At 64.6% G+C, this 56,538-nt stretch carries 48 protein-coding genes; 22 read left to right on the top strand and 26 right to left on the bottom strand.

From position 1 onward, the window contains the following. Positions 1-343: 343 nt before the first annotated feature. The 4 genes from AC27VE_RS23165 (at position 344) to AC27VE_RS23150 (ending at position 3,863) form a co-directional block, all read left to right on the top strand. Positions 344-880: a YaeQ family protein gene (locus tag AC27VE_RS23165; RefSeq protein ID WP_006227381.1), complete on the top strand. Its 537-nt coding sequence runs from the start codon at positions 344-346 to the stop codon at positions 878-880. A 105-nt stretch (positions 881-985) separates the two neighbouring features. After that, positions 986-1,585, top strand: coding sequence for a TetR/AcrR family transcriptional regulator (locus tag AC27VE_RS23160; protein ID WP_427956779.1), 600 nt, complete (start codon positions 986-988; stop codon positions 1,583-1,585). A gap of 114 nt (positions 1,586-1,699) precedes the next feature. Beyond that, the gene (locus tag AC27VE_RS23155; RefSeq protein ID WP_488705095.1) at positions 1,700-2,404 is read left to right on the top strand and encodes an SDR family oxidoreductase; all 705 of its coding nucleotides are present in this window, start codon (positions 1,700-1,702) and stop codon (positions 2,402-2,404) included. A gap of 7 nt (positions 2,405-2,411) precedes the next feature. Then, positions 2,412-3,863 carry an MFS transporter gene (locus AC27VE_RS23150; protein ID WP_488705094.1) on the top strand — a complete coding sequence of 484 codons (1,452 nt, stop codon included), beginning with the start codon at positions 2,412-2,414 and terminating at the stop codon, positions 3,861-3,863. Positions 3,864-3,866: 3 nt separating this feature from the next. On the opposite strand, the gene AC27VE_RS23145 is transcribed toward AC27VE_RS23150, so the two are convergent. From AC27VE_RS23145 to AC27VE_RS23130, 4 genes are all read right to left on the bottom strand, one after another. Then, positions 3,867-4,994, bottom strand: coding sequence for a hypothetical protein (locus AC27VE_RS23145; RefSeq protein WP_488705093.1), 1,128 nt, complete (start codon positions 4,992-4,994; stop codon positions 3,867-3,869). Further along, positions 4,987-5,622 (bottom strand): hypothetical protein, encoded by a 636-nt coding sequence (locus tag AC27VE_RS23140; RefSeq protein WP_234818256.1) that lies wholly within the window; start codon positions 5,620-5,622, stop codon positions 4,987-4,989. The genes AC27VE_RS23145 and AC27VE_RS23140 overlap by 8 nt, the downstream gene beginning before the upstream one ends. A 50-nt stretch (positions 5,623-5,672) precedes the next feature. After that, a complete protein-coding gene (locus AC27VE_RS23135) occupies positions 5,673-6,221 on the bottom strand; it encodes a hypothetical protein (protein ID WP_488705092.1) in 549 nt (182 codons plus the stop codon). A 75-nt stretch (positions 6,222-6,296) separates the two neighbouring features. Then, entirely contained in the window at positions 6,297-6,917 is a 621-nt protein-coding gene (locus tag AC27VE_RS23130; protein ID WP_488705091.1) for a chorismate--pyruvate lyase family protein, read from the bottom strand. A gap of 365 nt (positions 6,918-7,282) precedes the next feature. On the opposite strand from AC27VE_RS23130, the gene AC27VE_RS23125 reads away from it, so the two are divergent. The 9 genes from AC27VE_RS23125 to AC27VE_RS23085 all read left to right on the top strand — a co-directional run bounded on the left by AC27VE_RS23125 (position 7,283) and on the right by AC27VE_RS23085 (position 16,942). Further along, positions 7,283-8,173 (top strand): nitrilase family protein, encoded by an 891-nt coding sequence (locus tag AC27VE_RS23125; protein ID WP_006227389.1) that lies wholly within the window; start codon positions 7,283-7,285, stop codon positions 8,171-8,173. 36 nt (positions 8,174-8,209) lie between these two features. Next, the gene (locus AC27VE_RS23120) at positions 8,210-9,376 is read left to right on the top strand and encodes a substrate-binding protein (protein ID WP_088588393.1); all 1,167 of its coding nucleotides are present in this window, start codon (positions 8,210-8,212) and stop codon (positions 9,374-9,376) included. A gap of 55 nt (positions 9,377-9,431) precedes the next feature. Further along, positions 9,432-10,265 (top strand): branched-chain amino acid ABC transporter permease, encoded by an 834-nt coding sequence (locus AC27VE_RS23115; RefSeq protein ID WP_088588392.1) that lies wholly within the window; start codon positions 9,432-9,434, stop codon positions 10,263-10,265. After that, on the top strand, positions 10,258-12,075 hold the full coding sequence (locus AC27VE_RS23110) for an ABC transporter permease subunit (RefSeq protein ID WP_488705090.1): 1,818 nt from the start codon (positions 10,258-10,260) through the stop codon (positions 12,073-12,075). The genes AC27VE_RS23115 and AC27VE_RS23110 overlap by 8 nt, the downstream gene beginning before the upstream one ends. Next, positions 12,072-12,785: an ABC transporter ATP-binding protein gene (locus tag AC27VE_RS23105; RefSeq protein WP_315134963.1), complete on the top strand. Its 714-nt coding sequence runs from the start codon at positions 12,072-12,074 to the stop codon at positions 12,783-12,785. Before AC27VE_RS23110 ends, AC27VE_RS23105 begins: the two co-directional genes overlap by 4 nt. Positions 12,786-12,846: 61 nt before the next feature. After that, on the top strand, positions 12,847-14,010 hold the full coding sequence (locus AC27VE_RS23100; protein ID WP_488705089.1) for a transporter substrate-binding domain-containing protein: 1,164 nt from the start codon (positions 12,847-12,849) through the stop codon (positions 14,008-14,010). Positions 14,011-14,012: 2 nt separating this feature from the next. Continuing rightward, positions 14,013-14,648 (top strand): ANTAR domain-containing response regulator, encoded by a 636-nt coding sequence (locus AC27VE_RS23095; RefSeq protein WP_315134959.1) that lies wholly within the window; start codon positions 14,013-14,015, stop codon positions 14,646-14,648. Positions 14,649-14,673: 25 nt separating this feature from the next. Next, positions 14,674-16,173 carry a M81 family metallopeptidase gene (locus AC27VE_RS23090; RefSeq protein WP_006227396.1) on the top strand — a complete coding sequence of 500 codons (1,500 nt, stop codon included), beginning with the start codon at positions 14,674-14,676 and terminating at the stop codon, positions 16,171-16,173. Positions 16,174-16,210: 37 nt separating this feature from the next. Next, complete coding sequence (locus AC27VE_RS23085; RefSeq protein ID WP_488705088.1) at positions 16,211-16,942, top strand: pseudouridine synthase; 732 nt, start codon at positions 16,211-16,213, stop codon at positions 16,940-16,942. 87 nt (positions 16,943-17,029) lie between these two features. On the opposite strand, the gene AC27VE_RS23080 is transcribed toward AC27VE_RS23085, so the two are convergent. Beyond that, entirely contained in the window at positions 17,030-17,935 is a 906-nt protein-coding gene (locus tag AC27VE_RS23080; RefSeq protein ID WP_006227398.1) for a LysR family transcriptional regulator, read from the bottom strand. Between the two features lie 285 nt (positions 17,936-18,220). Between AC27VE_RS23080 and AC27VE_RS23075 the strand changes: the two genes are divergently transcribed. The 3 genes from AC27VE_RS23075 to adeC are packed head-to-tail and all read left to right on the top strand — an operon-like array spanning position 18,221 to position 24,065. Then, positions 18,221-19,396 (top strand): efflux RND transporter periplasmic adaptor subunit, encoded by a 1,176-nt coding sequence (locus AC27VE_RS23075; RefSeq protein WP_280028630.1) that lies wholly within the window; start codon positions 18,221-18,223, stop codon positions 19,394-19,396. 14 nt (positions 19,397-19,410) lie between these two features. Then, the gene (locus tag AC27VE_RS23070) at positions 19,411-22,590 is read left to right on the top strand and encodes an efflux RND transporter permease subunit (protein WP_006227400.1); all 3,180 of its coding nucleotides are present in this window, start codon (positions 19,411-19,413) and stop codon (positions 22,588-22,590) included. Continuing rightward, positions 22,590-24,065 (top strand): AdeC/AdeK/OprM family multidrug efflux complex outer membrane factor, encoded by a 1,476-nt coding sequence (gene adeC / locus AC27VE_RS23065; protein WP_488705087.1) that lies wholly within the window; start codon positions 22,590-22,592, stop codon positions 24,063-24,065. The genes AC27VE_RS23070 and adeC overlap by 1 nt, the downstream gene beginning before the upstream one ends. A 175-nt stretch (positions 24,066-24,240) precedes the next feature. On the opposite strand, the gene AC27VE_RS23060 is transcribed toward adeC, so the two are convergent. Together AC27VE_RS23060 and AC27VE_RS23055 are read right to left on the bottom strand one after the other, a co-directional pair. After that, complete coding sequence (locus AC27VE_RS23060) at positions 24,241-24,492, bottom strand: GlsB/YeaQ/YmgE family stress response membrane protein (protein ID WP_088588384.1); 252 nt, start codon at positions 24,490-24,492, stop codon at positions 24,241-24,243. Positions 24,493-24,628: 136 nt separating this feature from the next. Then, a complete protein-coding gene (locus AC27VE_RS23055; RefSeq protein ID WP_488705086.1) occupies positions 24,629-25,243 on the bottom strand; it encodes an SCO family protein in 615 nt (204 codons plus the stop codon). Between the two features lie 284 nt (positions 25,244-25,527). Here AC27VE_RS23055 and AC27VE_RS23050 point away from each other — a divergent pair, with 284 nt between their 5' ends. Beyond that, positions 25,528-26,268: a methyltransferase domain-containing protein gene (locus tag AC27VE_RS23050; RefSeq protein WP_488705085.1), complete on the top strand. Its 741-nt coding sequence runs from the start codon at positions 25,528-25,530 to the stop codon at positions 26,266-26,268. A 42-nt stretch (positions 26,269-26,310) separates the two neighbouring features. On the opposite strand, the gene AC27VE_RS23045 is transcribed toward AC27VE_RS23050, so the two are convergent. The 4 genes from AC27VE_RS23045 to AC27VE_RS23030 form a co-directional block, all read right to left on the bottom strand. Then, the gene (locus AC27VE_RS23045; protein WP_488705084.1) at positions 26,311-28,377 is read right to left on the bottom strand and encodes a M3 family metallopeptidase; all 2,067 of its coding nucleotides are present in this window, start codon (positions 28,375-28,377) and stop codon (positions 26,311-26,313) included. 173 nt (positions 28,378-28,550) lie between these two features. Next, the gene (gene folD, locus AC27VE_RS23040; protein WP_006227406.1) at positions 28,551-29,402 is read right to left on the bottom strand and encodes a bifunctional methylenetetrahydrofolate dehydrogenase/methenyltetrahydrofolate cyclohydrolase FolD; all 852 of its coding nucleotides are present in this window, start codon (positions 29,400-29,402) and stop codon (positions 28,551-28,553) included. Then, positions 29,399-30,025: a response regulator transcription factor gene (locus AC27VE_RS23035; RefSeq protein WP_006219003.1), complete on the bottom strand. Its 627-nt coding sequence runs from the start codon at positions 30,023-30,025 to the stop codon at positions 29,399-29,401. Before AC27VE_RS23035 ends, folD begins: the two co-directional genes overlap by 4 nt. Continuing rightward, a complete protein-coding gene (locus tag AC27VE_RS23030) occupies positions 30,022-31,776 on the bottom strand; it encodes a PAS domain-containing sensor histidine kinase (protein ID WP_006227407.1) in 1,755 nt (584 codons plus the stop codon). Before AC27VE_RS23030 ends, AC27VE_RS23035 begins: the two co-directional genes overlap by 4 nt. 435 nt (positions 31,777-32,211) lie before the next feature. Between AC27VE_RS23030 and aceE the strand changes: the two genes are divergently transcribed. From aceE to lpdA, 3 genes are read left to right on the top strand one after another with little or no spacing between them, the layout of a single operon-like run. Next, complete coding sequence (gene aceE / locus AC27VE_RS23025; protein ID WP_280028601.1) at positions 32,212-34,920, top strand: pyruvate dehydrogenase (acetyl-transferring), homodimeric type; 2,709 nt, start codon at positions 32,212-32,214, stop codon at positions 34,918-34,920. A 12-nt stretch (positions 34,921-34,932) separates the two neighbouring features. Continuing rightward, the gene (gene aceF / locus AC27VE_RS23020) at positions 34,933-36,606 is read left to right on the top strand and encodes a dihydrolipoyllysine-residue acetyltransferase (protein WP_488705083.1); all 1,674 of its coding nucleotides are present in this window, start codon (positions 34,933-34,935) and stop codon (positions 36,604-36,606) included. A gap of 12 nt (positions 36,607-36,618) precedes the next feature. After that, entirely contained in the window at positions 36,619-38,400 is a 1,782-nt protein-coding gene (gene lpdA, locus AC27VE_RS23015; protein ID WP_488705082.1) for a dihydrolipoyl dehydrogenase, read from the top strand. A gap of 138 nt (positions 38,401-38,538) precedes the next feature. On the opposite strand, the gene AC27VE_RS23010 is transcribed toward lpdA, so the two are convergent. From AC27VE_RS23010 to AC27VE_RS22940, 15 genes are all read right to left on the bottom strand, one after another. Then, complete coding sequence (locus AC27VE_RS23010) at positions 38,539-38,730, bottom strand: putative motility protein (protein WP_488705081.1); 192 nt, start codon at positions 38,728-38,730, stop codon at positions 38,539-38,541. Between the two features lie 142 nt (positions 38,731-38,872). Beyond that, positions 38,873-39,706 carry a hypothetical protein gene (locus AC27VE_RS23005; protein ID WP_488705080.1) on the bottom strand — a complete coding sequence of 278 codons (834 nt, stop codon included), beginning with the start codon at positions 39,704-39,706 and terminating at the stop codon, positions 38,873-38,875. Positions 39,707-39,834: 128 nt separating this feature from the next. Further along, positions 39,835-40,611 (bottom strand): TylF/MycF/NovP-related O-methyltransferase, encoded by a 777-nt coding sequence (locus tag AC27VE_RS23000; RefSeq protein WP_488705079.1) that lies wholly within the window; start codon positions 40,609-40,611, stop codon positions 39,835-39,837. Then, on the bottom strand, positions 40,608-41,420 hold the full coding sequence (locus tag AC27VE_RS22995) for a phytanoyl-CoA dioxygenase family protein (RefSeq protein WP_488705078.1): 813 nt from the start codon (positions 41,418-41,420) through the stop codon (positions 40,608-40,610). Before AC27VE_RS22995 ends, AC27VE_RS23000 begins: the two co-directional genes overlap by 4 nt. A gap of 36 nt (positions 41,421-41,456) precedes the next feature. Continuing rightward, positions 41,457-41,957, bottom strand: a complete 501-nt coding sequence (locus tag AC27VE_RS22990) for an acyltransferase (protein WP_488705077.1) — start codon at positions 41,955-41,957, stop codon at positions 41,457-41,459. 21 nt (positions 41,958-41,978) lie between these two features. Beyond that, a complete protein-coding gene (locus tag AC27VE_RS22985) occupies positions 41,979-42,734 on the bottom strand; it encodes a cephalosporin hydroxylase family protein (RefSeq protein ID WP_488705076.1) in 756 nt (251 codons plus the stop codon). Further along, positions 42,735-43,559, bottom strand: coding sequence for an NAD-dependent epimerase/dehydratase family protein (locus AC27VE_RS22980; protein WP_488705075.1), 825 nt, complete (start codon positions 43,557-43,559; stop codon positions 42,735-42,737). After that, on the bottom strand, positions 43,556-44,800 hold the full coding sequence (locus tag AC27VE_RS22975; RefSeq protein WP_488705074.1) for a methyltransferase domain-containing protein: 1,245 nt from the start codon (positions 44,798-44,800) through the stop codon (positions 43,556-43,558). Before AC27VE_RS22975 ends, AC27VE_RS22980 begins: the two co-directional genes overlap by 4 nt. Then, positions 44,797-45,354 (bottom strand): dTDP-4-dehydrorhamnose 3,5-epimerase, encoded by a 558-nt coding sequence (rfbC, locus tag AC27VE_RS22970; protein WP_488705073.1) that lies wholly within the window; start codon positions 45,352-45,354, stop codon positions 44,797-44,799. The genes AC27VE_RS22975 and rfbC overlap by 4 nt, the downstream gene beginning before the upstream one ends. Next, positions 45,351-46,421, bottom strand: coding sequence for a CDP-glucose 4,6-dehydratase (gene rfbG, locus AC27VE_RS22965; RefSeq protein ID WP_488705072.1), 1,071 nt, complete (start codon positions 46,419-46,421; stop codon positions 45,351-45,353). Before rfbG ends, rfbC begins: the two co-directional genes overlap by 4 nt. Then, positions 46,406-47,176 carry a glucose-1-phosphate cytidylyltransferase gene (rfbF, locus tag AC27VE_RS22960; protein WP_488705071.1) on the bottom strand — a complete coding sequence of 257 codons (771 nt, stop codon included), beginning with the start codon at positions 47,174-47,176 and terminating at the stop codon, positions 46,406-46,408. Before rfbF ends, rfbG begins: the two co-directional genes overlap by 16 nt. After that, positions 47,173-50,580, bottom strand: coding sequence for an O-linked N-acetylglucosamine transferase family protein (locus AC27VE_RS22955; protein ID WP_488705070.1), 3,408 nt, complete (start codon positions 50,578-50,580; stop codon positions 47,173-47,175). The genes rfbF and AC27VE_RS22955 overlap by 4 nt, the downstream gene beginning before the upstream one ends. A gap of 261 nt (positions 50,581-50,841) precedes the next feature. Next, positions 50,842-52,524 carry a flagellin N-terminal helical domain-containing protein gene (locus AC27VE_RS22950; protein ID WP_488705069.1) on the bottom strand — a complete coding sequence of 561 codons (1,683 nt, stop codon included), beginning with the start codon at positions 52,522-52,524 and terminating at the stop codon, positions 50,842-50,844. A gap of 227 nt (positions 52,525-52,751) precedes the next feature. Next, a complete protein-coding gene (locus AC27VE_RS22945; RefSeq protein ID WP_488705068.1) occupies positions 52,752-54,356 on the bottom strand; it encodes a methyltransferase regulatory domain-containing protein in 1,605 nt (534 codons plus the stop codon). A gap of 156 nt (positions 54,357-54,512) precedes the next feature. Next, a complete protein-coding gene (locus AC27VE_RS22940; RefSeq protein WP_488705067.1) occupies positions 54,513-55,268 on the bottom strand; it encodes an RNA polymerase sigma factor FliA in 756 nt (251 codons plus the stop codon). A 428-nt stretch (positions 55,269-55,696) separates the two neighbouring features. Here AC27VE_RS22940 and flhD point away from each other — a divergent pair, with 428 nt between their 5' ends. Both flhD and flhC read left to right on the top strand, forming a co-directional pair. Next, the gene (gene flhD / locus AC27VE_RS22935) at positions 55,697-56,020 is read left to right on the top strand and encodes a flagellar transcriptional regulator FlhD (RefSeq protein ID WP_006219025.1); all 324 of its coding nucleotides are present in this window, start codon (positions 55,697-55,699) and stop codon (positions 56,018-56,020) included. Positions 56,021-56,053: 33 nt separating this feature from the next. Continuing rightward, positions 56,054-56,538 (top strand): flagellar transcriptional regulator FlhC (gene flhC, locus AC27VE_RS22930; RefSeq protein ID WP_488705066.1); only part of this gene is annotated, 485 nt, incomplete at its 3' end.

Here is a 56,538-nt window from a genome sequence, read left to right as displayed (position 1 = left end):
GGCCCCGCAAGCCTCGACACCGACCACGGCTCCAACAGCGCACCAGGCCCGGACAGAGCCAGCTTGTCGGCGTGGGGGGCAGGGGCGCGAGCAACCTCGATGCGCCCGAGGGAATCGGAAGGGAGCCGAAGGCGGACGACGATGACGACGGGGTAGTCCGGCGCCGGCGCGCCGGACCGCAATCGTGGGCGCGAGCGCCCCTGCCCCCCACGCCGACAAGCGACCGACGAAGTGCCAGCACACAGACCCACTCACGAAGCCCCCCAAAACACACCCCCCAGCCCCAAGCGTTATCATTGCGCCCTTCACGCAATTCGCATCACCCTTCAACGGATCCCTCCTTATGGCCCTGCGCGCCACCATCTACAAGGCCGAACTCAACGTCGCCGATACGGACCGCCACTACTACGGCAGCCATTCGCTGACGGTCGCCCGCCATCCTTCGGAAACCGACGAGCGCCTGATGGTTCGCCTGGTCGCCTATGCCCTGCATGCGCAGGAAGAACTGGCGTTCACCAAGGGCCTGAGCGACACCGACGAGCCCGACTTGTGGGTCAAGGACCTGACCGGCGCGGTCAAGCTGTGGATCGAAGTGGGTCAGCCCGAAGAACGCCGCATCTTGCGCGCCTGTGGCCGCGCCGATGAAGTCATCGTGTACTGCTACGGCGGGTCGGCCAGCAAGATCTGGTGGGACGGCGTGCGCAACAAGCTCGAGCGCACCCGTAACTTGAAGGTCATCAACCTGCCGTCGGACCAGACCCGCGCGCTCGCCAAGCTGGCCGAGCGCACGATGCAGCTGAACGCCAACATATCGGACGGCATCGTCTACTTTTCGGCCGACAAGGGCGAAGTCAGTGTCGAGCCGGAGGCCTGGCGCTAGGCGCCGTGCCTGCATCGCCGCGTTACAAATTCACCCCGTATTTTTCTTGCACGGGGTCTTTTTGCGGGATTAATATGATGATCATCATATTTCGGATTCCCGACCATGCCTGGCCCATCCTCCCGTAAAGCGCTTTCTCACGAACGCATCGTCGACGCCGCGGCGCGTGCGATTCGTCGCGAGGGCTATGCGGGCGTCGGCGTGGCCGACGTCATGAAAGAGGCTGGGCTGACCCACGGCGGCTTCTACGCGCATTTCCCGTCGCGGGATGCCTTGCTGGCCGCCGCGATGGAACGCGCCGGTCGCGATGGCGCGGCGCGCATGTCCAAGAGCATGGAGCAACGCCGGGCCGACGGGGCAAGCCCCTTGCGCGCCTGGGTTGAAGCGTATCTGGGCGAGGCGCATCTGAAAGGTTGTGAAGGGGGCTGCCCGGTGTCGGCACTGGCTTCCGAGATCCCGCGCCAGTCGTCCGAAGTGCGTGAAGCCTCGGCCGTGCGTGTGCAACGCTTGATGGAAGCCGTGCGGCAGGCGCTGCCGGCAACAGCAGGCGAGCATGCCGCCGCAGCGGTGACCAGTACGCTCGTGGGCGCGTTGCAGCTGGCCCGGGCGCTGGGCGACAACCCCGAAGGGCGCGCGGTGCTGGCTTCTGCCCGCCACGCCATCCTGGACCAATACGACCGCGAGGCCAACGCCCCGTCTGCCTGACCCGAACTGCATCCCAAGGCCGCATTGCGCGGTCTTTTTACCGGCCGTAAATATGATGATCATCATATTTAGCCAACACCAGTTGCTCTATCTACCCCCCAAGGACATCCCATCATGGATCTCAAGAATGCAGTGGTTTTGATTACCGGCGCCAACCGCGGTTTAGGGTTGGCCTTTGCCCGCGAGGCGCTGGCCCGCGGTGCGCGCAAGGTCTATGCCGGCGCACGCGATCCGTCGACCGTCACCTTGGCGGGCGTCGAAGCGATCAAGCTGGACGTGACGAATCCGCAAGACGTGGCGGCCGCTGCAGCGCATGCCTCGGACGTGACGCTCGTCATCAACAACGCCGGCATCGCAGCCATCGGCGGATTCATGGCGGAGGGCAGCATTGAATCCGCGCAGCGTCATCTGGACACCAACCTCTTCGGCTCGTTGCGTGTGGCGCAGGCGTTCGCGCCGGTGCTGGCCGCCAATGGCGGCGGGGCGCTGCTGAATGTGCTGTCGATCGCCAGCTGGGTCAACGGCCCGCTGCTCGGCGTCTACGCCATGAGCAAGTCGGCCGCGTGGGCCATGACCAACGGGCTGCGTAACGACTTGCGGGCGCAGAAGACGCAGGTGCTGGGCCTGCACATGGGTTTTGTGGATACGGATCTGACCAAGGGCATCGACGGCCCCAAGTCCACGCCGGAATCCATCGTGAGCCAGGCATTCGACGGGCTGGAGGCGGGCGCTGAAGAAGTGCTGGCCGACGACCGGACCCGTCAGGTCAAGCAGGGTCTGTCCGCCGAACCGGCGGTGTATCTGAAGGCGCTGGGATAAATCCATCATGCACGCTACTGCCCGCTCCGCGCCGGCATCTCCGCCGGCCATCTCTGCAAACGAACCCGAGTCCGCGAACGACCCCGCCATCGCGCCCGCCGCGGCGTCTCCGTGGCCGATCTTCTGGGTTGCCAGCATCGCCGTGTTCCTCGTGTCGCTGGACAGCACCATGCTGTACGCGGCGTTCGGCGCCTTGCGCGCCGGCTTTCCCGAGGCCTCGGCCGCGGACATGTCGTGGGTGCTCAATGCCTACACGGTCGTGTTCGCTGCCATGCTGATCCCGTCCGGTGGTTTGGCCGATACGCATGGCCGCAAGCGCATGTTCATGGTCGGGGTGGTGCTGTTCCTGGCCGCCTCGGCCGCGTGCGGCCTGGCAGGCAGCGTGGGGTGGCTGATCGCCGCCCGGGTGCTGCAGGCCGTGGGCGCGGCGCTGCTGACGCCGGCGTCGCTGTCCATCGTGCTGGCTGCCTTTCCAGCCTCCCAGCGCGCCGTGGCGGTCAGCCTGTGGGGCGCCGTGGGCGGCTTGGCCGCGGCGGTCGGCCCCAGCCTGGGGGCGTTCGTCGTGGACATGGCGGGCTGGCCCTGGGCCTTCTACATCAACCTGCCGTTGGGCGCCTTGTCGCTTTGGTACGGCGCAGGTTTGCTGAAGGAATCCGTGAAGGCTGATGCGCGCCGCCGCGTGGACGGCGTGGGCATGGCGTTGCTGATGGTGGCCGTGGGCGCGTTGGCGCTGGCGATCGTGCAGTCGGAATCGCCGTCCTGGAGCCGGCTGGAGTTGGGCGTGGTGGCGGCCGTGGGCGTCGTTTCGCTGGGGGCTTTCGTGGCCTGGGCGCGTGCCACGCCGCACCCGCTGGTGGATTTGTCGCTGTTCAAGCATCGCACCTATCGCTATGTGAACCTGGCCACGCTGAGCTTCGGCATTGCGTTCGCGATGATGTTCTTCGCGTTCTTTTTCTACATGACGGGCGTGTGGCATTACAGCCTGCCGCGCGCCGGCCTGGCCGTGACGCCGGGGCCGCTGCTGGTCATGCCGACGGCGATCCTGACCGGGCGCCTGGCCGCGCGGATGGGCCACCGTCCATTCCTGGTGGGCGGCTCCTTGATCTACGCGGCCAGCGGATTGTGGTTCCTGCTGGTGCCGGGCGAGCAGCCCGCGTATCTGACGCAATGGCTGCCAGGCCTGCTGCTCAGCGGGATTGGGGTGGGCATGGTGTTGCCGTCCTTGTCGGGCGCGGCCGTCAGCAAGCTACCCGCGCAGCACTATGCCGTGGGCAGCGCCGTCAATCAGGCGACGCGGCAGATCGGCGGCGTGATGGGCGTGGCGATCACGGTGCTGATGCTGGGCCATGGCGCGGTCAGCCACGCCGCCTTCTCGCCGCTGTATGTGGCGCACGTGGCGCTGGCCTTGGTGACGGCGTTGCTATGCCTGGCGGTGGACACCCGGCCAGGCAAGCGCTGACCGTCATTGCGTGCAGGCGTCCGGCGCAAGGTTGGCTGGATCGCCGCAAGCATTCCATTGCGCGGGCGTCATGGCGGGCACCAGCGCGACGCGCCCCATCGGGTCGAAATAGAAAAGGACGCGGCCAGGGTGCTTGTGCATGGCCTGCCAGATCTGCTCCTGGGCCTGCGGCGTGACGTGCGCCGCGCCTTGGGCGTCGGTTTCGCCCTTGGCCAGCACGGTCTGCACGGCGGGGTCCCAGGACGACTGGTCGTCGCCGTCCATCGGCACCTCGTCGGCGATACGCACGATGCGCCATTCCACACCGGGAATTTCACCTGGGAATGCGGCCAGGTGTTCGCGCAGGCGCGGATACAGGCGGTCCGGGCGCGCGGCGGGTTCCGGATAGGCGTAAGGCCCCTGGCTGTCGTTCGGTGCGACAAACGCGGAGTACTGGCGTACGTAGCGCTGCGCCGGCTTGCCCTGCGCGTCCAGGGTCTGGACGGCCAAAGGCTGGCCCGGCGATAACGTGTCGATCACGCGCAGCAAGCGGCCCGAGGCGTCGCGCACGTAATGCCGGCTGGTGCCGGGGCCTTTGGCGTCGCCGCAGCCGTCATCGATGAAGGTGCTCAGCACGCCCCGCGCATCGCGTTGCAGGCACGCGCGCCGGGTCGCGGCATAGGGCTGCGCATCGGACGAGCCCGACAGGTCGTATTCGGTGTAGGCCGCCAGCGCACCCGCCGTGTCGTAGGCCAGCACATACCCGCCTTCCAGCACCGTCCTGCCGCGGATCTTGCCATACCGTTCCACGCGGCACAGCCTGCCGTCCGGGCTGAAGTAAAGCCGGGTCGGGGCGACCGTGCCCGGCGTTTCCCGGGTCCGGTAGGCCGACCAATCGACCTTGTCCGTCCAGGTGTGCGGATCCGGGTCGCCGCGCTCGTTGGTCCAGGCAAGTTTGCGGTTCGTCGGTACGCGTTCCCCCTGTTTGCCGAGCAGCACGCGGTCGTTCGCCAGGTCGACGGACACCGGCACGGCGGGCAGTGTGGAGGGCTCGGAAAAATCGGTAACGGCCGGGCCGCAATCGGCAAAGGCGGGGGTGGCAAGCAGCGCCTGGGCGGCGGCCAGGGCAAGGACGATCGGCAGCTTACGCATATTGTTGAGCGTCCATGTACTTCACCAGATCCCAGAATTCCTTCGATACCCCGCCCAGGCGCAGCTTGCCCTGTGCGTCTTCGAACAGCAGGAAGGGGTAGGCGTCGCGCGTCAACACGCCGGGGTCCGGCAGCCGGTATGGCTTGAAGATTTCCGGGTTATTGAAGTAGTTCTCCAGCCGCCCGCCGCCATCCACGTGCATGTAGCGCACGCGCAAAGTGTGCTGTTTGAACGCCGCCTGGGTTTCGGGGTAGACGCCGCCATCGCCCGCGACCACCGAATTGGACAGCGCCGCCATGAACACGCGCTGGATGCCCACAAACCGGATTTCACCGTGGGTGCTGTCGCCTTGGGCGCGGGCCAGTTCCTTGACCACCTGCGAGGCGCGTGAACCAGGCACCAGCGTATCGGCAAAAAGTTTATCCACGTCCGCATTTTCCCGATCGGGCGTTTGGCGGAACTGTTGGAAATCCCGACGGAAATCCTGCAGCCATTGCTGGTAGCGCTGGTTTTCCGCCTGCCGGTCGAACGTCTGCGCAAAGCTGGCGCCGGCATGCAGAGTGATCAGGCTGGTGATTGCCAGCAGCCAGAAGCGTCGGAACCAAAGGGTAAGCATGGGAGGGGACATGTCGGTGACCGGGCTGCCAAGGAAAGGGGGAAGGGGACGCGTGAAGGCGATCATTGTGGGGGATCCGCCGCCTCTGGCGTCGCATCCGTTGCCGGCGCGCGTGGGCGGCCGGGCCTGCCGAAGAACCAATAGGTGCAAAGCAGCGAGCCCACGATGCCGGGCAGGGCGCCCACGCTCAAGGGGAATAGCAGGTCTGCCCATCGGAAGTCTTGGCTGCCGAAGGCGGCCAGGAACAGGAATCCGTACAGGCCGCCCGCCACCGTCATCATGCCTAAGGCGGGCCAGGTCGGAAGAACGGGTTTGAGCGCGCCCGCCACGATGCCGCACAGCAGCGCCGGCACGATGCCGAAGACGTAGAACCACGGCAGGCCAAGGACGGCCACGACCAGGTTCTGGGGATCCCGGGTCACCGCCGAGAGGGCCAGCATGAGCGCCGCGCCGCCGATGGCCGGCGCGATGAAGGCGTACATGAGGCCACCGGCGACAAGGTCGCTGACGATGCGGCGCCGGGTGTCGTCGGGCTTGGGGTGCCGGAAGCGGTAGGCCACGGCAGCCAGGGTGCCAAGAAGGAGCAGGCCGAGAACGAGGTAGGGTCTCATTACCTTATTCTGGCATAAGCGGCCCCGCGCGGCGCGAGCCTCCTTGGCGCCGGGCGGGAGCCAGCCTTCCGCGCCTTAGCGCGGCGTGCGCTGATGCGGGACCAACGGCGGCACGGGCCGGTCCGCGATCAGTTCCCAGAAGCCGGGCAGGAAGCACTCGGCCACCAACAGCGGCTGGCCCTGGCGCCAGAACACGGATCGGCGCGCCCAGATGCGGGCCGCGTCCTGGTCCCGCTGTTCAGGCGGCAGGACGCCACGCGCCGTGGCGTGAAACGGCACCGGCCGCGCCAGGCGGCGGCAGGCGAAGGGCGACCGGATGACGGTGCTGTCGTGATACAGCATGTCGGCCAGCGGCCGGGTCAGCAGCCGGCGCATGCCTTGCCAGGCGCCGTGCGACGCGCCCAGGGGCGTGAGGCTGCGGGCCGGCACGCTGTCCACGCCGTTCACCGACATCAGCACTTCCCGGATCCACACGGGCGTGCCGGGGGCGATGCCCATGGCGCGAGCCTCATCCAGCGGGGCGCCGTCGGCGTATTCGGCCAGCACGCGCAGGCGGACCTGGCCGACTTGGCGCAGGCCGGCGGTCAGCGCGCCGGGGCGGAACAGCCAGTGGCGCACGGCCGGCGACAGGATGGGCGGGGCGACGGGGAGCCAGCCAGCGGCAAGGGGGGGGTGATGTGCTGCGGGTTTCATCATGGCTGCGTATTATGCCAAGCTAGGCTGACGGCCCCAATGCGTCGCAATGACGCAGCGGCAAGGGCGACGCCGTAAAAAGGGCTGCGCGGCTAGCGGCCAGCCCGCGATTCCTGCGTCCGGGAAAGCACTTATTGTCCCGGGATCGGCGCGATCTCTATTATCTGCCCACGGTCAAGATTGACCGGAATGCCTTTCCTCCCGTTGACGGGGCCCGCAATCGGCTTTGGCCGTTTCGAGCAAGGCATGCAGTACCCCGCAGCAATAATTGCTGCTTGAACATTTGGTATGGCTATAGAAGCCCCCGACTTGCACGCGATGCGTGGTCGGGGGCTTTTTCGTTTTCAATTTTCAAATTGGGAGATCGCATGCAAGCGTCGGACACGCAGAGTTCCCCGGCCACGGCCATCTGGGTAGCCAGTGTGCAGATGGCCCCCGTGATCGGCGACGTCGCCGCCAATGTGGCCCGTTCGACCGAACTGGTGGAGCAGGCCGCCGCAAAAGGCGCGCGGCTGGTGGTGCTGCCCGAATTGGCGAACACGGGTTACGTGTTCGAGAGCCGCGAAGAGGCTTATGCACTGGCCGAAGCGGTGCCCGGCGGCCCCAGTTCGCAGGCCTGGATCGCGCTGGCGCAGCGCCTGGGCATCTACCTGGTGGCGGGCATTGCCGAACGCAGCGGCGACCGCCTGTACAACGCTGCCCTGATCGCGGGGCCTTCCGGCTACATCGGCACGTATCGCAAGCTGCATCTGTGGGGCGACGAAAACCTGTATTTCGAGGCCGGAGACCTGGGCCTGCCGGTGTTCCATACCGAGCTGGGCCGCCTGGGCGTGGCCATTTGCTATGACGGCTGGTTCCCCGAGGTCTACCGGCTGCTGGCAGTGCGCGGCGCGGACATCGTGGCGGTGCCGACCAACTGGGTGCCGATGCCTGGGCAGACGCTCGATGGGCCGGTGATGGCGCATGCGCTGACCATCGGGGGGGCGCACAGCAACGGCTTGACCGTGGTGTGCGCCGACCGCGTGGGTACCGAACGCGGCCAGCCTTTCGTGGGCCGCAGCCTGATCGTGGGATCGCAGGGCTGGACGGCCGCGGGCCCCGCCAGCGTCGACCAGGAAGAAGTGCTGCTGGCGTCCATCGACGTGCAGGCCTCGCGCCGGGCGCGCCAATTGAACGATTTCAACCACGTGCTGCGCGACAGGCGCTGCGATATCTACGACGAGCAACTGGGCGCTGATGGCGCCCCGCGGCAACGTTAAGCGATGGCCCATGGCCGACTCCCAAGGAGCAACCTCATGAAACCCCTGTTCAGCAGCTTCCGCCTCCGCCTGTCGATCGTCGCATTACTGGCGGGTGTCGCCAGCGCGCACGCGGCAGAACCTTTGCGCATCGGCGTCCCGGTCGGCCTGTCGGGTGCCAACAGCGTCGTGGCGCCCGGCGTGGTGCAGGCGTCCCAACTGGCGGCCGACGAGATCAACGCGGCTGGCGGCATATTGGGCCGCCAGATCGTGCTGGAGATCGCCGACGACGCCTCGGGCGCCGTGGGCGCGCAAAAGGCCTATGACACGCTGGTCTTCCAGAAGAAGGTCGATGCCATCATCGCCATGGAAACCAGCGCGGCGCGCAATGCCGCGCTGCCCATCGTGTCGCGCGGCAAAGTGCCCTATATCTACACTTCGTTCTATGAAGGCCGTTCGTGCAACCGCTGGATGCACGTGAACGGCTGGGTGCCGGAGCAGCAGGTGGCGCCGGTGGTGGACCACTTCATGAAGGAGCGCGGCGCCAAGACCTTCTTCCTGGTCGGCAGCGACTACGCCTTCGGCCGCGGCATGCTGAAGTTCACGCGGGAATACATCGAGAAGCAGGGCGGACGCGTGGTGGGCGAGGAATACCTGCCCATCGACGGTTCGGACTGGACGCCCGTGGTGTCGAAGATCCGTTCGGCCAACCCGGATGCGCTGATCAGCTCGACGGCGGGGGGCGGCCCGAATGTCAGCCTGGCCAAGCAGGTCAAGGCGGCGGGGCTGTCCATGCCCTACGGCAACCTGGCGATCGACGAAGGCACGGCCAAGACCATGGGCGACACGGCGGTGGGCATGTACATGTCGGCGTCGTACCTGACCAGCATCGATACGCCACAGAACCGCAAATTCCTGGACGGCCTGAAGGCGAAATTCGGCAACGACGCCAAGACCGCGAATGAATTCTCGGGCCCGCAGTACGAAGCCTTCTATCTGTACAAGGCGGCGGTCGAGAAGGCGGGCGGCATGGATCCGCAGAAGGTGGTGCAGGCCTTGAGCGAGGTGTCGTTCGACGGCCCTCGCGGCCCCGTCAAGATGGACCGCCAACGGCACGCGGCGCTGACCATGCGCCTGGGCCAGGTGCAGCAGGACGGTTCCATCAAGATCCTGCAGACGTTCAATCAGGTGGACCCGGGTGCGCAATGCCCGGATCTGAAGTGACGCCGCAGTAACGTGATACGCGCCGCCGGCCCGTCCGGCGGCGCCGGAGATCGATATGGGTTTGCTGCTGGACATCTTGAGCACGGCCGCCATGCTGTTCATCGTGACGTCGGGGCTGATGATCATCTTCGGCGTGATGAAGATCGTCAATTTCGCGCACGGGGCGATTCTTACGCTGGGAAGCTATGCCAGCCTGGTCGTGACGCAGTTGGGCCTGAACCCCTGGGTGGCCCTGCCGTTCGCGTTGGCGGTCGGCGTGCTGGTGGGCATGGGCGTTGAACGCCTGATCGTGCAGCCGCTGTACAAGCGGCCGTTGGACGCGATCCTGGCCACGTGGGGGCTGGGCATCGTGATCGGGCAGCTCATCACCGTGGCATTCGGGCGCGAAGTGCAGTTCGTGGATTCGCCGATCCAGGGCGCCGTGTCCTTTCTGGGCACGGAGTACTCGGCGTACCGCCTGTTCCTGGTGCCCGGGGCGCTGCTGATCTACGCCGCCATGACGCTGCTGCTGAACGGCACCCGCTTCGGCGTGCGGACCCGCGCCGTGATCATGAACGAGGACCTGGCGCGTGGCCTGGGCATCAACGCCGAGCGCATACGCTTCACGACCTTTGGCCTGGGGGCGGGGTTGGGCGCGCTGGCCGGCGCGCTGATCACGCCGTTGTCCAGCGTCGATCCGAACATGGGCCTGCCGTGGCTGGTCAGCGCCTTCATGTTGGTCATGGTGTCGGGCCATTCGATCACTGCATTGCTCCTGACCTGCCTGGTCTATGGCGCTTGCCAGGTGCTGGTGAGCATTTTCGTCAGCCCGATCCTGGGCGGCGTGACCATCGCCGTATTGGCCGCGCTGACGCTGCGCCTGCGCCCCCAAGGATTCGCCCATGACTGACCATACGCTTGCCCAAGACGCGCAGGCGGCCTCCGTGCCGGCCTCGCGCTCGCCGCGCGGCCAGGGACTGCCGTGGCTGGCGGCCATGTGCCTCGCCCTTACCGTGGCCGGCCCCTGGCTGTTCGACACCTACTTGCTCAACGTGCTGATCAAGGCGCTGTTTTTTGCGATGGCGGCCGTGACGGTGGATGTGCTGTGGGGCTACACCGGCCATCTGACGTTCGGCCAGTCTGCCTTTTTTGGCGTGGGTGCCTATGCCGCCGGCCTGGCCTTCACGCATTATGGGTTTTCGCCCGGCACCGCTGCGCTGGCCGCGTTGGCGGCGGTGGGTACCGCGGCGCTGCTTGCGCTGGTGACGGGGTGGCTGTCGTTCTATCGGGGGGCGTCGCCATTCTTCGCGACGGTCATCTCGCTGGTGCTGCCCATCGTGCTGATGCAGCTGGTGTTGGCCGGCGGCACCTATACCGGGTCGTCGTCCGGCCTGACGGGCTACGAGACTTTCGACCTGTCTCTTGAGGCCTGGTATGTGATTGCGGCGGGAACGCTGTCGGTGGTGGCCTTGCTGGCGTGGGTCGTGGTGCGCAGCGACGGCGGGCGCATCCTGGTGGCGCTGCGCGACAACGAATCGCGTTGCAGCTACCTGGGCCTGAACACCGCCCACTGGCGCATTGTGCTGCTGGTGGTGTGCGGCGCCGTGGCCAGCCTGGCGGGGTTCGGCTATGGCGCATTCAGCGGCGTGGTGGCGCCGGAGCTGACAGGATTCGTGTTCGGCACGGAGTTGATCATCTGGGTGGCGCTGGGCGGACGCGGCACCATCTGGGGCCCTGTACTGGGCGCCATCCTCATCAATGTGGCGGGCTCTTACCTGAGCGGGAACCTGCCGTTCCTGTGGCAATTGCTGCTGGGCGTGACGTTCATCCTGGTGATCCTGCTGTTGCCGCGCGGGCTGTTGCCGTTGCTGACGGCGCCGTTCCGGCGGCGCGGCGCGGCAGCTCCCGTGCCCACGCTTGGTGTGCGCACCGGGCAGCCGCAACCGGCCAGCGGGGCATCGTGGGCCTTGAACCTGTCTGGCGTGGCCAAGCGCTTCGGCAGCCTGAAGGTGCTGGAAGGCATCGACCTGCGGGCTAAAGGCGGTGAACTGGTGGGCCTGATCGGCCCCAACGGCGCGGGCAAGACCACGCTGATGCGTTGCATTGCCGACGGCGCCGAACGGTCCGAAGGCGATCTGGAGCTATACGGCCACCGGGTCCTGCGGGACGGTCCGGAGCAATGCGTGCGCTACGGCCTGGGGCGCAAGTTCCAGAACGCCAACGTGTTCGACACGATGACGGTGGCCGAAAGCCTGCGCATCGCCACGACACTGCGCGAGCAGCCTTCGTGGTGGCGCCGCGCGTCCACGTTGGACCTGCCGCCTTACGCGCTGGAAGTGCTGCGCGTGACGGGGCTGGACCAATGCCTGGGCAGCGTGGCCCGCGACCTGTCACACGGGCAGCAACAGGCGCTGGAACTGGCGATGGTGCTGGCGCTGGAGCCGCGCATCGTGCTGATGGACGAGCCTACGGCGGGCCTGTCGAAGGCTGAGCGCGCGCAGATCGGCCAGATGCTGTCGTCGCTGGCGCACAAGTACGGGCTGTGCTGCCTGCTGGTGGAGCATGATCTGGACTTCGTGAAGGAAGTGGCGACGCGGATCGTCGTCTTGCATCAGGGTCGGATCGTCATGGACGGGAGCTTCCGCGACGTCGTGGAATCCGAACTGGTGCGTACCATCTACGCGGGCAGCGCGCAGGCTGCGCAAGGAGCAGGGCAATGACGGGTACTGCGCCGGCATTACGCCTGGACGGCGTGTCCAGCGGCTACAAGGGCTCGGTGGTGCTGAACGATGTTTCCCTGTCGGTCGAGCGCGGCGCCTGCGTGGCGCTGCTGGGCAAGAACGGCATGGGCAAAAGCACGCTGCTCAAGACCATCATGGGCTACCTGCCCAAGTTGCGGGGGCGCGTCAGTGTGGGCGGGGTGGACGCCACGCGCTTGCGCCCGCACGAGGTGGCGCGCTGCGGCGTCGCCTACGCGGCGCAGGAACAGCCTCTGTTTCCCGACCTGAGCATCCGCGACAACTTGCGGCTGGGCCTGCCGAACGAGAAACTCTTCGACGAGCGCTTCGCCGACATTACCGAGCTGTTCCCGGTGTTCGGGACGCGGCTGCGCCAGCACGCCGGCACCTTGTCGGGCGGAGAGCAGAAGATGCTGCTGGTGGCGCGCGGACTGATGCAGCGGCCCGAACTGCTGTTGCTGGATGAAATCACCGAAGGGCTGCAACCCTCGGTGATCGAACGGCTGGGCCGCGCCCTGAACTGGGAGCGCGAACGGCGCGGAACGTCGATGTTCATCGTCGAGCAGAACGTGGCTTTCGCGCTGGACGTGGCCGACCGCTATCTGGTGCTCAAGCAGGGCGCCATCGTGGACGCAGGCGACGCTGGTGCGCCCCAGGCCATCGGCAATATCATTGACCATCTCAAGGTATGAACGCCGCCATTTCGGGTTCCTCCCTGGCCGGCACGCTGGATTCACGCTCAAGGACGTCATCATGACCTCGCTCCAGGACAAGGACGCAGAACGGCCCGGCTGGCGCATTGGCGTGCTCTATTCGCGCAGCGGCGTGACGGGCACGACCGAATCGCAGCATTTCTTCGGGACGGTGCTGGCCGTGGAGGAGATCAACGCCTTGGGCGGCGTGCTGGGGCGGCCGCTGGAACCCGTGGTGTACGACCCGCGCAGCGATGCCGAGGAATACCGGCGCCTGGCGGCCCGCCTGCTGCTGGACGACGAAGTCAGCGTCATCTTCGGCGGTTGCACCTCGCATTGCCGCAAGGCGATGCTGCCCGTCGTGGAGCGCACCAATTCCTTGCTGTGGTACGGCTCGGTGTACGAGGGCTTCGAGTATTCGCCCAACGTCATCTACACCGGCGCGGCGCCCAATCAGGGCAGCATGCAACTGGCCGCCTACCTGATCCAGAACTGCGGATCGCGCATTTTCCTGGTGGGGGCGGACTATATCTATCCACGCGAAACCAACCGCATCATGCGCGAGACCGTGGAGGAGCACGGCGGCGAGATCCTGGACGAAACCTATCTGCCCTTGGGCTGCGACGAAAGCGACATCATCGACGTCGTGGCGGACATCCGCCTCATCCAGCCCGATGTGGTCTTCTCCACGCTGATCGGCGCGGACGCGCAGCGCTTCTACCAGCGCTATCACGAGGCCTGCCAGCAGGCGGGGGCGCAGACGGCCCACATTCCCATCGCCAGCCTGACCATGGCGGAGTCCGAGGTCGCCGAGATCGGGCCGCAACGCTGCGTGGGCCACATCACCGCCGCCACCTATTTCAATACCGTCGATACGCCCGCCAACCAGCATTTCCTGGCGCGCTGGCGCGAGCGCTTCGGCGAGCATCCCGCCAGCGTCTATGCCGAAACCTGCTACAGCCAGGTGCACCTGTTCGCGCGCGCCCTGCAGCGGGTGGGCAGCATGGACACGCGCAAGCTCGTGCGGGCGGTGCATCAGGTCCAGTTCGACGCGCCGGACGGGCAGATGTCCATCCTGGCGGAGAACAACCACTGCGTACTGACGCCGCGCATCGGCGTATGCCGGGCGGACGGGCGGTTCGACATCGTCTGGGAAAGCGACCAGCCGGTGAAGCCGGACCCCTATCTGACGGCGTTCGGTCTGGACGATTTCTGGTTGAAATGAGCATGGACCATAGCCTACGCCGCCTCTATGAGGACCTGCGCAGTGTGGCCGTCGCGGTGGTGTACCCGCCCGGCGAAGACCGCGACGTGCTGGTCGAGCAACTCAAGCGCATCGGTTGCCGCATCCATTTGCATTGGCCATTCCCGGACGCCGCGCCCGCCGGTGCGGACGTGATTTTCTTCCAGGTGTCGCAGTGCGTGCAGAACAGCTCCGCGTGGTCGGCCAGCGAAGTCGAGGCCACCTTGATCGCGCTGTCTGAATACGAAACCCCCACGACGCTCAAGCAATTGCTGAAGACCAACGCGCACGGCGTGTTGACGCGGCCGTTCCGCTCGGCCGGCATCTTGAGCACGCTGGTGCTGGCGCGCTCGGCCAAGCAGTTCCAAAGCCGGCAGCAGGTCAAGATCGACAAGTTGGAAAACACCATCAAGGCGCGGCGCGTCATTGAGAAGGCGATCCGCGTGCTGATGGACCATCAGCGGCTGGACGAGCGCGCGGCCTATGAACACATGCGCACCCGCGCCACCGGGCTGCGCGTCAGCGTGGCTGAAGTCGCCGCCATGATCATCGAGGCCAGCGAGGCCATGGAAAAGCTTGGCCTGGGCGGCTCGCGCCCGGGGTCGGGGCAAAACGGCTAAGTGCCGGCCAGCAAAGAGGAAAACAATGAAAGTCATGATCGCCCGCCTGAACCACGAGACCAATACGTTCTCGCCCGTGCCCACGCCGCTGGCCGCGTTCGGCAACGACGGCCCCGCTTTCGGCGCGCAGGCCTACGAGGACAACAAGGGCAAGCGCACGGCCATGTCGGCTTTCATCGACCTCGCGGAGGCGAACGGGGCGTCGCTGGTCACGCCGGTTTCGGCCACCGCCTATCCTAGCGGCCGGGTGGATGCGGCCGCCTATCGCACGCTTTGCGATGCGATCGTGGCCGGCGCGCGAGGGTGCGGCGCGATCCTGCTGGATCTGCACGGCGCCATGGCGGTCGAAAGCACCGATGACGGCGAAGGCGACCTGCTGGAGCGCCTGCGCCAGCAGACACCCGACGTGCCGATCGCGGTGGCGCTGGACCTGCATGGCAACGTCACGCCCAAGATGATGGCCAACGCCGACGTGATCGTAAGCTTCAAGACCTATCCCCACGTGGACATGTACGAGACCGGCGAACACGCGGGACGCATCCTGTTCGGCTGGCTCAACGGCGGGCCGCGCCCGGTGATGGCGTGGCGCCGCCTGCCGTTGATGACCCACACGTTGCGCAGCGCCACGGCCGAAGGCGCCATGCGCGATGCCGTAGAGGCGGCCCGGCGTGCCGAGGCCGCCGGCATGCTGGGCGTGTCGGTGCTGGCCGGGTTCGCCCTGGCCGACATTCCCGCGCCATGCCTGAGCGTCGTGGTGGTGGGCGCGGGCGAACAGGCGCAGGCCGAGCAGGCGGCTACCGAGATGGCACAGGGCATCTGGGCGGCGCGTGACGGCTTCTTCTACGACAGCGAACCCCTGGCCGATTCCCTGGCCCGGGCCGCCGAACTGGCGGGCGGCGCCAGCAAGCCGGTGTTGTTGCTGGACCATGGCGACAACTGCATGTCCGGGGGCACGTGCGACACCATGGAGGTCCTGATGGCCGCGGTCGACGCCGGGCTGACGGGCATCGTCGCGGGCCTGTATTGTGACCCCGAGGCGGTGGCGGCGCTGACGACGGCGGGCGAGGGCGCGCGGGTCGAGATCCTGGTAGGCAACAAGCGGCCCATCCCGGCGATCGGCCGCCCCGCGGCGCCGGTACGGCTGCGGGGCGTGGTCGGGGCGGTGACGGACGGCCAGTACGTCATCACGGGGCCGACGTATACCGGCCAGACCGCCTGCATGGGCCGTAGCGCGGTGCTGGACATCGGCGCCGCCAAATTGGTGATCACGGAGCGCACGCACGAACCCTGGGACCTGGGCGTGTTCGAAAGCATGGGGCTGGACCCGCGCCAGGCCCGCTTCGTCCTGGTGAAGTCCCGGATGTACTGCCGCCCGGTCTTCGAACCGATCTCGCAGGCGCTGGTGGAATGCGGTAGCGCGGGCGTCACCAGTTCGGACTTCTCGCTCTTTCCCTACGAGCGCCGGCGCCGTCCGCTCTATCCGCTGGAACCCATGGCGCCGTCCGACTACGATCCGGCGGCTTGAGCGGCAGGCCGGTTGGCGTCCGCATACAATACCGGCCATGGAAAAAGTACGCATCTCCAAGCTCATGTCCGAGCGCGGACTCTGCTCGCGCCGCGAGGCCGACAGCTATATCGAACGCGGCTGGGTCCGCGTGGACGGCGACGTGGTGTCAGAACTGGGCGCCCGAGCCTATCCCGACCAGGTGATCACGCTGGAGCGCGCCGCGCAGGCGCGCCAGACCTCGCGCGTCACCATCCTGATCAACAAGCCGGTGGGTTATGTGTCCGGCCAGGCCGAAAAGGGCTACACGCCCGCCGTGGCGCTGATCGATTCCCGCTCGCGCTTTGCGGGCGACCGGTCGCCGCAGCGTTTCGAACGCGCCCATCTGGACGGGCTGGCCGTGGCCGGCCGGCTGGACATCGATTCCCAAGGCCTGCTGGTGCTGACGCAAGATGGCCGCATCGCCAAGCACTTGATTGGCGAAGATTCCAGCGTCGACAAGGAATATCTGGTGCGCGTCCAGGGCGACCTGACGGACCACGGGCTGGAACTCCTGAATCACGGCCTGTCGCTAGACGGCCGCGCGCTCAAGCCCGCCCATGTGCGCTGGCAGAACCACGACCAGCTGCGGTTTGTGCTGCGCGAGGGAAAGAAGCGCCAGATCCGCCGCATGTGCGAACTGGTGGGCCTGAAGGTCGTGGGCTTGAAGCGCGTGCGCATCGGCCGCGTGTCGCTGGGGGATCTGCCCCTGGGCCAATGGCGCTATCTGCGCGACGACGAAGGGTTTTGACCCCTATTTATTCTTAACGCTGCGGCCATTTCGGCTTGCAGACCCTGTGGATGGCGGCAGATTTTTCAATCTGTTTCCGCGACCCCGCTAAGTCATGAAAGCGGGGGTATCCTTCGCTTGCCCGTCGCTGCCCAGGCGCTCCATCAGGAATTCGATGAAGATCCGGGTCTTGGCGGGCAGGAGCCGGGTTTCGGTGACCGCGTAGACAGGGAAGGGCCCCAGTTGCCAATCCGGCAACACCCGCCGTAACTGGCCGGACTGCTGTTCTGCCGTCTGGCCGCCGACCAGCACCGCGATGCCCGCGCCCAGCATGGCCAGTCGGCGCGCCATGGCCACGCCATTGACCGAAAACCGGTTGCCCGGGGTGAATTCGATGTGCTGGTCGCCGTTGGACAACGGCCAGCGAGTCACGCGGCCAGCGCCTTCGGCGCGGAACTCGATGCACTCGTGGCGGGTCAAGTCACTGGGGTGCCGGGGTTCGCCGTGCTTGTCCAGGTAGTCGTGCGAGGCATAGAGGTGGGCCGGCAGCATGCCCAGCAGCCTTGCGATTTGCGTCGAGTCGGGCAGGTCGCCGATTTCGATGGAGATGTCGCAGGTCTGGAACACGCGGGACGCGTGGTCCGGATTGGCCAGATCCAGGAAAAACGTGACGTCGGGATAGCGGCGGGAGAACTCCATGAACGATTCAGCCAGGAAGTCCGTGCCGAAATCCGCAGGCATGTTCACCCGCAGCGGCCCGGTTGGCGTATCGACGAGTTTCTGCAGTTCTTCGTGGGCGATCTGCGCTTCGGCCACGATGCGCTGGCAGCGCTCGAAGTACAGCCGTCCGGCGTCGGTCAGCTCCACTTTTCGCGTCGTGCGGCTGAGCAGCCGCAGGCCAACGGATCGTTCCAGTTCGGCCACCTGGCGAGACAAGGTCGACTTGGGGACACCCAGCGTCGCCGCCGCGCGGCTAAAACTGTGCGTCTTGGCCACTTCTACGAAGAGTTCCATGCCTTGTAAGCGTTTCATGGCGAGATTCTGTCACATGCGAGGGTCTTGGAATTGTCCCATAAATGGAATGATGTTTTCTTAATGTGCCCCTTTGTTTCCAGGGCGGGATAACGCAGAATGCGTGTTCTGCAATGCAGCAATGCGATAAAGCCCACCTTGCGTATTCAACGCGAATCCACCCAGTCGATGCGCATGACCCGCCCTAGCCGCGAAAGCGAGCATGGCGTGGGGGCATAACTTTTTTGTCAGAATTCGGGAATGCAATCTATGAATAAGAAAAGCGCTATGTGGCGCAGCGCGGCGGTTGTCACGCTGACGGCATCGGCTCTCACCTTGGCCGCTTGCGGCAAGAAGCAAGACGCGCCGCAGGCGGGCAAGCCGCAAGTCTCGGTCGTGACCCTGACCACGCAGCCCGTTTCCCTGACCACCGAATTGCCGGGCCGTACGTCCGCATTCCGCGTTGCCGAAGTCCGGCCCCAGGTCAACGGCATTGTCCAGAAGCGCCTGTTCACCGAGGGCGGCGAGGTCAAGGCGGGCGAACAGCTCTATCAGATCGACCCCGCGCTCTACCAGGCCAGCGTCGACAGCCAGAAGGCGGCGCTTGCTCGCGCCCAGGCGCAGCAGAAAACCGCCGCCTTGCTGGCCGAACGTTACAAGCCGCTGGTGGCCACGCGCGCCGTCAGCCAGCAGACCTATGACAACGCCGTCGCCTCGCGTGACCAAGCCGCCGCCGACGTGATGTCGGCCAAGGCCGCGCTGGACACGGCGCGCATCAACCTGGTCTACACCAAGGTGTTGTCACCGATCGACGGCATCATCGGCCGGTCGTCCGTGACCGAAGGTGCGCTCGTCACGGCCAACCAGACCGGCGCGTTGGCTGCAGTGCAGCAAATTGACCCGATCTATGTCGACGTGACCCAGTCCAGCGTCCAGCTGCTGCGTTTGCAAGACGCGCTGGCCAGCGGCCAGCTGAAGAAGGCCGATGGCGAACAGGCTGCGCTGGTGACGCTGACGCTGGAAGACGGCTCGCAATACAAGCAGACCGGCAAGCTCCAGTTCTCGGAAGTGACGGTGGACCAGGGCACGGGCTCGATCACGCTGCGCGCGGTGTTCCCGAACCCGGACCGCCGCCTGCTGCCGGGCATGTTCGTGCGCGCCCGCCTGGCTGACGGCGTGGCCGCCGACGGCCTGCTGGTTCCGCAACGCGGCGTGACGCGCAACCAGCGCGGCCTGCCGACGGCGCTGGTGGTCAATGCCAAGAACCAAGTCGAATTGCGTGAATTGAAGACCGACCGCGCCATTGGCGACAAGTGGCTGGTCACCGACGGTCTGGCCGCCGGCGACAAGGTCATCGTGGAAGGTCTGCAAATGGTGCGGCCGGGCGTCGAAGTCGTCGCCACCGAAGCCGGCGCCAACGCGCAGCAGCCGCAGGCGGCGAACGCCGCGCCGGCCAAGCAGTAATCAGGGAGCCATGCATGGCAAAGTTTTTTATCGATAGGCCGGTTTTCGCCTGGGTGATCGCGATCGTGCTGATGATGGCCGGCGCGCTGTCCATCCTGCAATTGCCGGTCTCCCAATACCCCAACATCGCGCCGCCGGCCATCGGCATCGCGGTGACCTACCCGGGCGCGTCCGCGCAGACGGTGCAGGACACCGTGGTGCAGGTGATCGAACAGCAGATGAACGGGCTGGACGGCTTGCAGTACATCTCGTCGGAAAGCAACTCCGACGGCAGCATGTCCATCACGCTCACCTTCAAGCAAGGCACCAACCCGGACACGGCGCAGGTGCAGGTGCAGAACAAACTGGCGCTGGCGCAGCCGCTCTTGCCGCAGGAAGTGCAGCAGCAAGGCATTCGCGTCACCAAGGCCACGAAGAACTTCCTGATCGTGGCGGGCTTCGTGTCCACCGACGGCACGATGACCAAGGACGACCTGGCCGACTACGTCGCGTCCTACGTCCAGGATCCGATCAGCCGCACGCAGGGCGTGGGCGACTTCCAGCTGTTCGGCTCGCAGTACGCGATGCGCATCTGGTTGGACCCCGCCAAGCTCGTCAACTACGGGTTGACCACGGTCGACGTGGTGGCGGCGATCAAGGAACAGAACGTGCAGGTGTCGTCCGGCCAGCTGGGCGGCCTGCCGTCCGTGCGCGGGCAGCAGTTGAATGCCACCATCATCGGGCCGTCGCGCCTGGAGAAGGCTGAAGACTTCGGCCGCATCCTCCTGAAGGTCAATGCCGACGGTTCGCAAGTGCGCCTGGGCGATGTCTCGCGCATCGAACTCGGCGGCCAGACCTACGCGATCGACAGCTTCTACAACGGCAAGCCCGCCTCGGGACTGGCAATCAAGCTGGCGCCGGGCGCCAACGCGCTGGATACGGCGCAGGCGGTGCGCGACACCATCAACAACCTGAAGCCGTATTTCCCGCCGGGCATGGACGTCGTCTATCCGTACGACACGACGCCGTTCGTCAGCCTGTCGATCCATGAAGTGTTCAAGACGCTGGTGGAAGCCATCATCCTGGTCTTCCTGGTGATGTACCTGTTCCTGCAGAACTTCCGCGCCACCATCATTCCCACGCTGGCCGTGCCGGTGGTGCTGCTGGGCACGTTCGGCGTGCTGGCCGCGTTCGGCTATTCCATCAACACCTTGACGATGTTCGGCATGGTGCTGGCCATCGGCCTGCTGGTGGACGACGCGATCGTGGTGGTCGAGAACGTCGAGCGGGTGATGGCCGAAGAGGGCCTGACACCCAAGCAGGCCACCCGCAAGTCCATGGGCCAGATCACTGGCGCGCTGATCGGCATCGCCATGGTGCTGGCCGCCGTGTTTATCCCGATGGCGTTCTTCGGCGGCTCCACGGGTGTGATCTACCGCCAGTTCTCGATCACCATCGTGTCCTCGATGGTGCTGTCGGTGCTGGTGGCCATCGTCTTCACGCCGGCCTTGTGCGCGACCTTGCTCAAACCCATCCCGAAAGGCCATCACGGCACGAAGAAGGGCTTTTTTGGCTGGTTCAACCGCACGTTCGAACGCAGCAGCAACGGCTATGCCAACAGCGTGGCGCGCGGCCTGAACCGCACCAAGCGCCTGATGGTGGTGTACCTGGCGCTTGTCATCGCCATGGGCTGGCTGTTCACGCGCATCCCGACGGCGTTCCTGCCGGCTGAAGACCAGGGCATTCTGTTTGCCCAGATCCAGACGCCGGCCGGCGCCACCGCGGAAGCCACCAAGGCCGTGATCGACGACGCCACGAAGTATCTGCTGACCGAAGAAAAGGACGCCGTGACCTCGGTGTTCGCGGTCAACGGCTTCAACTTCGGCGGCCGCGGCCAGAACGCGTCCATCCTGTTCATCAAGCTGCGCGACTGGGAAGAACGCGGCGACGCGAAACTGAAGGCCGGTGCCGTCGCGGCGCGCGCCAACGCGCATTTCGCCAAGACCGAACGCCGCGCGCAACTGTTCGTGGTGCCGCCGCCGTCCGTGATGGAACTGGGCAACGTGACGGGCTTTGACTTCCAGCTGATGGACCGCGCTGGCGTGGGCCATGAAAAGCTGCTTGCCGCGCGCAACCAGTTGCTGGGCGAGGCCGGGAAAAGTCCGGTGCTGATCGGCGTGCGCCCCAACGGCATCGAAGACGCGCCGCAGTACCAGCTGGACATCGATCGCGAGAAGGCACGCGCGCTTGGCGTGGCCGTGTCGGACATCAACAGCACGCTTGCCACCGCCTGGGGGTCGTCGTATGTCAACGACTTCATCGACCGCGGCCGCGTGAAGAAGGTGTTCGCGCAGGGCGAGGCGTCTTCGCGCATGCTGCCGGAAGACCTGAACAAATGGTACGTGCGCAACAACGCGGGCGACATGGTGCCGTTCTCGGCGTTCTCGAAAGCGACGTGGAGCTTCGGTCCGCAGAAGCTGAACCGCTATAACGGCGTGCCGTCCTACAACATCCAGGGCCAGGCGGCGCCGGGCTACAGCTCGGGCGCGGCCATGGACGAGATGGAACGGCTGGCGGCCAAGCTGCCCGTGGGCGTGGGCTTCGAATGGACGGGCCTGTCCTTCGAAGAACGCCTGTCGGGTTCGCAAGCACCGGCGCTGTACGCGATTTCGCTGATCGTGGTGTTCCTGTGCCTGGCGGCGCTGTATGAAAGCTGGTCCATCCCGACCGCGGTCATGCTGGTGGTGCCGCTGGGGATCATCGGCGTGCTGCTGGCAACCTTGATGCGGGGCTTGTCCAACGACGTGTACTTCCAGGTGGGGCTGCTCACCACAGTGGGGCTGGCGGCCAAAAACGCCATCCTGATCGTGGAGTTCGCCAAGGAGCACTTCGAGGCGGGCGCCAGCCTGACGGAATCGGCCATTCACGCCGCCCGCCAGCGCCTGCGTCCGATCCTGATGACGTCCCTGGCGTTCATCCTGGGCGTGACGCCGCTGGCGATCTCGTCGGGCGCCGGTTCCGGCAGCCAGAACGCCATCGGCACGGGCGTGATCGGCGGCATGCTGACCGGTACGTTCCTGGCCATTTTCTTTGTCCCCGCGTTCTTCGTGATCATGCTGCGCATGTTCAAGGTCAAGCGCATGAGCGAAAACCGCGACAAGCACGACACCAGCGCCAACGGCCCGCAGGAAGTGTCCGCCGAAGGACAACCGTAATGAAACTTCAGATGAGAACCTTATTGTCTGTTTCCCTGGCGGCGGCCCTGGCGGGCTGCTCGCTGGCCCCGACGTACGAGCGGCCGGACGCGCCGGTCGACGCCGCCTATCCCACCGGCCCGGCCTATAAGGCGGACGGTTCGCAAGCGGCGCAAGGGATGTCCACGGCCGATATCGGCTGGCGCGACTTCTTCGGCGACCCGCTCTTGCAACAGCTGATCGAGCTGTCGCTGGCGAACAACCGCGACTTGCGCGTGGCGGCCCTGAACGTGGAAGCGGCGCGCGCGCAGTACCGCATCCAGCGTGCCGATCTGATGCCCAGCGTGGGCGTCGCCGGCCAGGAGTCGGCGCAACGCACGCCCGCGGACCTGTCGCCAAGCGGCCGCGCCACGACCAGCCACAGCTACCAGGTGGGCGCCGCCATGTCCGCCTGGGAGCTGGACCTGTTCGGCCGTATCCGCAGCCTGAGCGACAAGGCGCTGGAATCCTATCTGGCGCTGGACGAAACCCGTACGGCGACCCAGCTCACGCTGATCGCCGAGGTGGCCAATGCCTATCTGACGTTGCGCGCCGACCAGGAACTGTTGAGCCTGACGCGCGATACGTTGAAGAGCCAGGAGGATTCCTTCAAGCTCACCCAGCAAAGCTATGACCAGGGCCTGTCCACCGCGCTGGACCTGAGCCAGGCCGAAGTGTCGCTGCGCACCGCCCAGCGCAACCTGTCGCAATACACGCGCCAGGCCGCGCAGGACCGCAATGCGCTGACGCTGCTGGTGGGTCAGCCCATGTCGCCCGAGATCTCGGCGGCGCTGGAGCAGGCCACCAAGCTAGACGACGGCATGCTGCCGACCACCTTGCCCGCCGGCCTGCCGTCCGACCTGCTGGCTCGTCGCCCGGACATCCGCGCCGCCGAGCACCAGTTGAAGGGTGCCAACGCCAATATCGGCGCGGCACGTGCGGCGTTCTTCCCGACCATCAGCCTGACCGGGCAGGCGGGCACCGCCAGCGCCAGCCTGGGCGGCCTGTTTGACGGCGGTTCGGGCGCCTGGAGCTTCGTGCCCCAGATCACCGTGCCGATCTTCGCGGGCGGCTCGCTGCTGGCCGGGTTGGACTTGGCGAAGGTGCAGAAGAACATCCAGGTTGCGCAGTACGAAAAGTCCATCCAGACGGGCTTTCGCGAAGTGGCGGACGCCCTGGCCGGCCGCGGCACGCTGGACGACCAGATCCAGGCGCAACGCCTGCTGGTGGACGCCAACCAGCGTGCCTACGACGTGTCCGACCAGCGTTTCCGCCAAGGCATCGACGACTACCTGAGCGTGCTGGATTCGCAACGTTCGCTGTACAGCGCGCAACAGGCGCTGGTGGACACGCGCCTTGCCCGCCTGTCGAACCTGGTGACCTTGTACAAGGTGCTGGGCGGCGGCTGGACCGAGCGTACGGCCACCGCGCAAGCTACACCGGCCACCGGTTCGTAGGATGGGTGAAGCGCGAGAGCCCTTGGCGAAGCACTCGCTTGCCCAGGGCGCGCAACCCATCAAACGGCGATGGCGCAATGGCCGATCCGGCCAAGAACCCATCGCCGCATAGGCAAGAAAAAACGGGCCGATCTTTCGATCGGCCCGTTTTCTTTGATGCTTGCCTAGCGGAACGTCAGGCTCGCTTCTTGGCGATCATGCCAACCACGAACAGCACGATGATGGCGCCCACGACCGATGCGATCCAGCCGGCGGGTTCGCCTTCCGCGTACCAGCCCATCGTCTGGCCCAGGAATCCGGCGACCACAGCGCCCACGATGCCCAGGATGGTGGTCATGATGATGCCCATGTTCTGGTCTCCGGGCATGATGGCCCGGGCGATCAGGCCCACGATGAACCCGACGATGATCATGATGATGAAGCTCATGCGCGTACTCCTTACTAGGGGAAAAAGGGGCAATGTGCACTGATGATACTCACGCTCCGAATCGCCCCGCTGTAACAACTGGTATGTGGCGCACGCCCGCAACATGTTGCGGCGCATTGTTGCAGCCCGCCCTGGGTCAGGAGGTCAGGTCGATCAGTTGGCGCACATCCTTGGTCAGGGCTTCGATGCTGTCGGTGTCCGAGGCCAGCAGGCGCGCGCGGCCTTTTTTGTCGAAAATGTACACGCCGCGGCTGTGCGTCACTTCATACATGTCGGCGTCGTCGCCGGGCCGGGGTTTTTCGATCTGGTAGGCGACGCGGTAACGGCGGGCCAGGTCGGCGATCTGCTTTTCGTCCCCGGTCACGCCAATGGCGTTGTTGTTGAACGCGTTGACGTAGGCCTGCAGGATGTCGGGCGTGTCACGGTGCGGATCCACGCTGACGAACAGGATGCGCACGTCGCGGGCCTTGTCGCCCAGGTTCTGCAGCACGGCGGTCAATTGCGCCATGGTGGTGGGGCAGATGTCCGGGCAACTGGCGTAGCCGAAGAACAGCAGTACCGTCTTGCCCTTGAGGTCGTCGCTGCTGACCGTCTTGCCGCCCGCGCCGGGCAGCGAGAATTTCAGGTCGGGCAGGTGGCCCTTCACGTTGTAGAGCGTCCAATCGACATTCCGGTCGCCGCACGCGGCAAGCAATACGCACAAGGCCAGCAGCAAGCCACGCCAGGCGCGGCCGGTAATGAGGTGTCGCATAAGTCCAGGGGCCGAAAGGGTTGGAAGGGGAAAGCCCGGCAAACCTGTCGATTCTACCCGCAAGCCCCGGGCAGGGCGGCGCGCCCCAGGCCATTGGCGCGGTGCCGCCAGCACGCTTCTTGTCCTGGCGCAAACTTCTGGTGCGAGAAAGGGCACGGGCCGACTTGTGAAGCTTTGTCTGAATATTGTTGGAGAACTGGCAAATTCGCCCCGCCGGGCCATACCGGCGCACTACATTCAGGGCCTTGTCAGTGCAGTGTTTCAGGGAAGCTTCGAACGTGGACATGGCCGTGGGCACCGCCCTTCGTTATCCGTACTATCCGTATTACCCGGTGGTGGTGGACATCCTGCGCAGCCGGGTCGCCGATCGGGTGCTGGACGCCCCTTGCGGGCTAGGCTGGCTGGGCGACACGCTGCCCGGCGCCAGCGGCCGGCAGGTAGTGCTGGACGGCGTGGGGCTGTGGGAATTTCCGCCGGCAAGCGCGGGCTATCGTTCCGTGACCGAACACGACCTGGAAACGCCGCTGGCTGTTTCTCAGGAGTACGACGCAGCCGTCTGCTGCGAGGCCATCCACCTGCTGACCAATCCGGGCGTGCTGGTCCAAAGCTTGCACCGTGCGCTGCGTCCTGGCGGCACGTTGATCCTCACCACGCCGAACACCTGGAATCTGCGCTCGCGCTTTCAGTTCCTGATACGCGGGTTCCACTCGGGCTTCCGCCCCATGGTGGGCCGCCAGCGCGGTGCGGACTACATCACGTATTTCCCTTGGAGCTTTCCGCAGCTGCATCTGCTGCTGTCGCACTATGGTTTCGTGGACATCACGCTGCACGAGGTCGACGAGGTCAAGCCCAAGCGGAGGATCGAGCACTTGCTGGCCGTGCCGTCGCAGTTGTACTACCGGCAGCGGATCAAGCGCGCGGAAACCGAGGAAATCCGCGATTTCTGGAAGCAGGCGGCGTCCAGGCAGTCGGTGCACGGACGCTGGCTGGTCGTATCGGCGCGCAAGCCGGCGGACCAAAAATAACGGCCCGCACGCGGCGGGCCGTTTCAGGGAAAGACCCGGGCTTTAGTTGCCGCTCATGCCGCTATGGCGCAGCAGGGCGTCGATGCGCGGCGCGCGGCCGCGGAAGGCCGCAAACGATTCCGCTGCCGGACGCGAGCCGCCCACCGCCAGCACTTCGCGGCGGAAGCGCGCGCCGGTTTCCGGATCCAGCGTGCCCAGGGCGTTGCCGGCCTGCTTGGCTGCCGCTTCCTCGAAGGCTTCGTACGCGTCGGCGGACAACACTTCCGCCCACTTGTAGCTGTAGTAGCCCGCGCCGTAGCCGCCTGCGAACAGGTGCGAGAAGGCGTGCGGCAAGCGATGCCATGCCGGCGGGAACAGCACCGCCACTTCCTGGCGCACTTCTTGCAGCAGCGCCAGCACTTCGGCGATGGTGGCGCCCTTCGCGCGGTCGTGCATCAGCATGTCGAACAAGGCGAACTCGATCTGGCGCACGGTCTGCATGCCGCTCTGGTAGTTGCGGGCAGCCACCAGGCGGTCGTAGAGCGCGCGCGGCAGGGCTTCGCCCGTGTCCACATGGGCCGACAGCTTTTGCACTACCGCCCATTCCCAGCAGAAGTTCTCCATGAACTGCGACGGCAGTTCGATGGCGTCCCATTCCACGCTGGCGAAGGCCGCGGCGCCCGGTTCGTCCACTTCGGACAGCAGTGCGTGCAAGGCGTGGCCGGTTTCGTGGAACAGGGTGATGACGTCGTCATGCGTCAGCACGGCGGCGCGGTCGCCATTGGGGCGCGAGAAATTGCAGGTCAGGTAGACCACCGGCGTCTGCACGCGGCCAGCCACGACGCGGCGCGTGCGCTCGCTGTCGACCCAGGCGCCGCTTTGCTTGCCGGAGCGCGCATACAGGTCCAGGTACAGGTAGCCGATCAGGTCGCCCGTGGGGCTTTCCACGCGCACGCCGCGGGCATCGCTGTGCCAGGTGGACACCGGCGTTTCCGTCAGGCGCACGTCGAACAGTTTTTCGATGACTTCATACAGGCCTGCCAGCACGCGCGGCTCGGTGAAGTACTGCTTCACCTCGTCTTCGGAATAGGCGTAGCGCGATTCGCGCAGGCGCTCCGAGGCGAAGGCTACGTCCCAGGGCTGCAGCCCGTCCAGGCCCAGTTCGCCGGTGGCGTAGGCGGTCAGTTCGGCCAGGTCGCGTTGGGCGTAGGGCTTGGCGCGGGCGGCCAGGTCGCGCAGGAAGACGGTCACTTCGCGGGCGTCGCGGGCCATGCGGGTCTGTAGGCGCAGCGCGGCGAAAGTGCCCAGGCCCAGCAGGCCGGATTCCTCGGCGCGCAGCGACAGGAGTTCTTCTATCAGCGGAGAATTGTCGAACTGGCCGTCGCCATGTTCGGACGCCACGGTGCCATAGCCGCGGTACAGCGCTTCACGCAGCGAGCGGTCTTGCGCGTACTGCATGACGGGCAGGTAGCACGGCATCTTCAGCGTCAGCTTCCAGCCCGGCTTGCCGTCTTCCTCGGCGGCGGCGCGGGCCGCGGACAGGACATCGGCCGGGATGCCGGCCAGACGGGCTTCGTCTTCGACCAGCAGCGACCAGGCGTCGATGGAATCCAGCACGTTTTCCGAGAACTTCTGCGAGGCTTGCGCCTCGCGGTCAGAGATCTGGGCGTAGCGCTCGCGGTCGGCGCCCTGCAGTTCGACGCCGCTCAAGCGGAAGTCGCGCAGCGCCATCTCGACGATGCGGCGGCGCACCGGCGACCACGACGCGAAATCGGGGGCGGCGGCCAGGCGTTGGTATTGCTGGTACAGGCCTTCGTGCAGGCCGACCCAGGTCGAGAACTCGGTAATCAACGGCAGGGCGGCGTTATAGGCTTCGCGCAGCTCTGGCGTGTTGACGACCGCGTTCAGATGGCCCGCCACCGACCAGGCGCGCCACAGGCGCTCGGAGGCGGTGTCCAGCGGTTCCACCACGGCTTCCCAGGTGGGCGCCAGCGCGGCATCGGCGGCGTGGTCGACGGCCTGGCGGGCGATGCCCAGCAATTCCTCGATGGCGGGCACGATATGCCCGGGCTTGACGGCCGCATAGTCGACCAGATCGGAGACGGGAGCGAGCAGGGGGTTCTGGGTCATGGTGTTACCGGCGTGAGCAATAGCGGGCGGCGCGCGGGGCATGCACCCGGGCGCCGACGGAGGTCATAGGGATCAGGTAGGGGCGATCCGCCCGAATGCAAGGGCGCAAGGGCGCCCCAAGGGGGCGGCAGGGGCGCGTCCGGGCGGGAGCCGCCCGGACTGCCCGGCGGGGATCAGGCGGCAGCCCGTTCCGCGGCTTCAACCGTATTGACCAGCAGCATGGCGATGGTCATGGGGCCCACGCCGCCGGGGACGGGGGTGATGGCGCCGGCCACTTCGCGGGCGGAAGCGAAGTCCACGTCGCCGCACAGCTTGCCGTCGTCGCCGCGGTTGATGCCCACGTCGATGACGACCGCGCCGGGCTTGATCATGGAGCCGTCGATCATGCCGGGCTTGCCCGTGGCAACCACCAGGACGTCGGCGCGGCGCGTCTGGGCCGCCAGGTCGCGCGTCTTGGAATTGCAGATCGTGATGGTGGCGCCGGCTTGCAACAGCAGCATGGCCATCGGCTTGCCGACGATGTTGCTGGCGCCGACGATCACGGCTTCAGCGCCGCGCAGCGTCACGCCTTCCGATTCCAGCATCTTCATCACGCCATACGGCGTGCAGGGGCGGAACAGCGGCTGGCCGGTCATGAGCAGGCCGGCGTTGCTGATATGGAACCCGTCCACGTCCTTCTCGGCCGCGATGGCTTCGATGACCTTGTGCGAATCCATGTGCTTGGGCAGGGGCAATTGCACCAGGATGCCGTGGATCGTCGGGTCCTGGTTCAGGACGGCGATGCGGGCCAGCAGTTCGGCCTCGGTCATCTCGGCGGGGTACTGTTCCTTGACGGAATGCAGGCCGGCCTTCTCGCAGGCGGCAACCTTGTTGCGCACGTACACCTGAGACGCGGGGTCCGCACCCACCAGCACCACGGCCAGGCCGGGGCGGGTGCCCTTGGCGGCCAGGGCGGCGACGCGCTGGGCGACTTCTTCGCGAATGCGCAGCGACAGTGCTGCGCCATCGATAATCCTAGCGGTCATGCGTGGGCCTCGGGTTTGGCCAAGGCCACTTTCATCAAATCAGCAACGGTAGTCACTTCCAGTTTTTCCATAATGTTGGCGCGATGCGCCTCGACGGTCTTGATGCTGATGCCCAGGTCGTCGGCGATCTGCTTGTTCAAGCGGCCGGCGACGATGCGCTCCAGCACCTGCTGCTCGCGCGCGGTCAGGCGCGCCAGCATGGCTTCGTGATCCTTCTGGGCCTGATGCTTGCTGACGCGTTGCGTGGCCTGTTCCAGCATGCGCGCGACGATCTCGCGCAGGTCGGACTCGTTGAAGGGCTTTTCCAGGAAGTCGACCGCGCCTTTCTTCATCGTGGACACAGCCATGGGCACGTCGCCGTGGCCGGTGATGAACACGATGGGCAGCGGCGCGTTGCGGGCGATCAGTTGTTCCTGGAGTTCCAGCCCGCTCATGCCCGGCATGCGCACGTCGGCGATCAGCACGCCGATCTGGCTGGCGTCGTAGTCTTCCAGGAAGGATTCCCCGCTGGCATAGGCGCGAACGCGGTAGCCATTGGCTTCCAGCAGCCAGCGCAACGAATCGCGGACCGCTTCGTCGTCGTCAACAATAAATACCGTGCTCGACAGGTGGGGCGTGTTCATGCGTGCAACTCCTCGGACTGATCATTCTGGGCCTGCGTCTGGGACGCAGCGCAGGGCAGGGTAAAGCGGAAAATAGTACCGCCGGCGGGGTTGGGGTCCGCCCACAGGCGGCCGTGGTGCGATTCGATAATGGTACGGCAGATATTCAGCCCCATGCCCAGGCCCTGGGATTTGGTGCTGAAGAAAGGTTCGAACAGGCGCTCGGGCTCGGCCAGGCCATGGCCGCGGTCCACCACGGCGACTTCGATGTGCTGATCGTGCAGGATGACCGCCACCTTGAGCTCGTCGGACTCGCTCTTTTCCATGGCTTCCAGCCCGTTCTTCAGCAGGTTCAGCAGCACCTGCTCGATCAGGATCGGGTCGGCCAGCACGTCCGGGGCGTTCGAGGGCACGAAGCTGTCGATGCGGATGCGGCGCTTGCGGGCGTCGATTTCGGCAAAACCGATGGCATTGTCGACAATGCGGCCGATGGCCACGCGCTGGCGGCGCGGTTCGCTGCGCTTCACGAATTCGCGGATGCGGCTGATGATCTTGCCGGCGCGCTCGGCCTGGGACGCGGCTTTTTCCAGCGCCGGCAGCAGCATGTTGGGGCTGGTGTGGCCGGCCTTGACCAGGGCGACGGCGCCCATGCTGTAGTTGGCGATGGCGGTCAGCGGCTGGTTCAATTCGTGCGCCAGCGACGAGGCCATTTCGCCCATCGTCGTCAGGCGGCTGGTCAGCTGGATCTTCTCTTGCTGCACGCGGGACGCCTCTTCGTGGCCGCGGCGCTCGGTGATGTCGCGCGCGACCTGCATGCGCACCCGGCGGCCGTCGGTCCAGGCCAGCATCCGGTGGTGCACTTCGAACCAGCGCTGCACGGAGGGCGCGAACACTTCCACCGATTCGTCGGTGAAGCGGCCGCGGCGGCCGGCCAGCAATTCGTCGTGGCCGCCCGTCTGCGCGCCGAATACGCGGCGGTAGGTGCGGTTGGCGAACAGCAGTTCCAGGCCGTCATGGGTGTCGGCCGTCACCGAAATGGCGTCGTCCAGGCCTTCCAGCACCGTCATGAAGCGCTCGTGCGCGGCGGTGAGCGCCTCGCGGATGCGCTTGGGTTCGGTGATGTCCGTCATGGACGTCATCCAGCCGATCTGGTTGCCGTTGGGGTCCAGCAGCGGGGACACATACATGCGGGCGGTGAAGCGCGAACCGTCGCGGCGCTGGGCTTCGACTTCCAGGCCGCTGCTGGGCGTCTTGCCCGACATCAGCACGTCCAGGGTGTGCTGGTGCTGTTCGTGGCGGCCGGGCACCCAGTAGGGGAAGGGCGGGCTGCGGCCGATCAGGTCGGCCTCGTTCCAGCCGATCATGCGGCAGAACGCCGGGTTCACGTAGGCGATGCGGCCTTCCATGTCGAGCACGCGCATGCCGGTGGACATGGAGTTCTCCATGGCGCGGCGAAATCCCGTTTCGGCGATCAGCGCGGCCTCTGCAGAGGAACGGAAGCGGGTATAGCGCCACAGCATCAGCAGGCTGATGACGATCACGCAGGACAGGGCCAGCACCACCCAGATCAGGCGTTGCTGACGCATTTCCTGGTCGATCGTCACAAACATGACGCTATCGTCATGGATGCGTTGCAGCCAGAAGAACACCCCCATCACACAGATGTAGAGGATCAGCACCATGGCGGGCGTGACCCAATACACGCCGCGGCGGCGGGTGCGGGCGTGATCGTGGAACGGCGTAGGTATATTGGACTTGGGCGCGCTGGACATGGAATTCGGGCCAGATAGACCGCGCATTTTAGTGCGGGTTGGCATGGAATTGCCGGGAATCAACCCCGGCTTTTGGCGTAAGGCATAAAAATTACCCTCACATGGCGCTCGCTGCGCGCTTTTGCTGCCCCGGGCGGGCATATTTTGCCTTGGCGCGGCCTGGGCGCGAAAATCGGCTTGCAGTCAGGATACATTCAGCTTGTGGTCAACATTTCGCATTATGAAATGCCGTACCGCAACATGAAATTTTCCTTGCGAGCGGTTAATCTTCTTTCTTAGAATGCCGGCTGATAGGGAACCGACCCAAAGCAGGTCTCTAGAAAAACACCCCGACCCATGCCTGACATGGTAGCCCGGATGATCCCGGCTACCATGCAGAGTCCGCGAGTAGATAAGCGGGTGTGGTCACGAACGAACCCCAACAGGAGACACACGATGTCCTCTTTCGCCCAGGCTGGCGCCCCGCAGGCTGCCAACGACGAAGACACCCTTGAAACCCAGGAGTGGCTCGAAGCCCTGGCGGCAGTCCTTGATCGCGAAGGGCCGCAGCGCGCGCACTACCTGCTGGAACGCCTGATCGACGAAGCCCGTCGCTCCGGCGCCCACATCCCGTTCTCGCCGAATACCGCTTACGTCAACACGATTCCCCCGGGCCTGGAGCCCGCGCATCCGGGCAACCTGGAGCTGGAATCGCGTATCCGTTCGTACGTGCGCTGGAACGCCATGGCCATGGTCGTCAAGGCCAACAAGCACAATCCGCCGGACGGCGGCGACCTGGGCGGCCACATCGCGTCGTTCGCCTCGCTGGCCACCATGATCGGCTGCGGCCAGAACCATTTCTGGCACGCTGAAGACGAAAACCACGGCGGCGACCTGGTCTACTTCCAGGGCCACACCTCGCCCGGCATGTACGGCCGCGCCTACCTTGAAGGCCGCCTGACCGAAGACCAGCTGAACCACTTCCGCCAGGAAGTGGACGGCAAGGGCCTGTCGTCCTATCCCCACCCGAAGCTGATGCCGGATTTCTGGCAGTTCCCGACGGTGTCGATGGGCCTGGGCCCGCTGATGGCCATTTACCAGGCCCGCTTCCTGAAGTACCTGCACGCCCGCGGCATCGCCGACACCAGCAACCGCAAGGTCTGGGTGTTCTGCGGCGACGGCGAAATGGACGAACCCGAATCGCTGGGCGCCATCGCCCTGGCGGCCCGTGAAAAGCTCGACAACCTGATCTTCGTGGTGAACTGCAACCTGCAGCGCCTGGACGGTCCGGTGCGCGGCAACGGCAAGATCATCCAGGAACTGGAAGGCGACTTCCGCGGTTCGGGCTGGAACGTGATCAAGCTGATCTGGGGCGGCTACTGGGATCCGCTGCTTGCGCACGACAAGGAAGGCATCCTGCGCAAGATCATGGAAGACACCGTCGACGGCGAGTACCAGGCGTACAAGGCCAACGACGGCAAGTTCGTTCGCGAACACTTCTTCGGCAAGCACCCCAAGCTGCTGGAAGCCGTGTCGCGCATGAGCGACGAGGACATCTGGCGCCTGAACCGTGGCGGCCATGACCCCCACAAGGTGTACGCCGCGTTCGACGCCGCGACCAGCCACACCGGTCAACCCACCGTCATCCTGGCCAAGACCATCAAGGGTTACGGGATGGGCCACGTGGGCCAGGCCAAGAACCCGACTCACCAGCAAAAGAAGCTGGAACTGGAATCGATCCGCGAATTCCGCGACCGTTTCGGCATCCCGATCCCCGACGACCAACTGGCGGACCTGCCGTACTTCAAGCCGGCCGAAGATTCGCCGGAAATGAAGTACCTGCACGAGCGCCGCGCCGAGCTGGGCGGCTACCTGCCGCGCCGTCGCGCCCGCGCTGACGAGCAACTCAAGGCGCCTGCGCTGGATGCCTTCAAGGCCGTGCTCGAGCCCACCGCCGAAGGCCGCGAGATCTCGACCACCCAAGCCTTTGTGCGCATCCTGAACCAGGTGCTGCGCGACAAGGAACTGGGCCCGCGCGTCGTGCCTATCCTGGCCGACGAATCGCGCACGTTCGGCATGGAAGGCCTGTTCCGCCAGATCGGTATCTACGCGCCGGAAGGCCAGAAGTACACCCCGGTCGATAAGGACCAGGTGATGTACTACAAGGAAGCGGCCGACGGCCAGCTTCTGCAGGAAGGCATCAACGAAGCGGGCGCGATGAGCTCGTGGATTGCGGCGGCCACGTCGTACTCCTCGAACAACCGCATCATGATCCCGTTCTTCATCTACTACTCGATGTTCGGGTTCCAGCGCATCGGCGACCTGGCTTGGGCAGCGGGCGACATGCAGGCGCGCGGCTTCCTCCTGGGCGGCACCGCCGGCCGCACGACGCTGAACGGCGAAGGCCTGCAGCACGAAGACGGCCATAGTCACATCCTGGCGTCCACCATCCCGAACTGCGTGTCCTACGACCCGACGTTCGGCCATGAGTTGGCCGTGATCATCCAGCATGGCTTGAAGCGCATGGTGGAAGACCAGGAAAACGTCTATTACTACCTGACGGTGATGAACGAAAACTACCCGCAGCCCGGTCTGACCCAGGGCGACGAGGAAGGCATCATCAAGGGCATGTACAAGCTGAAGTCGCACGGCAAGGGCAAGAACCGCGTGCAACTGATGGGTTCGGGCACGATCCTGCGCGAAGTCATGGCTGCGCAAGAACTGCTGGAAGCCGACTGGGGCGTGGCCTCGGATCTGTGGAGCGTCACCAGCTTCACCGAACTGCGCCGCAACGGCCTGGACGCCGAACGCCACAACATGCTGCACCCCGACGAGAAGAAGCCGCAAGTCGCTTACGTCACGGAACAGCTGGCCAAGACGGAAGGCCCGATCATCGCGTCGACCGACTACATGAAGCTCTTCGCCGACCAGATCCGTCCGTTCGTGCCCAAGGGCCGCGAGTACAAGGTGCTGGGCACCGATGGTTTCGGTCGCTCGGATTTCCGCTCGAAGCTGCGCGAGCACTTCGAAGTGGACCGCCACTTCGTCGTCGTCGCCGCGCTGCGCGCGTTGGCCGACGAGGGCAAGGTGCCGGTTGCCAAGGTGGCCGAAGCCATCAAGAAGTACGGCATCAATCCGAACAAAGCCAACCCGCAATACGCCTGAGGGTAAAGAGACATGAGCAACATCGTGCAAATCAAGGTTCCCGACATCGGCGACTTCAAGGAAGTGGAAGTCATTGAAGTGCTGGTGGCGGTGGGCGACACGATCAAGGCCGAACAGAGCCTGATTACCGTCGAATCCGACAAGGCCTCGATGGAGATCCCCGCGTCGCAAGGCGGCGTGGTGAAGTCCATCACCGTCAAGGTCGGCGACAAGGTCGCCGAAGGCGCGGTCGTGCTGGAAGTGGAAGCGGCTGACGCCGCTGCCGAGGCGCCCAAGGCGGATGCCAAGGAAGCGCCCAAGGCCGAGGCCAAGGAAGCGCCGAAGCAAGCCGCCGCTGCCGCGCCCGCCGCCCGTGCCGAAGCCGCCGCGCCGGCTGCCGCCAGCGGCCCGATCGAGATCGAAGTGCCTGACATCGGCGACTTCAAGGAAGTGGAAGTCATCGAAATCATGGTCGCGGTCGGCGACACGATCAAGGCCGAGCAAAGCCTGATCACCGTCGAGTCTGACAAGGCCTCGATGGAGATCCCGTCTTCGCAAGGCGGCGTGGTCAAGGAAGTGAAGGTCAAGGTCGGCGACAAGGTCGCCAAGGGCTCGGTCGTGGTCGTGGTGGAAGGCGCTGCCGCCGCGGCGGCTCCGGCCGCCAAGACCGAAGCTGCGGCTGCCGCGCCGGCGGCCAAGGCAGAAGCCAAGGCCGAGGCCCCGGCTGCTGCTGCGCCGGCGTCGCGCCCGGCGCCCGCCGCCGCGCTGGAAGATCCCAACCTGAAGCCCGGCCAACTGCCGCACGCCTCGCCGTCGGTGCGCAAGTTCGCCCGCGAACTGGGCGTGAACCTGAGCAAGGTCAAGGGTTCGGGTCCGAAGGAACGCATTACCGCTGAAGACGTGCGCGGTTTCGTCAAGCAGGCGCTGGCCGCCGGTCCGGTTGCCGCCGCAAGCGGTTCGGGCGATGGCGCGGCCCTTGGCCTGCTGCCGTGGCCGAAGGTCGACTTCACCAAGTTCGGCCCGATCGAAGCCAAGCCGTTGTCGCGCATCAAGAAGATTTCCGGCGCGAACCTGCATCGCAACTGGGTCATGATCCCGCACGTCACCAACAACGACGAAGCGGACATCACCGACCTGGAGGCGCTGCGCGTCACGCTGAACAAGGAAAACGAGAAGTCGGGCGTGAAGGTCACGATGCTGGCCTTCCTGATCAAGGCCGTGGTTGCGGCCTTGAAGAAATTCCCCGAGTTCAACGCCTCGCTGGATGGCGACAACCTGGTGCTCAAGCAGTACTACCACATCGGTTTCGCTGCCGATACGCCCAACGGGCTGGTGGTGCCGGTGATCCGCGATGCCGACAAGAAGGGCATCCTGCAGATCGCGCAGGAAATGACCGAACTGTCCAAGAAGGCCCGCGACGGCAAGATCTCGCCTGCTGAAATGCAGGGCGGTTGCTTCTCGATCTCGTCCTTGGGCGGCATCGGTGGCACCTCGTTCACGCCGATCATCAACGCGCCTGAAGTGGCCATCCTGGGCGTGTCGCGTTCGTCGCACAAGCCCGTCTGGGACGGCAAGCAGTTCGTGCCGCGCCTGATCGTGCCGCTGTCGCTGTCGTACGACCACCGCGTCATCGACGGCGCCTCCGCTGCCCGCTTCAACGCCTATCTGGGCGCCTTGCTGGCCGATTTCCGCCGCATCGCGCTGTAAACGGGGAGCCCTATGAGCAATACCGTTCAAATCAAAGTGCCGGACATCGGTGACTTCAAGGAAGTGGAAGTCATCGAAGTGCTGGTCGCCGTGGGCGACACGATCAAGGCCGAACAAAGCCTGATCACCGTCGAATCCGACAAGGCCTCGATGGAAATCCCCGCGTCGCAAGGCGGCGTGGTGAAGTCCATCGCGGTGAAGGTCGGCGACAAGGTCGCTGAGGGCGCGGTCGTGCTGGAAGTGGAAGCGGGCGGCGAATCTGCCGCGGCGCCCGCCAAGGAAGCGCCCAAGGCTGCCGAGGCCCCCAAGCAAGCCGCTGCCGCACCGGCGCCGGCCGCCAAGGCCGCTGCACCCGCTGCCGCCACCTTCAAGGGTTCGGCCGACGGTGAATACGACATGCTAGTGCTGGGCGCGGGCCCTGGCGGCTACTCCGCCGCCTTCCGCGCTGCCGACCTCGGCCTGTCCGTGGTGCTGGTCGAACGCTACGAAACGCTGGGCGGCGTCTGCCTGAACGTGGGCTGCATTCCGTCCAAGGCGTTGCTGCACAACGCCGCGGTCATCGATGAAGCCCGCGAGCTGGCTGCCCATGGCATCAGCTTCGGCGAACCCAAGATCGACCTGGACAAGCTGCGCGGCTACAAGGACAGCGTGGTTGCCAAGCTGACCGGCGGTCTGGCCGGCATGGCGAAGGCGCGCAAGGTCACCGTGGTGCACGGCGTGGGCGAATTCGCCGATGCCAACCACCTGACCGTGAAGGCGGCCGACGGCAAGAGCCAGACGCTGCGCTTCAAGCAGGCCATCATCGCCGCCGGCAGCCAGTCGGTGAAGCTGCCGTTCATGCCCACCGACGACCGCGTCGTCGACTCCACCGGCGCCTTGCTGCTGCGTGAAGTGCCCAAGAAGATGCTGATCGTCGGCGGTGGCATCATCGGCCTGGAAATGGGCACGGTGTACTCGACGCTGGGCGCCCGCCTGGACGTCGTGGAAATGCTGGACGGCCTGATGCAGGGCGCCGACCGCGACTTGGTCAAGGTATGGCAGAAGAAGAACGCCTACCGCTTCGACAACATCATGTTGAAGACCAAGACCGTGGGCGCGGAAGCCAAGAAGGACGGCATCTACGTCACCTTCGAAGGCGAGGGCGCACCCAAAGAGCCGCAGCGCTACGACCTGGTTCTGCAGGCCGTTGGCCGCAGCCCGAACGGCAAGAAGATCGGCGCCGACCGCGCGGGTATCGCCGTGACCGACCGCGGATTCATCGAGGTCGATCGCCAGATGCGCACCAACGTGCCGCACATCTACGCCATTGGCGACATCGTCGGCCAGCCGATGCTGGCGCACAAGGCGGTGCATGAAGGCCACGTGGCGGCGGAAGCCGCGGCCGGCCAGAAGTCGTTCTTCGACGCGCGCGTCATCCCGTCGGTGGCCTACACCGATCCGGAAGTGGCATGGGTCGGCCTGACCGAAGACGAAGCCAAGAAGCAAGGCATCAAGATCGAGAAGGGCGTGTTCCCGTGGGCGGCTTCCGGCCGCGCCATCGCCAATGGCCGCGACGAGGGCTTCACCAAGCTGATTTTCGACGCGGAAACGCATCGCATCCTGGGCGGCAGCATCGTGGGTACCCACGCTGGCGACCTGATCAGCGAACTGGCCTTGGCCGTGGAAATGGGCGCGGATGTCGTCGACATCGCCAAGACCATCCACCCGCACCCCACGCTGGGTGAATCGGTGGGCATGGCGGCCGAAGTGGCCGAAGGCGTCTGCACCGACTTGCCACCGATGAAGAAGAAGTAATGCGCGGTGGGGCGGCTTGCCGCCTCACTCGAGCCATGCCACGGCAAAACAAAAAGCGCCGACCCTGTTCAGGGTCCGGCGCTTTTTTATTGGTGGGCCCCGCGTGAAGGCGGCGCCGTTGGAATCAGTGCGTGCGCGTCAGGCGTGGGTATTGATACGCGAACCCAGGGTGCTGTCGATCGCCATCGGGGCGACTGACTGCATCAACGTCGCGACCGTATCGGCCTGCGCATTCAGCGCCTTCTTCAGCACGGTAGCCTGCACTTCCTGAACCACATTCGCGTCCTTCAAAGCCAGCGCGGTGTTGACGGTGTTGTTGATGGAATCCATGGTGACAGGGTCCTTAAAAGGAAGGCAGGGCGCGAGCCCGAAGTGTTCGCATTATTGCGTACATTTTCAGTTTGATGCAAAGGATTGTCGTGTCATCACATGGCCGGCGTGTGACACGCTGGCATAGGTTGCCGTCGATGGCTTAGGGCCGTACTGGACATTCCTTCACGACGCCCCAGCCATGGTTTGCCTCGCAATACCGGTCACGGGCAGACCAGGCGCAATTGGGGCGATCAAAGAATCCCAATGTGGCGCATTGCGCTAACTCGGCTTGTAGCGCCTTGACCCACGCCAACGGGTCCTGCGCCTGGATTTCGGTGATACGCAGGGTCGATTGAGGGCCGCTTGCCGCAGGCGGCGGGGTATCGGCGGTGTGGGAAGACGGCGGGGGGGATGGGGTTTTCGGGCGCGAGGCGGGCGGTTCGATAGTCGATGCGGCGGGTTCACCCGTCGCAGCCGATGTCGACGCCTCCGGCGCAGCCGAAGCAGGAGGCGCCAGCGAGTCGGCTTCCCATTCGCTGGGAGGCTCGTCGGTGGGCAATGCAGGCGGGGGCATCAGCGGCACGCGAACCGGACTGGCCGCAGTGGCGCCGGTAATCCCATTGTTCGGGGCATTCCACGACACGACCAGCAATACGAGGGCACCGTAAATGGCCAGCGTGTAAAGCACCGTCAACGTCGCCGACCCTACGCGCCGCCCCGTGATCGGCGACGCGTCCTCGTGGCCCAGCAAGTGGCGCCAGCCAACCAGCGCCGCACCCGGCGCCGAAATCAACCACCAACACAAACGCCGCAACCTGCCAGGTTGCGGCGCAGGCGGTGGCAAGGTGGCGTGCACCTGGGCCGCCAACAATTCGCGCAATGCGCGGTTCTCTTCACGCAGACGCAAGGTTTGCGCATCGACCGGCGCCTGGTCGTCGGGATCCGAATTGCCGTCGTGCTGCGTAGCGAATGGATCGGGGGGCGTGGCGGTCATGGTCTGAAAAATATAGATACAAAAGCGTGCGGCGGCAATTATGACGTAAGCAGAGAGGGCCTCAAAAGGGGAATAGAACGGGAAAAGGGCGGCTTGGCTGAGCTTCGCCGGCAGGCAGCCGGCGTGGCCTACTCAAGGATGGCGTAGCTGACGTGGGGTTCGTACGTAAACCGTTGAATCCGCAGCTTGTTCAGCCCCAGCTTTTCCATGACGGCCAGCGTCTCGCCCGGCCAGGTTCGGTTATTCAATTCGTCAAAGACAATGACGGCGCCTTTCGGCATGCGCGGCACGAAGTGTTCCAGACAGATCTTGGTCGGCTCATACAAGTCCAGGTCCAGGTGTAACAGCGATACGACCGTCTGCGGTTCGCGCGCCAGATAACGCGGCACACTTTCCGCCACATCTCCCTTCACTAGCTCGACCTTCTGGATGTGCCCGATGAACCGATTTGCGTCAAACAGTTCGATCGCGTGCTGCAGGTCGTTGAAGCTGTCTGCTTCATACCCGTTGACGCGGCGCTCCGTTGTTTGGATGACGGCGTGCTGGTCCTGCTCGGAAATGCCCGAAAAACCCGAAAATGTGTCGAAGCCGACGATGCGCCGTTGCAGGTTGACGGGTTCAAGCGTGGCGCTCAGCTGCGCAAACGTCATCAGGCCGCCGCCCCAGTTCACGCCGCATTCCATGATGTCGCCCTGCACATGCAGCGCCATTTTGAAAAGTTCGGACAAGCACAGAAAGCGCGCGATGCTTTGGCGCGGAACGAAACAGGGAAAATTCTCGAGCTTCTCAACAGCGCTGCCACGTGCGGCGGCAAACAGATCGCCCAGCTCGGCGCGATAATTCACTTCGCGGCTTGTGCTGCGGCCGTCCTGGCGAAAGCGGGAGGGGTCGGTGGTGTCGTTCATGAGGCTGCGTTCTCGGATTCTTGCTCGCGGCGTTGCAGGGCGTTGTGGCCCAGGTAGTCCACGTAAAAGATGTTGGTGCGGTCGCCAGTGGGAAAGCGCTGGCGGCGGTACTCCGCATCGGCCAGGTCGGTGATGCGTAGTTGTGTGGTCCAGCGGATCTGCTGACCCAGGTTGGGCGTGCTGCGGTGCAGAAGCATCTGCTTGAAGATGACGATGTCACCGCGCGCAGCGGTAATCGTCTCTGGCGTCTCGGTGACGTCGACGTCCAGGCTCAGATCGCGTTGCAAGAACGGTACATAGGGCGCAATCACTTTGTCGCTGATGCGCTTGAAGGGGTAGAGGCCGCGCTTGTGGCTGCCAGGGATGACCTGGATCGTGCCAGAGCCCAGGTTGACGTCCTGGAACGGAATCCACAACGTGACGGCGTTTTCCGACCCCAGCAGGTAGAGCGAATCCTGATGCCAGGCGAACAGGTGACGCGAGTCTGCCGGCTTGTCCAGGCGCATGTTGCAGCACCCCATCAATGAGGGATGCGCCAGGCCCAGCTCGCGGCACAGGTCATGCACGGCCGGGCTGCCCGACATCCGCGATAGCGCGGGCAGGTACTTCAGGCGGTCATACAGCAATGATTGTGTCGCTGGCTCCAGCGCGTATTGGCCAAAGTCGTGCGGGTTGAACTGCGGTCCGACGATGCGCTGGCCCAGCTCGGTCAGCTGGGCTTCCAGCTCGATGAGTTCGCCATGCTTCCAGAAGTCCTTCAGGACGAGGTAGCCGTCTTCTTCAAAGCGTTCGCGCTGTGCGGTGCTCATGATGTTCCTACTGTTGTCTCGTTGCGGCAGGCGTCTTCAGGCGCCCGTTTCTTCACGCCAGCCCAGCACCTTCATCGGATTGCCGCCCTGTATCGAAAACGCCGCCACCTCGCCGCGCACGATGGTGCCTGCGGCAATCACGCAGCCTTCGCGCAGGATGGCGCCGTCCAGCAGCACGCAGTTGGCGCCGATCCAGACGTCATCCTCGATGACGATGCCGCCCTTGCTTGGCCGGAATCCTTGTTCACGAATCGGCACATCGCGGCGGCGGAACTCATGATTGGCGGGGGCGAACGTGCAGTTCGCGGCTACCGCCACGCGCGCGCCCATGCGAATGCCGTGGCCCGTATACAGCACGCAGCCGGAATTGATCACGCATTCCGGGCCGATCTCGACATCGCCTGAGCCGCCGGCGGGCTTGATCTTCACGAAGGCATCCACGACCGCCTTGGGGCCGATCACAATGCGCGTGCCGCGCGTGGAGTCTTCGATGTCGGCCAGGGGCGACACGCGTGCGGTGGAATCGATCTGGATCATGGTGGCGGCTCGATCCGGGTATCAGGCCTTGCGGCGCAGGAAACCGTCCGGCGCGGACGTAACCAGCAGGCGGTCTTCCACCGAGCGGTCGATTTCGAACTCGGGGTGTTGCTTGATCCATTCCCAGACGGCGGTCTTGGGGTTGTTGCCTTTGCCCCAGTGGCGGCCCGGCCAAGGGGTGTCGGCGGGCATGTCTTCGACGAAGGTGTCGAAGACCACGCAATAGCTACCCACGCTGACCAGGTCGGCATAGGCGTTCAATTCGGCCAGCACGTGCTCGTGCGTGTGGTTGGAGTCCAGGCAAACCAGGATGTTCTTCTTGCCCTCGGCATGCGCGCGCACTTGCGCGATCGTGGCCGGATCAATGCTGGATCCTTCAATCAGGTGAATGCGCTTTGCCAGTGGATGCGCCTCAATCGCCTTGCGGTTGTGATCGCGGATTTCGATGTCGACGCCAACGACTTCGCCCGCACCCAGCAGTTCAAGCATCGAGGCGGACAGCATCAGCGAACCGCCGTGCGCAATGCCCGTCTCGATGATCAGGTCAGGCTTCACGGCCCAGATCAGCTCCTGCATGGCCATGGCGTCCATGGGCAGCTGGATCAGCGGCCGGCCTGCCCACGAGAAGTTGTTCATGTACTTGCGTTGCAGCGCCATCTGGCGCCACGCATTGGAGAGCTCGCGGAACTCCTGGTCGCTGGCGAAGCCGGCGATGCGAGCTTCCTTTTCCTGGCGGTACTCGGGGTGGGCGTCGGGCGTGGTTTCAAGGTAGGACATTCAGATTCCTTTGTGCAGGCGGTACTGCTCTAGAAAATTCGGGAAATAATCGGAAAAGGCTCGGGGGCGCAGGCCGCACAGGGCTTGCGTGCGGCTCACATCGACGTCGGCAAACGCCCATTCAGGCGCATCGGCGGCAACTGTCGTGCGGTAGCCCAGCCTGGTTTGAATCCAGCGGGCAATATCGCCGTTGGTCACCCCTTTGCCGTGGGCGACGTTAAAGATGCCCGGGGCGCCCGAGCGCGCAATGGCCAGAATCTGTGACACCGCGTCGTCGATATACAGATAATCCTTACGCGACGACAGCGCCGTGCGCAGCGTGATGGCGCCGTCGCGCGCGCCTTCTTCCAGCAATTGGTCGATGAAGCTGTCAGGCGTGTCGCGCAGGCCTACGATGTTTGATAGCCGTGCGACGTTTGTTCCGGCCCGGCCGCCGTGCAGACATAGCGACTCGCCCATCAGCTTGGACAGGTTGTAGAGGTCGCTCGGGTCGTTCGGGTTCACGGCAAGCGTTGCGCCTTCGTGCGTGTCGGAGGCGCCCGCGTAGACACGCGTGCTGGACAGATACGTCAGGCTGTCAAACTCTGCATCGGCCAGCAGGGTGCGCAACACACAGACGTGCGCCTCTACGGTCTCCAGTGGACGGCTCCGGAAATCCGACGTCAGGCCGATCGCGTAAATGACATGGCCCAACGGGCGCTGCAGCAGGCCGGGGTCGTGGCGCGGCGGGGCATCGCACGGCACGCCATCGGCACGCAAGCGTGCAAACAGGTGACGGCCGATAAAGCCCGTTGCGCCCAGGACGGTGACCGGCCGGGTGTTCATGCTTGCGGGCTGCTTTCAATGGACAGCGACGGAATCGCGGTGACGAGCTTGGCGTGCCACTCGCGACGCGCATAGTCCAGTTGCTCGGAAACCTCGGCCTTCAGGTTCCAGGGCAGGATCAGGATGTATTCGGGCTGGTCTTCGCGCAGCCGGGCTTCCGCCACGATTGGGATATGGCTGCCAGGCAGATACTTGTCCTGCTTGGCAGGGTTCAGGTCCACCACATAGGGCAGCAGGTCGGGGCGTACGCCGGCAAAGTTCAGCAGGGTGTTGCCCTTGGCCGCCGCGCCGTACGCGGCAATACGCTTGCCGCCGCGGCGCAGCTCGACCAGAAAAGCCATCAGGTCGTTCTTGACCCGTTCTGCCTGCTGCTGGAAGCGGGAGTAGAAGTCGGAGCCATCCATGCCGGCCTGTTGCTCCAGCGCCAGCGTGCGGGATACTTCGGCGGTCTGCGCATGATTGCCCGTGTCGGCGCGCTGCGCAAAGACCCGCAGGCTGCCGCCATGCGTGCTCAGGTGCTCCACATCAAACACCGACAATCCATTGGACTTGAAGACGCGCAAGACCGCGGTCAGCGATAAATACGAATAGTGCTCGTGATAGGCCGTATCGAACTGGCTTTCCTGCACCATGCGCAGCAGGTGTGGGAATTCAAACGTGGCCACGCCCTGCGGCTTGAGCAGTGCCGTGAAGCCGGACACGAAGTCATTGATGTCCGGCACGTGGGCCAGCACGTTATTCGCGGCGATGAGATCCGCTGCGCGGCCCTGTTCGGCCAGTTCGTCTCCCAGCGCCACGCCGAAGAACCGCTGCACGATGTCAATACCGCGATCGCGCGCGGCTTGCGCCGTGCTGGCGGTGGGTTCGACGCCGTAACACGGCACGCCCGCGGCCTTCACATACTGAAGCAGGTAGCCGTCGTTGGCGGCAATTTCAGTCACCATGCTGTCGGCACCCAGCCCGAAACGGCTGATCATCGTATCGACGTATCGGCGCGAATGGGCCAGCCACGACGACGAGAACGAGCTGAAGTAGGCGTAGTCGTCGGTGAAGAGCGCTTCGCGGCCGGCGTGGTCTTCCGTCTGGACGAGCCAGCACGATTCACACACCAGGATGCGTAGCGGGAACCAGGTTTCGGGTCCGCGCAGGTCGACTTCTGTCAGGTAGGCGTTGGACGGGGGCGCGTGGCCGAGGTCCAGGAAGGGAAGGCGCAGTTCGGCCTGGCAATGGCGGCACTTCACAGTGCGACTCCAGAAAAAGTGGTGTCCAGGCGGGGGTGCTGCTGATCGCGTTCGGACACCAGGGTAAAGGGCAACGGCCAGCTGACGCCCAGGCGGGCATCCTGGAAATGCAGGCCGGCCTCGGCCTGCGGGGAATATGGGGCGGAATGGCAATAGAGCATTTCCGCGTCGTCGGTCAGCGTCTGAAAGCCATGGGCGAAGCCTTCGGGAATCAGCAGGGCGCGGCCGTTGTCGGCGCTCAAACGCTCGGCATGCCATTGCAAGAACGTGGGCGATCCCGCGCGCAAGTCCACCGCTACGTCCCAAACCGCGCCGCGAATGCAATTGACGAGCTTCATCTCGGCGTAGGGCGCAAGCTGATAGTGCATGCCCCGGATCGTGCCGGCCTGCGCGGTATAAGTGTGGTTGACCTGCTCAATGGCGCGTTCCCAGCCGCAGGCATGCAAGTCTTCCGCGTCGAACAGCCGCGCCAGAAAGCCACGCGCATCGCCGCGAGGATGACGCTGCACGACTTTCAAACCGGCAAGCGGCGTGTCGATGACAGCCAGGCTCATGGCCGCGCCTCGTACTGATCGATGTCGGCGTGGCATAACGCCAGAGAGTCTTCGCCTGCATCAAAGCGGCGATACCAATCCATGCTGCGGGTGACGGCCTGGTCCAGTTGCCAGCGCGGAGCGACGTTCAAAACCGCGCGCGCTTTCGAGGTGTCCAGCGTCAACAGGCCCGCTTCATGCGGGCCGTCGATCTGGTCAGCGTAGACGGTGCGGCCGCGTCCGTAGGCGGCTTGCGCCACGTCCACCACGGTGCGAACCGAGGCTGCTTGCGCAGCATCCGGACCAAAGTTGTAAGGGCCGGCAAGCGCGGGCTGGTCCCATAGCGCCTGCGCCAGCTTCAGATAGCCTGCCAAGGGTTCAAGCACGTGCTGCCAGGGGCGCACGGAATCCGGGCGGCGGATGTGCAGTTCGCCGTTGTTGCGCCACGCGCGCACGGCGTCCGGCAGCAATCGGTCCACTGACCAGTCGCCTCCGCCAATGACGTTGCCGGCGCGTGCCGTCGCAATCGCGACGCCTTGCGCCTGCAGGAACGCATCGCGGTACGACGCGATGACCAGTTCGCTGGCCGCCTTGCTGGCGCTGTAGGGGTCGTGACCGCCCAGCGTATCGCTTTCGCGATACGGATGCGCCCATTCGTTGTTGCGGTAGACCTTGTCCGTCGTGATCATGACGGCCACCTTCGCGCAAGGCGTGGCCCGAAGGGCGTCCAGCACGTGCGCCGTTCCCATGATGTTGGTCGCGAAGGTGTCGACCGGCTGCGCATAGCTGGGTCGCACCAGCGCTTGGGCGGCCAGATGCAGCACGACATCAGGCTGGGCGGCCAGGACGAGGTCGCGTAGCGCGCCCGCGTCGCGGATGTCAGCATAGCGGCTGTCGATCAGGCTGCCCACGCGCGCAGCCTGGTACAGACTGGGCGTGGTGTTGGGGGGTAGGGCGACGCCCGTCACCTGCGCGCCCAGGCGGTGCAGCCACAGCGCCAGCCAGCTTCCCTTGAAGCCAGTGTGGCCGGTCAGCAAAACACGCTTGCCGCGCCAGAAACCGGGGGCGGGGCTTACCAGACTTTCCATGGCGCCTTGCCCGTGCTCCACAGCGATTCCAGCAAATTCTTTTCGCGCAGCGTGTCCATGGGCTGCCAGAAGCCCAGATGTTCGAACGCATGCAGCTCGCCGTCGCGGCTGAGCGTTTCCAGCGGGCCGGCTTCCCACGTGGTGTCGTCGTCGGCAATCAGCGACAGCACACTGGGCGAGAGCACGAAGAAGCCGCCGTTGATCAGGCCGCCGTCGCCGCGCGGCTTTTCGGTAAAGCCCGTCACGCGGTCGCCGTCGCGGCGCAGCGCGCCGTAGCGTCCGGGCGGTTGCACGGCGGTCACGGTTGCGGCCTTGCCATGCTTGCGGTGAAAGGCAATCAACGCCCCGATATCGATGTCAGCCACGCCGTCGCCATAGGTGAAGCAAAACGCATCGTCCTCCTTCACGTAGTCCGCCACGCGTTTTAAGCGCCCGCCGGTCATGGTCGTTTCACCGGTGTCCACCAGCGTCACGCGCCACGGTTCGGCCTTGCGCTGGTGCACTTCCATGCGGTTGTCAGCCATGTCGAAGGTCACGTCGGACATGTGCAGGAAGTAATTGGCGAAGTACTCCTTGATCATGTAGCCCTTGTAGCCGCAGCAGATCACGAAGTCGTTCACGCCGTGGGCGGAATACGTCTTCATGATGTGCCACAGGATGGGCCGCCCGCCGATTTCGATCATCGGCTTGGGTCGCGTGTGGGTTTCTTCAGAGATCCGGGTGCCCAGACCCCCGGCGAGGATGATGGCTTTCATGCTTGGGATTCGCACCAGGTGTTGAACATGCCACGTAGCGCGGCTTCGAATTTGCGGGCGAATGCGGGTTCGTCCATCAAGGGACTTGCCTGCATGTCGCTGCGCAGGTTGGCGCGGATGCGCGCCAGGGCGGGCAGGTCGCGGGCAAGGGCGACAACCTTCTGCACGTATTCTTCTTCAGTTTGGGCGATCCATTCCGGGTGGCCGATGCCGTGCAAGACGGAACTGCCAATGCGGCCCACACTGGGGCGGTCGGCAAGCGTCACGTAGGGGACGCCCATGTACAACGTTTCCACCAGCGTCACACCCGAGTTGTGCGGGAAGCAATCCAGGCCGATGTCCATGCTGCGCAGCACGTCCCAGGGGGGGCTGTGGCAGCCGATCATGAGCCGGCTGCGGTCAATGCCTTGCGCTTGAAAGCGGGCGATCAGCTGTTCGCGCATCGGACCGTCGCGGTAGCTGTTGCTGTCTACCATCAGGCGGCCTTCGGGCAGGCGGCGCAAGATCTCGGACCAGACACTGACGGTGCGGTCGTTCATCCGGATGGCGCGGGTCAGCGTGCCCAGCGTGACGTAGCCGTTGGCTAGTGCGGGTAGCGCACCGTAGTCGCCCATTGCTGGGTTCGGGCGGTAGATGAAATTGCTGTCTTCCAGGCGCCAGGGTTTCTCTGAAAACAGGTGTTCGCTGCCTTCCGGCACCATGACACTATCCGACATGATGTAGTCGATCGCCGACAAGCCGGTGCTGTAGCCAAACCCCAGCCACGTCAACGAGACGGGGGCCGGTTTGCGAGCGAAAGCGCCCAGGCGGTTGCCAGCGGTGTGGCCGGCCACGTCGATCAGGATGTCGATGCCATCGGCGCGTATGCGTTCGGCCAATTGGGCATCTGTCAGCGTGGTGGTGGGAACCCAGTGGTCGAAATAGGTCTTGAGGCGCTGGGTGGTCTGGTCTTCGGTCGTCAGTTCGGCATAGGCTGTCAACTCGAAATTGGACCGGTCATGGTGTTGAAACAGCGGCTCGATGAAATAGTTGCCCGAGTGTTGACGGAAGTCGGGCGATACGTAACCCACCTTCAGCTTTCTGGGCAGTTGGCGCGAATTCTTGTGCGGCCTCCAGCTGGCACGATGCGTGGCGAATAAGTCGGTATCGCAGTCGCGATATGCCTGGAAGACCTCTTCGGCGCTGCGCTCGTCCGAATAGTTCAATGCAAACAACAGGTTATTGCGCGGGGTGGGCTCGGTGGGGAACACGGCAACCGCTTCGCGCGCAGCAAGCTCCGCCTTCGCGACATCACCGGCATCGATATAGGTCTTGCACAGGTTGATGCGGGACTTGCGATGCGCTGGTTCCAGGGCGATGGCGAGCAGGTTGCTGGCTTCGGCTTCCTTGTAGCGCCGTTCGGTCGTCAGGGCGTCGGCCAGTGCGGAATGGGTTTCGGCACTGAGCGGCGCCAGTTCGACTGCTCGGCGGCTGGCGCCGATGGCTTCGGACGTGCGCCCCAATTGCGTCATGATCGCAGCCAGCAGCACGTAGCTTTGCGGGTCGGCCGGCCCCAGTTCCAGGGTCGTCAGTGCAGGCAGCAGAGCCTCTTGCACGCGTGCGGTGCTGAAAAGAGCAATGGTCAACGCTTCCCATGCATCCCAGAACTTGGGGGCGCTCTTCGTCAGGCGGCGCGCGATTTGTTCTGCTTCCTGGAAGGCCTTCTTCGTCATCAGCTCGTGCAGGCGAATGGCCTGGGCGGCGATGGCCTGTCCCGGATTAGGCTGGTGCCCGCTGGCGGCAAGAATGCGCGCGTTCAGGCTCAGGCATGCCAGGGCGCTGATGTACAGGCCTAGCAGCGGCATATTGCCGTGCGCGGCGGTCATCGCGTCGCGTAGCATCGTTGCCCACGCGCGCGTACTGCCTTGAACGAGCGCATAACGCTTGAGCAACGCCAGGGTTTCTGCCACATCCGATGGGTCTGCGGGCGAGCCTCCCGTGTCCGGCACATGGGGCAAGCGGCCAGCGGCGAGGTTGCGGATGATGGCAGACTGCGCAGCCGACGGCACCAGCTTGACGGGCTCATGCCAGAGGTTGAAGCGCGGCAGGGCCGGCGCCGTGTCATCGGCAATCAGAAAGGGGATCGGCCGCAACGGGGCGTCGCCTTCGCGTTCGTAAGGGCCGGCGTCCAGGCTGTAGTGCAGCAGATCGTTTTCCATCAGCGTCTGCAAGACACGGTCCAATACCTTGCGCCCGGCGGCGTCGTCGATCTGGTTCTTGTTCAGCAGGACGGCCAGCAGCGTCGGGTAGGGCAGCGTCGCCGGCCACGCATGGTTGAGCATGTCCGTGACCGTCACCACGTCGGCATCCTGGGTGACCAGGGCTCGGCCAAGATGGTTCACATAAGTGGCGCCGCTCTCTTGTCCGTTGGCAGCCAGGCGGATCAGCCCGCAGGCAAAGCGCAGGTCCCGCATGCGGTTCAGGTCAGGCTTGCCCGCCACATTGGTTGCGCGCGCTTGCGCTACCCACAGGCTCTGACGGAAGGCGCGGCCGGTGGCGAAATCCAGATATTGCTGGCGTACGGTGGCGGGCTGGCCCATGGCCAGCAGGCTGTGATTCAGCGATACGCCTTGGCCGAAGTTCAACGCGATTTCGCTCAGCGGCTGGGTGTCGCCCACGTAGGCCAGTCCGGCCTCGGTGGCGCGCCCGGCCAGTTCGACAAAGTAACTGGGGTTGCAGCCCAGCAACTGAAGTCCGCCCTCGTGATCTCCTTGCGCGGCATGCAGGTCACGCTCGAATTGCGCCACGATGCCGGGCAATGCCGCCAGTTGAGGGTTCGCCGCCGCCAAGCCTTCCTTAAACAGGGTCAGGGCGGCCAATGCGCTTTGGCGCAGTTCGGCGTTAGTCTGCGCGGCGTGGCCATGCAGCATGATGGCGTCGCGCACCACGTCCAGCGCCTTGGCGCCTGGGTATACGTGGCTGTCCAGATAGAGAATGCCCTGGGGCGTCAACAGGGCGGCGCAGGCTTGCAGCAGGGCCTGCGCGGCGTCGGCGGGCAGGTAGCTGTAGACGCCGGTGACGATGATGTAGTCGAACAGCCCCAACTGTGAACCCACGTCGGTCGCTTGACCGACATAGAGCGTCAGGTTGGATACGCCAAGCCGGCCCGCCGCCTCGGTGCCCTGGCTGATCAAGGTTTCCGAAGGATCAAGCCCGATTGCCTGCCCGTCAGGATAGGCCAGCGCGAACGGCAGCAGTGCCTCGCCTGCACCGCAGCCAATGGCCAGCACCCGTGCACGTTCCAGCGGCCGGGTTTCGACCCCGTATAAGTGCGCGGTGGCGCGCACTCTGGCGGGAGAATGGCTGGGCGACAGCCGGCCCGGATCTGCAATGGCTTGTCGTTGGGTGAAGGCCGGATAGGACATGTGGGGTTAGGGCTGGTCGAAGCTAGGGGATCTGATCCCGGAATTCTACGAATGGCGGCCGGGACTCATTCGGAGAATCAGCGTCGGAATATCCCGCCACTTTAGACAAAGCTCGCCGGCCGCGGCGGCCGGGTGTGGACGAAAAAAAACCCGCCGAGAGGCGGGTTTTCGGGGTGGCCAGGGCGGGTGCGAAGGCCCCGTCCTGGCTGCCAGCCAGAGGAAACCGAAGTTTCCTCTGCCGACCGTTGCCGTTGCCGAGAATTAACGCAGCAGCGACAGAACGGTTTGCGGCACTTGGTTGGCTTGCGCCAGAACCGAGGTACCAGCTTGTTGCAGGATCTGAGCCTTGGACATGTTCGACACTTCCGTGGCGTAGTCGGCGTCTTGAATACGCGAACGAGCGTTGGACAGGTTGTTGACGACGTTGTTCAGGTTGGCGATCGTCGATTCCAGACGGTTCTGCACAGCACCCAGTTCGCCGGTCAGCTTGTCCAGCTTCGTGAAGGCGGCATCCAGCGTCTTCAGCGGATCGGTGGTCAGCGTACCCTTGCTGGTGTCTTCCGTGGTCAGCTTGCCCGAGCTGTTGACCTTGGCTTCAGCACCGATCTTGGCGGTGTAGTCACCCGTGCCCGTGCCGCTCTTGACCGTAGCCTTGCCCGTGTTCGGGTCAACGGTGTAGGTCGTGTCGTACGTCTTGGTCGTGGTGAACGTGCCCTTGTCATCAACGTACGTGTCGGTCGACGCGCCGCTGGTGAAGGTGACGTTGGCGCTGGTGATGCCTTGACCCAGCTTGACGACCACGCCGCCGGCGGTAGCGTTGGCCTTGACGTTGGCCAGCAGCGCATCGGTAGCGATGGTGTTGGTGAACGACAGAGCGTTGGCGGTGCCGGTGCTGGAGTACGTCTTGCCACCGATCGAAACCGACGACGAACCAGCGGCGCCGGTGTTGGCGGCGGCGGTCAGCACGGTGTTCAGCGTGGCAGCGGTAGCCGAGGCGTTGTTGGTGGTCAGGTTGCCAGCGGCATCCAGGAAGGCGTCTTGGCCGCCGATGGTGACCTTGCCCGTAGCGTCGACTTGGAATTCAGTCTGGCCGCCGTTGTTGTGGGTGTAGGTCGCGGTCGTCGTGCCGGTGGCCGGACGCAGCGAGTTTGCCAGCGTGGTGATGGCGCCAGCGTTCGAAGCCGACTTGTCGGTGAACGTGAAGTTCTTGTTGGCCGAGTCGTACGTGTAGGTCGTAGCGCCGGTGCCCGTGCCAACGGTAACGGTGTTGCCGTTTTCCAGCTTGGCGAAGGTTTGGTCAGCCGTTGCAGCAGCGTGCGTCGTGGTGACGGTCCAGTCGTTGCCGACGGCGGTGCCGCCAGCGGCTTGCAGGTCGGACACGGTGGCCGAACGGTTCTGGGTCACGCCCGAGCCGTTGACGTTGAAGCCGTCCAGACCCAGCGTCTTGACGCTGATTTCCGACAGGTTCAGGGTGATCGTTTCGCCGTCGTTGGCGCCAACTTGCAGCGTCAGCGGCTTGGCGTTGGAGGACAGAACCTTCACGCCGTTGAAGTCGGTTTGTTGCGAGATGCGGTCGATGTCCGACAGACGTTGGTTGATTTCGTCTTGCATCGAGTTCAGCTGCTCTTGCGAGTAGCTGCCGTTACCGGCTTGCACCGACAGTTCGCGAACGCGCTGCAGGTGGGTGTTGATTTCGGAGGCGGCGCCTTCCGTCGTTTGAGCCAGCGAGATGCCGTCGTTGGCGTTACGAGCGGCTTGGGTCAGACCCTTGACGTTCGCGGTGAAGCGGTTGGCAATGGCCATACCGGCGGCGTCGTCCTTGGCGCTGTTGATGCGCAGGCCCGACGACAGGCGTTCGATGGCGGTACCCAGGGACGATTGCGACTTGTTCAGGTTGTTCTGAGCAACGAGCGACAAGTAGTTGGTGTTAATGACTGCAGCCATGTTTAGGCTCCCAAGAGAGAAAGGCTTCTTCAAACCGGGCAGCGGGGCCGCCCATCGTGTTAACGGGAGAATTCGCTTTCTTGCGTCTTCGAATTGCTCCGTTGCCAGGATTACGGCAGTCGCAAATCAATCTTTAGGCTTTTTTTTCGGCAATCGTAAATATGTTGAGGTTTTTGATGCTTTCCGGGGCTGGCGAGTCCACGCGCCAGTCCCGGCGGCCAAATGTATCAGTTCAGCAGCAGCCCGGCGCGGCGCAATTCAGCCAGCAGGGCGTTCAAAAATTCCTGCGCGACCGGCTCCAGATTGCGGGCGCCCTTATAGGTTTGTCCGTTGGGATGGGCGAGACGGCCTGAGGTCAGCGCGTCACGCACTTGCGTACGCAGGTCGGTCACGGAGTGGGTGCCGTCCATTTGCAGGGTGATGAATTGGCTCAAGGCATCGGCCGGAGGGGTCACGGGCTGATGCCAAAAGTTATACATACCCACCTGGCTCGGCTGTCGGGTAACTTCACGAAGCAATGGGAGGGCGCCGGGGATCAACGCGGGTTTGCTGTCAGGCGCCACATAGGCCGACGGCTCCATGCGGAAGTGGACTGCACTGGATTGCACCAGAGTGATCAGGTTCATATAGACGGCGTTGCACAAATCTTCTCGCGCTGCGTCCGGGTTGTGGTGCTGTGCAATGCCAAGAATGGCGTCAAAGGGCAGGGCGCGCGGCCAGGCCTGGTTCAGCGCGTCGATCATCCCGACCATGGCCGGGTCCTTGCTGCTCAGGGTCGCGCCATTGGGTGTAATGTAGTGACGATGCTCTGCGGATGCGCCCGTCGTCGCGGCGGCGGCGTCAAGCCTCGCAGAGAAGTGCATCGCTTTGAAGGCGCTGCCTTCCGGCTGGGCCAGCATCTGGCCCGCGCGATCCGCGTGCACCAGCAGGCTCTTGCGAAACGAGCGTCCCACAGCGAAATCCAGATATTGCTCGCGCATTTCACGGTTGCTATTGGCTGACAGGCCATTCAGGCCCAGCGCGACCTTGGCGCCGTAAGTCGACGCGAAGGTCAAATGCGGCTCGGCGTCCGTGACATAGGCCAGGCCGGCCTGTTGCGCGGCGGCGGCAAATTCCAGGAAGTAGCAAGGCGTATTGATTGCTTCCAGGTATTCGTGCAAGACGTAATGGTCGGACTGGCCGCGCAGCTTGCTTGCAACATTTTGCAGTGCAGCGTGCAGCGGGTTGTTGTGCCAGAGGCCGTTTTCGATGAGATCCAGCATCTCCTTGGCGCTGGCAAGTTTTTCCTGTGCCGTTTGGGCGCCAAAACTGTTCAGGATCATCGCGTCGCGTACCACGTCGGCAGCTTTCCATCCCGGGTAGGTGTTGTAACTGATATAGGCAATCCCCTCCGGAGCCAGGTTTTCCCGGCAGATGCGGAATATCGCGTCGCGCACTTCGGGGGGGACCCAGCTGAAAACGCCGTGGCAAATGATGTAGTCGAACATCCCGAACTCCGGCGTGATGTCGGTCAGGCTCATCGCGCGCAAGTCGAGATTGCGCGCGCCGACTTTCTCGGCGATCTGCTGGCCTGCCTCGATCTGTTGAGGCGCCAGATCAATGCCCACCACCTGCGCGCCCGGATAGGCCATCGCAAAGGGCAACAGGTTTCCGCCGGCGGCACCCCCCAGTTCCAGCACGCGGGCGTTGTCGAGTGCTGGCGTGGCCAATCCGTAAAGGCTGGCCACTGCTCGCAAGTTGCCTGGCGACGTATAGGCGAACGCGTTCGAAATGTACGGGGTTTCGTCGTAGGCGTCAGAAATTGCCTGCGTCAAATGATCGGCTGCGGTCATGACTGAATTCCAGGGATAGGCGGGGTGTGCTGCTTGCGTGGGCGATCGCGCACACACTAAGCGTCGATTCGAGAGGCTAGCAGCCCGGCATGGCGGCCGATGGGCGGAATAGCGTCGGATTTTTGGGGGATTTTCGAACGGCCCAAGGGCTCGAGCTCAAATAATCTGCGCGATCTGCCCCTCCTGGGGCAGCGCATGCCAGGCCTGGTCCTTCAGCTTGGCGCGGATTCTTGCCGTTGCCTGCGACCGCAGCTGGCACACCCGCGCCTCGGTCACATTCATGATGGCGCCGATTTCCTTCAGATTCAGCCCTTGTTCGTAACAGAGCGACAGCAGCAATTTTTCGCGGTCGGGGAGGGAGTCGATGGCGTGAATCAGGGCTTGTCGGAAGTCTCCGGCCAAGAGGGAGTCCAGCGGATTGCCCCCCGCGGAGCCGTGGTTCAGCGTGGCTGCCCAGTCGGATTGGCCACTAGCCGAGTCGTTTTCCGTCGTGAAATCTTCGTAATGCACGATCTGGACGCCTTGCGCGTCGTGCAGGAGCGTCTGGTAATCCTCGATCCGCATATCCAGCTGTTGCGCGATTTCAGCCTCTGACGGGGCGCGCATCAGCCGTTGTTCCAGTTGCTGGATGGCTTGTTCGATCTTGCGCGCCTTGGCGCGGACGCTGCGCGGCAGCCAGTCCTGGCCGCGGAGTTCGTCCAGCATCGCGCCACGAATGCGGGTCGTGGCGTAGGTCTCGAATTGGGCGTCTGCCGTTTCCTGATAGCGCCTTACGGCGTCAAGCAGGCCGATCATGCCGGCCTGTATCAAGTCGTCGAGCTCAACGCTGGCGGGTAGCCGGGCGAGCAATTGCAGGGCCAGCTTCCGCACTAGCGGGGCATATTCGACCAAGCTGTCATCTGCGTGGGGCATTGCGGGAATGTCAGGCGGTGTCCATCGTGACGCATTGTCTGACGTTGTCAATTTGCGACATTGTCGACAAACGCGCGGCTGCGCTAAAGCTACAAATTAAGTGATCGGCAAGGTGTCATTGTCGGGACTGCACAACATTTCATTCCTCGAAGTACGCAATGTTTTGAATGCTTATTTGCCAAATTGACGTAAATTCCCGTCGAACATCTATGTCAAGGTGTATCTATTTTCGTAAGTTGCGCAATATCAACAAAGATTTGTCATATAAGTCATAGAAAATGACATCACCTGTGGTAAATTTTACTTAAATTGCGAACAAATGATACATTTCGCATTAAAACAGGATGCAGCAAGCCGTCAGGCAATTCAAATTGTCGGCGCTTTTAGTTATCGAGCCCCTTGGGTGGGATAGGGATAGGGAGTAGGGCGTGCAACAAGTCGAAAATTCATTGCTGGCAGATATTCGCGAAGTGAATCTGTCATATCTGTTACTTGCGCAACGTATGTTGCGTGATGACTATGCCGCATCGATGTTCCGTCTGGGGTTCAGCAACGAAGTTGCCGACATCCTGATGCGTCTGTCGCCGGCCCAACTGGTGAAACTGGCTAGCTCCAGCTCGCTCCTCTGCCGATTCCGTTTTGACGATTACAGCCTGTTGTCCGCGCTGACCCATGACGTTCTGGGTGGTGCGCTGCAGCAAGCGCATGCAACCATCCTGCTGGCCAAGCAACCTGTAGAAGAACTGGCCTGACGGCCGTTCGAAACCCAATCGGACTCTCGCGCAATGGCCTCGAAAAGCGTTTCTCAGGAAGCGGACGACATCCTGCTAGCCAGCTCCATGATCACTCTGGGAGCGCGGCTTCAGGTGCTGGAGGCTGAAACCAGCCTCAGCCACGACCGTCTGGCACGCTTGTATCGCGAAATCCGCGGCTGCTCGCCACCCAAGGGCATGCTGCCTTTTTCGGTCGATTGGTTCATGACCTGGCTGCCGAATATCCATTCGTCGCTGTTCTACAACGTGTATTCGTTCCTGAACTCGCGCACCAGCAGCAAGGGTATACGTGCCACCATCGACGCATACCGCCTGTATCTGGAGAACGCGGGGCTGGATGCCGCGGAAAGTGCGGAGCCCGTCCTGAGCTTCACGCGCGCCTGGATGCTGGTGCGCTTCTTCGACAGCGGCATGTTGCAACTGTCCGCCTGCCGCCAGTGCGGCGGCCATTTCATTGCCCACGCCCACGATCCGCAATCGGATTTCGTATGCGCGAT

The sequence above is a fragment of the Achromobacter sp. 18P8.1.1 genome (genome assembly GCF_057799415.1).
This window is presented reverse-complemented; position numbering and strand designations above follow the sequence as displayed.

Excerpts from the sequence above, each read along its gene's own strand:
- AC27VE_RS23100 (WP_488705089.1), top strand. The coding sequence starts at position 12,847 with ATGACCTCGCTCCAGGACAAGGACGCAGAACGGCCCGGCTGGCGCATT.
- AC27VE_RS23010 (WP_488705081.1), bottom strand. The coding sequence starts at position 38,730 with ATGGATTCCATCAACAACACCGTCAACACCGCGCTGGCTTTGAAGGAC.
- AC27VE_RS23120 (WP_088588393.1), top strand. The coding sequence starts at position 8,210 with ATGAAACCCCTGTTCAGCAGCTTCCGCCTCCGCCTGTCGATCGTCGCA.
- AC27VE_RS23105 (WP_315134963.1), top strand. The coding sequence starts at position 12,072 with ATGACGGGTACTGCGCCGGCATTACGCCTGGACGGCGTGTCCAGCGGC.
- aceE (WP_280028601.1), top strand. The coding sequence starts at position 32,212 with ATGTCCTCTTTCGCCCAGGCTGGCGCCCCGCAGGCTGCCAACGACGAA.
- AC27VE_RS22995 (WP_488705078.1), bottom strand. The coding sequence starts at position 41,420 with ATGAGCACCGCACAGCGCGAACGCTTTGAAGAAGACGGCTACCTCGTC.
- AC27VE_RS23030 (WP_006227407.1), bottom strand. The coding sequence starts at position 31,776 with ATGTCCAGCGCGCCCAAGTCCAATATACCTACGCCGTTCCACGATCAC.
- AC27VE_RS22990 (WP_488705077.1), bottom strand. The coding sequence starts at position 41,957 with ATGATCCAGATCGATTCCACCGCACGCGTGTCGCCCCTGGCCGACATC.
- rfbC (WP_488705073.1), bottom strand. The coding sequence starts at position 45,354 with ATGAGCCTGGCTGTCATCGACACGCCGCTTGCCGGTTTGAAAGTCGTG.
- AC27VE_RS23000 (WP_488705079.1), bottom strand. The coding sequence starts at position 40,611 with ATGAACGACACCACCGACCCCTCCCGCTTTCGCCAGGACGGCCGCAGC.
- AC27VE_RS23050 (WP_488705085.1), top strand. The coding sequence starts at position 25,528 with ATGGCCGTGGGCACCGCCCTTCGTTATCCGTACTATCCGTATTACCCG.
- AC27VE_RS23155 (WP_488705095.1), top strand. The coding sequence starts at position 1,700 with ATGGATCTCAAGAATGCAGTGGTTTTGATTACCGGCGCCAACCGCGGT.
- AC27VE_RS23130 (WP_488705091.1), bottom strand. The coding sequence starts at position 6,917 with ATGATGAAACCCGCAGCACATCACCCCCCCCTTGCCGCTGGCTGGCTC.
- AC27VE_RS23110 (WP_488705090.1), top strand. The coding sequence starts at position 10,258 with ATGACTGACCATACGCTTGCCCAAGACGCGCAGGCGGCCTCCGTGCCG.
- aceF (WP_488705083.1), top strand. The coding sequence starts at position 34,933 with ATGAGCAACATCGTGCAAATCAAGGTTCCCGACATCGGCGACTTCAAG.
- AC27VE_RS23035 (WP_006219003.1), bottom strand. The coding sequence starts at position 30,025 with ATGAACACGCCCCACCTGTCGAGCACGGTATTTATTGTTGACGACGAC.
- rfbG (WP_488705072.1), bottom strand. The coding sequence starts at position 46,421 with ATGGAAAGTCTGGTAAGCCCCGCCCCCGGTTTCTGGCGCGGCAAGCGT.
- AC27VE_RS23005 (WP_488705080.1), bottom strand. The coding sequence starts at position 39,706 with ATGACCGCCACGCCCCCCGATCCATTCGCTACGCAGCACGACGGCAAT.
- AC27VE_RS23150 (WP_488705094.1), top strand. The coding sequence starts at position 2,412 with ATGCACGCTACTGCCCGCTCCGCGCCGGCATCTCCGCCGGCCATCTCT.
- AC27VE_RS23090 (WP_006227396.1), top strand. The coding sequence starts at position 14,674 with ATGAAAGTCATGATCGCCCGCCTGAACCACGAGACCAATACGTTCTCG.
- AC27VE_RS23145 (WP_488705093.1), bottom strand. The coding sequence starts at position 4,994 with ATGCGTAAGCTGCCGATCGTCCTTGCCCTGGCCGCCGCCCAGGCGCTG.
- AC27VE_RS22985 (WP_488705076.1), bottom strand. The coding sequence starts at position 42,734 with ATGTCCTACCTTGAAACCACGCCCGACGCCCACCCCGAGTACCGCCAG.
- AC27VE_RS23095 (WP_315134959.1), top strand. The coding sequence starts at position 14,013 with ATGGACCATAGCCTACGCCGCCTCTATGAGGACCTGCGCAGTGTGGCC.
- rfbF (WP_488705071.1), bottom strand. The coding sequence starts at position 47,176 with ATGAAAGCCATCATCCTCGCCGGGGGTCTGGGCACCCGGATCTCTGAA.
- AC27VE_RS22980 (WP_488705075.1), bottom strand. The coding sequence starts at position 43,559 with ATGAACACCCGGCCGGTCACCGTCCTGGGCGCAACGGGCTTTATCGGC.
- AC27VE_RS23115 (WP_088588392.1), top strand. The coding sequence starts at position 9,432 with ATGGGTTTGCTGCTGGACATCTTGAGCACGGCCGCCATGCTGTTCATC.
- AC27VE_RS23165 (WP_006227381.1), top strand. The coding sequence starts at position 344 with ATGGCCCTGCGCGCCACCATCTACAAGGCCGAACTCAACGTCGCCGAT.
- AC27VE_RS22940 (WP_488705067.1), bottom strand. The coding sequence starts at position 55,268 with ATGCCCCACGCAGATGACAGCTTGGTCGAATATGCCCCGCTAGTGCGG.
- adeC (WP_488705087.1), top strand. The coding sequence starts at position 22,590 with ATGAAACTTCAGATGAGAACCTTATTGTCTGTTTCCCTGGCGGCGGCC.
- AC27VE_RS23055 (WP_488705086.1), bottom strand. The coding sequence starts at position 25,243 with ATGCGACACCTCATTACCGGCCGCGCCTGGCGTGGCTTGCTGCTGGCC.
- AC27VE_RS23125 (WP_006227389.1), top strand. The coding sequence starts at position 7,283 with ATGCAAGCGTCGGACACGCAGAGTTCCCCGGCCACGGCCATCTGGGTA.
- AC27VE_RS22945 (WP_488705068.1), bottom strand. The coding sequence starts at position 54,356 with ATGACCGCAGCCGATCATTTGACGCAGGCAATTTCTGACGCCTACGAC.
- AC27VE_RS23140 (WP_234818256.1), bottom strand. The coding sequence starts at position 5,622 with ATGTCCCCTCCCATGCTTACCCTTTGGTTCCGACGCTTCTGGCTGCTG.
- AC27VE_RS23045 (WP_488705084.1), bottom strand. The coding sequence starts at position 28,377 with ATGACCCAGAACCCCCTGCTCGCTCCCGTCTCCGATCTGGTCGACTAT.
- lpdA (WP_488705082.1), top strand. The coding sequence starts at position 36,619 with ATGAGCAATACCGTTCAAATCAAAGTGCCGGACATCGGTGACTTCAAG.
- folD (WP_006227406.1), bottom strand. The coding sequence starts at position 29,402 with ATGACCGCTAGGATTATCGATGGCGCAGCACTGTCGCTGCGCATTCGC.
- AC27VE_RS22950 (WP_488705069.1), bottom strand. The coding sequence starts at position 52,524 with ATGGCTGCAGTCATTAACACCAACTACTTGTCGCTCGTTGCTCAGAAC.
- AC27VE_RS22955 (WP_488705070.1), bottom strand. The coding sequence starts at position 50,580 with ATGTCCTATCCGGCCTTCACCCAACGACAAGCCATTGCAGATCCGGGC.
- AC27VE_RS23075 (WP_280028630.1), top strand. The coding sequence starts at position 18,221 with ATGTGGCGCAGCGCGGCGGTTGTCACGCTGACGGCATCGGCTCTCACC.
- AC27VE_RS23070 (WP_006227400.1), top strand. The coding sequence starts at position 19,411 with ATGGCAAAGTTTTTTATCGATAGGCCGGTTTTCGCCTGGGTGATCGCG.
- AC27VE_RS23060 (WP_088588384.1), bottom strand. The coding sequence starts at position 24,492 with ATGAGCTTCATCATCATGATCATCGTCGGGTTCATCGTGGGCCTGATC.
- AC27VE_RS23135 (WP_488705092.1), bottom strand. The coding sequence starts at position 6,221 with ATGAGACCCTACCTCGTTCTCGGCCTGCTCCTTCTTGGCACCCTGGCT.
- AC27VE_RS23080 (WP_006227398.1), bottom strand. The coding sequence starts at position 17,935 with ATGGAACTCTTCGTAGAAGTGGCCAAGACGCACAGTTTTAGCCGCGCG.
- AC27VE_RS23160 (WP_427956779.1), top strand. The coding sequence starts at position 986 with ATGCCTGGCCCATCCTCCCGTAAAGCGCTTTCTCACGAACGCATCGTC.
- AC27VE_RS23085 (WP_488705088.1), top strand. The coding sequence starts at position 16,211 with ATGGAAAAAGTACGCATCTCCAAGCTCATGTCCGAGCGCGGACTCTGC.